Annotated in this window: 51 protein-coding genes (2 of these 51 running past the window's edge); 31 read left to right on the forward strand and 20 right to left on the reverse strand. The window is 51.4% G+C overall.

Translation table 11 applies throughout. The annotated features are described in order from the left end of the window. The 3 genes from U9S71_RS04255 to U9S71_RS04265 form a co-directional block, all read right to left on the reverse strand. Positions 1 to 1,961, reverse strand: the 5' portion of a protein-coding gene (locus U9S71_RS04255) for an ATP-binding protein (protein WP_326325511.1). Its footprint begins 556 nt before the window's first position; the window shows 1,961 of its 2,517 coding nt (coding positions 1-1,961); its start codon is at positions 1,959 to 1,961; its stop codon lies off the left edge, out of view. Between the two features lie 51 nt (positions 1,962 to 2,012). Beyond that, positions 2,013 to 4,604 carry an ATP-dependent chaperone ClpB gene (gene clpB, locus U9S71_RS04260; RefSeq protein WP_326325772.1) on the reverse strand — a complete coding sequence of 864 codons (2,592 nt, stop codon included), beginning with the start codon at positions 4,602 to 4,604 and terminating at the stop codon, positions 2,013 to 2,015. Positions 4,605 to 4,782: 178 nt separating this feature from the next. Further along, positions 4,783 to 5,493 (reverse strand): LOG family protein, encoded by a 711-nt coding sequence (locus U9S71_RS04265; protein WP_326325512.1) that lies wholly within the window; start codon positions 5,491 to 5,493, stop codon positions 4,783 to 4,785. Between the two features lie 132 nt (positions 5,494 to 5,625). Between U9S71_RS04265 and recR the strand changes: the two genes are divergently transcribed. After that, complete coding sequence (recR, locus tag U9S71_RS04270; RefSeq protein ID WP_326325513.1) at positions 5,626 to 6,240, forward strand: recombination mediator RecR; 615 nt, start codon at positions 5,626 to 5,628, stop codon at positions 6,238 to 6,240. Then, the gene (locus tag U9S71_RS04275) at positions 6,221 to 7,042 is read left to right on the forward strand and encodes an SDR family oxidoreductase (protein WP_326325515.1); all 822 of its coding nucleotides are present in this window, start codon (positions 6,221 to 6,223) and stop codon (positions 7,040 to 7,042) included. The genes recR and U9S71_RS04275 overlap by 20 nt, the downstream gene beginning before the upstream one ends. A 22-nt stretch (positions 7,043 to 7,064) precedes the next feature. Here U9S71_RS04275 and U9S71_RS04280 read toward each other — a convergent pair whose 3' ends face one another. From U9S71_RS04280 to U9S71_RS04295, 4 genes are all read right to left on the reverse strand, one after another. Further along, positions 7,065 to 7,988 carry a bifunctional metallophosphatase/5'-nucleotidase gene (locus U9S71_RS04280; RefSeq protein WP_326325516.1) on the reverse strand — a complete coding sequence of 308 codons (924 nt, stop codon included), beginning with the start codon at positions 7,986 to 7,988 and terminating at the stop codon, positions 7,065 to 7,067. Then, positions 7,963 to 8,730 carry a 5'-nucleotidase C-terminal domain-containing protein gene (locus tag U9S71_RS04285; RefSeq protein ID WP_326325517.1) on the reverse strand — a complete coding sequence of 256 codons (768 nt, stop codon included), beginning with the start codon at positions 8,728 to 8,730 and terminating at the stop codon, positions 7,963 to 7,965. The genes U9S71_RS04280 and U9S71_RS04285 overlap by 26 nt, the downstream gene beginning before the upstream one ends. Positions 8,731 to 8,791: 61 nt before the next feature. Then, positions 8,792 to 9,868: an EamA family transporter gene (locus U9S71_RS04290; protein ID WP_326325518.1), complete on the reverse strand. Its 1,077-nt coding sequence runs from the start codon at positions 9,866 to 9,868 to the stop codon at positions 8,792 to 8,794. Positions 9,869 to 9,934: 66 nt separating this feature from the next. After that, positions 9,935 to 10,423, reverse strand: coding sequence for an Lrp/AsnC family transcriptional regulator (locus tag U9S71_RS04295; RefSeq protein WP_326325520.1), 489 nt, complete (start codon positions 10,421 to 10,423; stop codon positions 9,935 to 9,937). Between the two features lie 317 nt (positions 10,424 to 10,740). Between U9S71_RS04295 and U9S71_RS04300 the strand changes: the two genes are divergently transcribed. The 4 genes from U9S71_RS04300 to U9S71_RS04315 are packed head-to-tail and all read left to right on the forward strand — an operon-like array spanning position 10,741 to position 16,895. Beyond that, positions 10,741 to 11,385, forward strand: coding sequence for a TetR/AcrR family transcriptional regulator (locus U9S71_RS04300; protein WP_326325522.1), 645 nt, complete (start codon positions 10,741 to 10,743; stop codon positions 11,383 to 11,385). A gap of 32 nt (positions 11,386 to 11,417) precedes the next feature. Beyond that, positions 11,418 to 12,782, forward strand: a complete 1,365-nt coding sequence (locus U9S71_RS04305) for a TolC family protein (RefSeq protein ID WP_326325524.1) — start codon at positions 11,418 to 11,420, stop codon at positions 12,780 to 12,782. 6 nt (positions 12,783 to 12,788) lie between these two features. Next, complete coding sequence (locus U9S71_RS04310) at positions 12,789 to 13,838, forward strand: efflux RND transporter periplasmic adaptor subunit (RefSeq protein WP_326325526.1); 1,050 nt, start codon at positions 12,789 to 12,791, stop codon at positions 13,836 to 13,838. A gap of 6 nt (positions 13,839 to 13,844) precedes the next feature. Further along, on the forward strand, positions 13,845 to 16,895 hold the full coding sequence (locus U9S71_RS04315) for an efflux RND transporter permease subunit (RefSeq protein WP_326325528.1): 3,051 nt from the start codon (positions 13,845 to 13,847) through the stop codon (positions 16,893 to 16,895). On the opposite strand, the gene U9S71_RS04320 is transcribed toward U9S71_RS04315, so the two are convergent. From U9S71_RS04320 to U9S71_RS04335, 4 genes are all read right to left on the reverse strand, one after another. Then, positions 16,892 to 17,074 (reverse strand): hypothetical protein, encoded by a 183-nt coding sequence (locus U9S71_RS04320; protein ID WP_326325530.1) that lies wholly within the window; start codon positions 17,072 to 17,074, stop codon positions 16,892 to 16,894. The two genes, U9S71_RS04315 and U9S71_RS04320, sit on opposite strands and share 4 nt — an antisense overlap. Before the next feature lie 232 nt (positions 17,075 to 17,306). Then, positions 17,307 to 17,516, reverse strand: coding sequence for a hypothetical protein (locus tag U9S71_RS04325; RefSeq protein WP_262246250.1), 210 nt, complete (start codon positions 17,514 to 17,516; stop codon positions 17,307 to 17,309). 216 nt (positions 17,517 to 17,732) lie between these two features. After that, on the reverse strand, positions 17,733 to 17,921 hold the full coding sequence (locus U9S71_RS04330) for a DUF1016 N-terminal domain-containing protein (RefSeq protein ID WP_326325531.1): 189 nt from the start codon (positions 17,919 to 17,921) through the stop codon (positions 17,733 to 17,735). A gap of 278 nt (positions 17,922 to 18,199) precedes the next feature. Continuing rightward, positions 18,200 to 19,372, reverse strand: a complete 1,173-nt coding sequence (locus tag U9S71_RS04335; protein WP_326325532.1) for an AI-2E family transporter — start codon at positions 19,370 to 19,372, stop codon at positions 18,200 to 18,202. Between the two features lie 801 nt (positions 19,373 to 20,173). Between U9S71_RS04335 and U9S71_RS04340 the strand changes: the two genes are divergently transcribed. The 10 genes from U9S71_RS04340 (at position 20,174) to U9S71_RS04385 (ending at position 30,177) form a co-directional block, all read left to right on the forward strand. Then, positions 20,174 to 21,562: a DEAD/DEAH box helicase gene (locus tag U9S71_RS04340; protein ID WP_326325534.1), complete on the forward strand. Its 1,389-nt coding sequence runs from the start codon at positions 20,174 to 20,176 to the stop codon at positions 21,560 to 21,562. A 121-nt stretch (positions 21,563 to 21,683) separates the two neighbouring features. After that, positions 21,684 to 23,201 (forward strand): malate:quinone oxidoreductase, encoded by a 1,518-nt coding sequence (locus tag U9S71_RS04345; protein ID WP_326325535.1) that lies wholly within the window; start codon positions 21,684 to 21,686, stop codon positions 23,199 to 23,201. Between the two features lie 2 nt (positions 23,202 to 23,203). Then, complete coding sequence (pnuC, locus tag U9S71_RS04350; protein ID WP_326325536.1) at positions 23,204 to 23,839, forward strand: nicotinamide riboside transporter PnuC; 636 nt, start codon at positions 23,204 to 23,206, stop codon at positions 23,837 to 23,839. Beyond that, complete coding sequence (locus tag U9S71_RS04355) at positions 23,836 to 24,867, forward strand: acyl-CoA dehydrogenase family protein (RefSeq protein WP_326325537.1); 1,032 nt, start codon at positions 23,836 to 23,838, stop codon at positions 24,865 to 24,867. The genes pnuC and U9S71_RS04355 overlap by 4 nt, the downstream gene beginning before the upstream one ends. A 68-nt stretch (positions 24,868 to 24,935) precedes the next feature. Further along, positions 24,936 to 25,739 carry a 4-(cytidine 5'-diphospho)-2-C-methyl-D-erythritol kinase gene (gene ispE, locus U9S71_RS04360; protein ID WP_326325538.1) on the forward strand — a complete coding sequence of 268 codons (804 nt, stop codon included), beginning with the start codon at positions 24,936 to 24,938 and terminating at the stop codon, positions 25,737 to 25,739. A 15-nt stretch (positions 25,740 to 25,754) separates the two neighbouring features. Further along, the gene (locus tag U9S71_RS04365; RefSeq protein ID WP_326325539.1) at positions 25,755 to 26,279 is read left to right on the forward strand and encodes a YdeI/OmpD-associated family protein; all 525 of its coding nucleotides are present in this window, start codon (positions 25,755 to 25,757) and stop codon (positions 26,277 to 26,279) included. A gap of 81 nt (positions 26,280 to 26,360) precedes the next feature. Beyond that, positions 26,361 to 26,711 carry a DUF2946 family protein gene (locus U9S71_RS04370; protein WP_326325540.1) on the forward strand — a complete coding sequence of 117 codons (351 nt, stop codon included), beginning with the start codon at positions 26,361 to 26,363 and terminating at the stop codon, positions 26,709 to 26,711. Positions 26,712 to 26,772: 61 nt separating this feature from the next. Next, positions 26,773 to 29,187 carry a TonB-dependent receptor gene (locus U9S71_RS04375; RefSeq protein WP_326325541.1) on the forward strand — a complete coding sequence of 805 codons (2,415 nt, stop codon included), beginning with the start codon at positions 26,773 to 26,775 and terminating at the stop codon, positions 29,185 to 29,187. A 15-nt stretch (positions 29,188 to 29,202) separates the two neighbouring features. After that, positions 29,203 to 29,682, forward strand: coding sequence for a DUF4625 domain-containing protein (locus U9S71_RS04380; RefSeq protein WP_326325543.1), 480 nt, complete (start codon positions 29,203 to 29,205; stop codon positions 29,680 to 29,682). A 39-nt stretch (positions 29,683 to 29,721) separates the two neighbouring features. Then, on the forward strand, positions 29,722 to 30,177 hold the full coding sequence (locus U9S71_RS04385; RefSeq protein ID WP_326325545.1) for a DUF4625 domain-containing protein: 456 nt from the start codon (positions 29,722 to 29,724) through the stop codon (positions 30,175 to 30,177). 57 nt (positions 30,178 to 30,234) lie between these two features. Here the strand turns inward: U9S71_RS04385 and xerD are convergent, their stop codons facing one another. Then, a complete protein-coding gene (gene xerD, locus U9S71_RS04390; protein ID WP_326325547.1) occupies positions 30,235 to 31,128 on the reverse strand; it encodes a site-specific tyrosine recombinase XerD in 894 nt (297 codons plus the stop codon). Between the two features lie 69 nt (positions 31,129 to 31,197). Between xerD and U9S71_RS04395 the strand changes: the two genes are divergently transcribed. Beyond that, entirely contained in the window at positions 31,198 to 32,025 is an 828-nt protein-coding gene (locus tag U9S71_RS04395; protein WP_326325548.1) for a mechanosensitive ion channel family protein, read from the forward strand. Here the strand turns inward: U9S71_RS04395 and U9S71_RS04400 are convergent. The 3 genes from U9S71_RS04400 to U9S71_RS04410 form a co-directional block, all read right to left on the reverse strand. Next, positions 32,006 to 32,596 (reverse strand): riboflavin synthase, encoded by a 591-nt coding sequence (locus tag U9S71_RS04400; RefSeq protein ID WP_326325549.1) that lies wholly within the window; start codon positions 32,594 to 32,596, stop codon positions 32,006 to 32,008. The genes U9S71_RS04395 and U9S71_RS04400 overlap by 20 nt on opposite strands. Before the next feature lie 78 nt (positions 32,597 to 32,674). Then, positions 32,675 to 34,291, reverse strand: a complete 1,617-nt coding sequence (lnt, locus tag U9S71_RS04405) for an apolipoprotein N-acyltransferase (RefSeq protein WP_326325551.1) — start codon at positions 34,289 to 34,291, stop codon at positions 32,675 to 32,677. 2 nt (positions 34,292 to 34,293) lie between these two features. Continuing rightward, a complete protein-coding gene (locus U9S71_RS04410) occupies positions 34,294 to 34,842 on the reverse strand; it encodes a PH domain-containing protein (RefSeq protein ID WP_326325552.1) in 549 nt (182 codons plus the stop codon). A 163-nt stretch (positions 34,843 to 35,005) separates the two neighbouring features. On the opposite strand from U9S71_RS04410, the gene U9S71_RS04415 reads away from it, so the two are divergent. The 8 genes from U9S71_RS04415 to U9S71_RS04450 all read left to right on the forward strand — a co-directional run bounded on the left by U9S71_RS04415 (position 35,006) and on the right by U9S71_RS04450 (position 44,954). Continuing rightward, complete coding sequence (locus U9S71_RS04415) at positions 35,006 to 36,490, forward strand: peptidase inhibitor family I36 protein (protein WP_326325553.1); 1,485 nt, start codon at positions 35,006 to 35,008, stop codon at positions 36,488 to 36,490. A 271-nt stretch (positions 36,491 to 36,761) separates the two neighbouring features. After that, on the forward strand, positions 36,762 to 38,105 hold the full coding sequence (locus U9S71_RS04420; protein WP_326325555.1) for a Gfo/Idh/MocA family protein: 1,344 nt from the start codon (positions 36,762 to 36,764) through the stop codon (positions 38,103 to 38,105). 14 nt (positions 38,106 to 38,119) lie between these two features. After that, positions 38,120 to 39,202, forward strand: a complete 1,083-nt coding sequence (locus U9S71_RS04425; protein ID WP_326325556.1) for a DUF6807 domain-containing protein — start codon at positions 38,120 to 38,122, stop codon at positions 39,200 to 39,202. A gap of 17 nt (positions 39,203 to 39,219) precedes the next feature. Continuing rightward, positions 39,220 to 40,593: a tagaturonate reductase gene (locus tag U9S71_RS04430; RefSeq protein WP_326325558.1), complete on the forward strand. Its 1,374-nt coding sequence runs from the start codon at positions 39,220 to 39,222 to the stop codon at positions 40,591 to 40,593. 24 nt (positions 40,594 to 40,617) lie between these two features. Beyond that, complete coding sequence (gene uxaC, locus U9S71_RS04435; protein ID WP_326325560.1) at positions 40,618 to 42,024, forward strand: glucuronate isomerase; 1,407 nt, start codon at positions 40,618 to 40,620, stop codon at positions 42,022 to 42,024. Between the two features lie 103 nt (positions 42,025 to 42,127). Beyond that, positions 42,128 to 43,159 (forward strand): TRAP transporter substrate-binding protein, encoded by a 1,032-nt coding sequence (locus tag U9S71_RS04440; RefSeq protein WP_326325562.1) that lies wholly within the window; start codon positions 42,128 to 42,130, stop codon positions 43,157 to 43,159. A 41-nt stretch (positions 43,160 to 43,200) separates the two neighbouring features. Next, positions 43,201 to 43,668: a TRAP transporter small permease gene (locus U9S71_RS04445; RefSeq protein WP_326325563.1), complete on the forward strand. Its 468-nt coding sequence runs from the start codon at positions 43,201 to 43,203 to the stop codon at positions 43,666 to 43,668. After that, on the forward strand, positions 43,665 to 44,954 hold the full coding sequence (locus U9S71_RS04450) for a TRAP transporter large permease (protein WP_326325565.1): 1,290 nt from the start codon (positions 43,665 to 43,667) through the stop codon (positions 44,952 to 44,954). The genes U9S71_RS04445 and U9S71_RS04450 overlap by 4 nt, the downstream gene beginning before the upstream one ends. Positions 44,955 to 45,033: 79 nt before the next feature. Here the strand turns inward: U9S71_RS04450 and U9S71_RS04455 are convergent, their stop codons facing one another. Both U9S71_RS04455 and U9S71_RS04460 read right to left on the reverse strand, forming a co-directional pair. Next, positions 45,034 to 46,818 carry a DEAD/DEAH box helicase gene (locus tag U9S71_RS04455; protein WP_326325567.1) on the reverse strand — a complete coding sequence of 595 codons (1,785 nt, stop codon included), beginning with the start codon at positions 46,816 to 46,818 and terminating at the stop codon, positions 45,034 to 45,036. Between the two features lie 146 nt (positions 46,819 to 46,964). Further along, positions 46,965 to 48,287: a DUF6089 family protein gene (locus tag U9S71_RS04460; protein WP_326325569.1), complete on the reverse strand. Its 1,323-nt coding sequence runs from the start codon at positions 48,285 to 48,287 to the stop codon at positions 46,965 to 46,967. A gap of 150 nt (positions 48,288 to 48,437) precedes the next feature. Between U9S71_RS04460 and alaS the strand changes: the two genes are divergently transcribed. The 3 genes from alaS to U9S71_RS04475 all read left to right on the forward strand — a co-directional run bounded on the left by alaS (position 48,438) and on the right by U9S71_RS04475 (position 52,961). Further along, positions 48,438 to 51,071 (forward strand): alanine--tRNA ligase, encoded by a 2,634-nt coding sequence (gene alaS / locus U9S71_RS04465; RefSeq protein WP_326325571.1) that lies wholly within the window; start codon positions 48,438 to 48,440, stop codon positions 51,069 to 51,071. Between the two features lie 5 nt (positions 51,072 to 51,076). Beyond that, entirely contained in the window at positions 51,077 to 52,174 is a 1,098-nt protein-coding gene (locus U9S71_RS04470) for a TlpA disulfide reductase family protein (RefSeq protein ID WP_326325572.1), read from the forward strand. Between the two features lie 100 nt (positions 52,175 to 52,274). After that, positions 52,275 to 52,961: a response regulator transcription factor gene (locus tag U9S71_RS04475; protein WP_326325574.1), complete on the forward strand. Its 687-nt coding sequence runs from the start codon at positions 52,275 to 52,277 to the stop codon at positions 52,959 to 52,961. 9 nt (positions 52,962 to 52,970) lie between these two features. On the opposite strand, the gene hutH is transcribed toward U9S71_RS04475, so the two are convergent. After that, positions 52,971 to 54,536 (reverse strand): histidine ammonia-lyase, encoded by a 1,566-nt coding sequence (hutH, locus tag U9S71_RS04480; RefSeq protein WP_326325576.1) that lies wholly within the window; start codon positions 54,534 to 54,536, stop codon positions 52,971 to 52,973. A 197-nt stretch (positions 54,537 to 54,733) separates the two neighbouring features. Between hutH and U9S71_RS04485 the strand changes: the two genes are divergently transcribed. From U9S71_RS04485 to fbp, 3 genes are all read left to right on the forward strand, one after another. After that, positions 54,734 to 55,396 (forward strand): tRNA1(Val) (adenine(37)-N6)-methyltransferase, encoded by a 663-nt coding sequence (locus tag U9S71_RS04485; RefSeq protein ID WP_326325577.1) that lies wholly within the window; start codon positions 54,734 to 54,736, stop codon positions 55,394 to 55,396. A gap of 25 nt (positions 55,397 to 55,421) precedes the next feature. Further along, a complete protein-coding gene (locus U9S71_RS04490) occupies positions 55,422 to 55,916 on the forward strand; it encodes a metallophosphoesterase family protein (RefSeq protein WP_326325579.1) in 495 nt (164 codons plus the stop codon). A gap of 106 nt (positions 55,917 to 56,022) precedes the next feature. Continuing rightward, positions 56,023 to 57,051, forward strand: a complete 1,029-nt coding sequence (fbp, locus tag U9S71_RS04495; RefSeq protein ID WP_326325581.1) for a class 1 fructose-bisphosphatase — start codon at positions 56,023 to 56,025, stop codon at positions 57,049 to 57,051. Here fbp and U9S71_RS04500 read toward each other — a convergent pair. Both U9S71_RS04500 and U9S71_RS04505 read right to left on the reverse strand, forming a co-directional pair. Next, the gene (locus U9S71_RS04500; protein ID WP_326325582.1) at positions 57,048 to 57,383 is read right to left on the reverse strand and encodes a MerR family transcriptional regulator; all 336 of its coding nucleotides are present in this window, start codon (positions 57,381 to 57,383) and stop codon (positions 57,048 to 57,050) included. The genes fbp and U9S71_RS04500 overlap by 4 nt on opposite strands. Before the next feature lie 61 nt (positions 57,384 to 57,444). Then, positions 57,445 to 57,671 carry the 3' portion of a M23 family metallopeptidase gene (locus U9S71_RS04505; protein ID WP_326325584.1) on the reverse strand. Its footprint extends 742 nt past the window's final position, so only the last 227 of its 969 coding nucleotides appear in the window; its start codon lies beyond the right edge, outside the window; its stop codon occupies positions 57,445 to 57,447.

The following is a 57,671-nucleotide window of genomic DNA, read 5'->3' on the forward strand; positions in this document are numbered from 1 at the left end:
ATACGGATGTCCATTAAGATGGTTTTTACCGACGGGTCCCATGGCGTATCCAAAACGGATTTGGGCGAGTGGAAACACCGGTAGGTTACCCCATATTTGTCGAGTATGTTTTGGCACAGCGCTAAAATAAGCGTATCATCATCCACAATCCAAACGTTGCCCTCAATAGGTGGTACTACGTTTTTCAACGGATGGTCGTTGGTGTCGGGAAGCGACTTCTCGAACGTCTTGAGCGGTAAGTTGACCCGAAAGACCGAGCCGACCCCCTTTTTGCTATCAACACGAATCTGTCCGCCCATGCTTTCGCAGATGGTTTTAACGATGCTGAGTCCCAGTCCGCTGCCGAAATGAGTGCCCGAATTAGCGCTTTCGGATTGTTCGAAATCGTTGAAAATGCGTTCGAGGTCTACTTTCGGTATGCCTTTGCCGGTATCTTTCACCACCATACTCAGTTCGGTTTTCTCCGGGTAAACCACGGTGCTGACATTCAGGGTGACTTTTCCTCGGTCGGTAAATTTCACCGCATTGCTTAATAAGTTGAAAAGGATTTGTTTAATACGGAAAGCATCGCCAAGCACATACCCCGAACCGAGCACCCGTGTGTTGAGCTTTAGCTCGAGTCCTTTGGCCTGAGCTTGGGTTTTCATAACGGCCACCACGCTGCTGATGAGGCCTTTTACCGCAAATGGCTTTTCATTCAGTGTGATTTTTCCCGACGTGATCCGGCTGTAGTCCAAAATTTCGTTGACAATCTGAAGCAGGTGCTCGGACGACTGGTAAATGGCGTCGACTTTCGTGTCGCCCTTGGGTCGGCTTTGCTGCAACTGCTCCGAATAGCCGATGATGGATTGCAGGGGCGTGCGCAACTCGTGGCTCATGTTGGCCAGGAAGCGCTGCTTGGCCGCTGCATGATATTCCGCCTCCTCCTTGGCAGCTTCCAACGCCATGCGGTCGGCATTGCTCCTACGGATATCGGCTAGGATCAAATAGACCATGATGGCCGTGATGCAGAAAAATGCGAGGATGATACCTCCGATACGCCACACGCTTTCGCTTACTACTGCCTTGGCTTGCAGATTATCCACCTCCATCTGCTGCATGGCCTCATTCTCTACCGAATGAAGGATGCTCAGCATGTTGCTGATCAGTGCATTACTGGCTACCGTTAGCTCCATTTCGCGGTCAACGAACTGTTCGCGTTGTTGCTGTTGGAGCCGTTGGAAACGCTGCACGGCACTGTCGATGCGGGCGAGTATGCTATCGGGTTGGGTGGCCCGGATGGTGTCGATGATGGTTTCCATCTCTTCTTCCACCATGCGCCGCTCCTCCACCACCTGTTGCGGCTGTTCCGTGGGCTTCCTGCCGAAGAGACGGGAGAAAAAGCCGCGGTCGTCTTCGACCAACGGAACGGTGATAGCACTGGTGTCGCCGGCTATCGTTGTGGTGCGTCTTTTGCGCTCGGTGGTAACGACTTTACGTTCCGTATTGGGTTCATAGATAATATCGCTGAGCGATGACAGTTGTTCGGAAAACTCTTTGCTATCCACCACTTTCTCGCGCACCTTTACGTAAGCGGTAAATAGCTTGTCGCGCTGCTTGAGTAGTGTTTTTATGGAGTCGATGCGCGATTGTTGCATATCACTACCTGCGTATAGCCGTTTCAGCGAGTCGAGCGAAACGATAATCACCGCCGATTCTTTTGAAAAGCTGTTGTAGGCAGCGTTGCCGCCGAACGCCTGGGCACGCTGCAGCTGGTCGAGCCGCATGATATCGCGTGAGATGCCGCTTACGATTTCCAGTTTAGGCTCGGGGGTCGTGATGTTTTCTACCGTGTCCATGATCTCGGTGAAAGCAACGCGGCTGATTACCCAAGCCAATACCAGCGAAACCGCACACGATAGGAAAACAAAGATAACTTTGCGCCGTACACTCCGTGTTGATTTTATGTCTCGGGTAGGCATGGATACTCCCTTACTTTTCAGTAAAGTTACCAAAAATTGTGCTAAGTGTGTTTATTCGTTCAAAAACACGAATTTACTGTCAAACATATCCAGCTTCACCCGGGCATCCTTGTCTATTTTTCCTGCGAGGATCTCTTTCGATAGTTCGTTGAGGATATGCTTCTGTATCACCCGTTTCAGTGGTCGTGCACCATATTGGGGGTCGTACCCCAGCTGTGCCAGCCAATCGAGCGCCTCATCACTTGCCGTAAGCTGTATGCCCATTTCGGCCAGCTGCTGTTGCAGGTTGGCGAACTGCAGGTGTACGATTTTGCCGATCTCTTCGCGGTTCAACGGCGTGAACATGATGATCTCGTCGACGCGGTTCAGGAATTCGGGCCGCATGGATTTCTGCAGCAATTCAAACACCTCATTTTGCGTTTTCGCCATCAACTCGGCGTGGTTTTCATCCGTCAGGTTCCCGAAATTCTCCTGGATGAGGTGCGAACCGATGTTAGATGTCATGATGATGATGGTGTTCTTGAAATTCACCATACGCCCTTTATTGTCCGTCAGATGCCCATCGTCCAGCACCTGCAACAAGATGTTAAATACATCGGGGTGTGCTTTCTCGATTTCATCGAGCAGGATGACAGCGTACGGTCTCCGCCTTACGGCCTCGGTAAGCTGGCCGCCCTCATCATAACCCACATAGCCCGGGGGCGCGCCGATGAGGCGCGATACCGCATGGCGCTCCTGGTATTCGCTCATATCGATACGGACCATGGAGTGTTCGTCGTTGAAGAGGAACGTGGCCAGCGCTTTGGCTAGTTCGGTTTTGCCCACGCCCGTGGTGCCGAGGAAGATGAACGACCCGATAGGGCGCCGCTCGTCGCTCAGGCCGGCCCGCGACCGCCTGATGGCGTCGGAAATGGCTTCGATGGCTTCATCTTGTCCAGCCACGCGCTTGTGGAGTTCTTCTTCAAGGTGTAGCAATTTGTCGCGCTCGCTCTGTACCATCTTGGCCACGGGTATGCCGGTCCACCGCGATACCACGCCAGCAATGTCTTCTGCCGTTACTTCCTCCTTGAGCATGCGGTTATCGTCTTGCTTTTCACTAAGCTCATTTTTGAGTGCTTCTACCTTGTCTTGCGACTCTTTAATACGGCCATAGCGTATCTCGGCCACTCGGCCATAGTCGCCTGCGCGCTCTGCCTGGTCGGCTTCGATCTTGTAGTTCTCTATCTGTTCAAGCTCCTGGTTGATGCTGTCTACCAATGACTTCTCGCTCTGCCATGCGGCACGTAGGGAATCGCGCTCCGTGCTCAGGTTAGCAATTTCTTTGCTCAGCTCGTCCACCTTTTTGGTGTCTTTCTCGCGCTTGATAGCCTCCCGTTCGATTTCCAGCTGCATGATTCGGCGTTCGATTTCATCTACCGCCTCCGGAACAGAGTCCATTTCCAACCGCAGTTTCGACGCAGCCTCATCCATGAGGTCGATGGCCTTGTCGGGCAGGAAACGGTCGGCAATATACCGCTGTGACAGTTCCACCGCTGCGATGATCGCCTCGTCGAGGATGCGCACTTTATGGTGCGTTTCGTAACGCTCCTTCAGTCCACGCAGGATGGAGATGGCGTCCTGCGTATCCGGTTCTTCCACCATCACCTTCTGGAACCGGCGTTCCAATGCCTTGTCTTTCTCAAAGTATTTCTGGTATTCGTTGAGGGTAGTGGCACCAATGGCCCGCAATTCGCCGCGCGCCAGTGCAGGCTTGAGGATGTTTGCGGCATCCATGGCGCCTTCACCGCCACCAGCACCGATGAGGGTGTGTATCTCATCGATAAAGAGGATGATTTCACCATCGCTCTGGGTCACTTCCTTTACCACTGCCTTGAGCCGCTCTTCAAATTCACCTTTATACTTTGCGCCGGCAATCAGCGCACCCATATCGAGCGAGAAGACGGTTTTTTGCTTCAGGTTCTCGGGTACGTCGCCTTTAATGATACGGTGTGCGATGCCCTCGGCAATCGCTGTTTTACCCACACCCGGTTCACCAAACAGTATCGGGTTGTTCTTCGTGCGGCGTGAGAGGATTTGGATCACCCTACGGATTTCTTCGTCACGGCCGATGACCGGGTCGAGCTTGCCGGATTCGGCGAAGTCATTCAGGTTACGCGCATATTTATTGAGGGCGTTGTATGTGGCCTCAGCGTTCTGATCGGTTACCCGTGCGTTGCCCCGGAGGTCACTGATGGCCTTTTTTAAGTCTTTTTCCGTGATGCCTTGGTCCTTCAGTAACGATGCGGTTTTATCGCCTGCATGGAGGATACCCAAAAGAATGTGTTCGATGGATACGAACTCATCTTTAAATTCCTTGAGGTATGATTGAGCCTTCTGCAGGGCGGCGTTTGCTGTGGACGACAGGTAGATGTTACTGCCACTCACCTTCGGGAAGGTGCCGATCTGTTTGTCGAGCTCGTCTTCAACGTGCTTTACGTTTACATTCAGCTTTTTGAGTAAATGGCTTACCACGTTTTCATCCACGAGGAGAAGGGCCTTTAATAGATGGGCTGTTTCGATGGATTGCTGTTGATTGCCCGTAGCAACCTCGGAAGCTTTTTGGACCGCTTCCTGTGCTTTGATGGTATAGTTGTTGAAATTCATTGTCGTATTTGTTTCAGCCATATACACAAAACAAATACCATGGGCGATTTGATTGGGTAATCGGAAATTTTGTCGTGTGTGATTTAGAATTAATGACTAATTGTCTGTATGTTAATGGGTTGTGCTGAAATAAAGACAGGTTTTTGCGCGGTTCTTATGCGGCCTTTGCGTGAAAAGACTAAAAATTCGGTTTGAGCAAATACTTCTCATAAAACCTAAAGATATGTTCTACGGCCTCCTCTGCGGTATCCACCATCCGGTAAAGGTTGAGGTCTTCGGGGCTGATATTCCCCGCGTCGAGCATGGCTTTTTTCACCCAATCGATCAATCCACCCCAATAATCTTTTCCCACGAGTACGATGGGGAAGCGGGCAATTTTACCGGTTTGGATGAGGGTGATGGCTTCAAAAAGTTCATCCATGGTGCCGAAGCCGCCGGGAAGCACGATGAATCCCTGTGAATATTTCATGAACATGACCTTGCGCACGAAAAAGTAATTGAATTGGAGGAGCTTGTCGCGGTCGATGTATGGGTTGTGGAATTGCTCGAAAGGAAGATCGATGTTGATGCCTACGGATTTGCCACCTGCTTCATGTGCGCCTTTGTTTGCGGCTTCCATGATGCCGGGCCCGCCGCCCGAAACGACGCCGAAACCACGCTCGGTGAGTAATCGCGCTATTTCTTCCGCGAGCTTATAATAGTTGTGGCCTTGGGCGGTCCGTGCCGACCCGAACATCGATACGCAGGGTCCTATTTTAGCGAGCTTCTCAAACCCGTCTACAAACTCGGCCATGATCTTGAATATCTGCCACGAGTCCTTCACTTTGATTTCCTGCCACGTCTTGTTCTCAAAGGCGCGCATGATTTTATCTTCACGTGTTCTAGCCATACATGGGTGTTTTTGATTTTCGCTAATGTAGTGTTTTTCATGCAAAGCAGTTGGATATGAGACGTTGGTTCAAAACTTGCGACTTGCGGCTGAGGGTTTAAGAGTTTCGGACGAAAGAAGTATCTTTGTGTCATGAATTTTTCTTCCAAATTATTGGAACAGGCTGTGGCAGAGTTTGGTCGGCTGCCGGGTGTAGGGCAGAAAACGGCCCTGCGGCTGGTACTCCATCTGCTGAAACAACCCGAAGCCGAAGTATCGCGGTTTACTGAAGCACTCGATCACCTGAAAAGGGAAATCCGGTATTGCACCACCTGCCACAACGTTTCGGATACGGCAATTTGCGAAATCTGTGCCTCGCATAAAAGGGATGGCGGACTGATATGCGTGGTGGAAGATACGCGGGATGTGATGGCCATCGAGAATACCGACCAATACCAAGGTGTGTATCACGTGCTTGGCGGACTCATTTCTCCTATGGATGGCATCGGTCCGTCGGATCTGCAGATCGATAGCTTGGTGAACCGTGTAGCGGCCGGTGGTGTAAAGGAGGTAATCGTGGCGCTGAGCGCAACCATGGAAGGGGATACGACCATTTTCTACCTCTATAAGAAACTGAAAGATTTAGGCGTGCAGATCAGCACCATTGCGCGGGGGATTGCCTTCGGTGGTGAATTGGAATATGTGGATGAAGTGACGTTAGGTCGCTCCATTGCTACCCGTGTACCTTATGAGCGGAGCATTGCGTAATAAAACAGTTATCATCACGGGGGCATCATCCGGTATTGGTTTGGCATGCGCCAGCGCCTTTGCCCAACAGGGCGCTAATTTAGTGCTGGCCGCACGGCGCTATGTAGATTTGTGCGCACTAGCCCAATCGCTGGAAGAAGCCCATGGCATCCGCGCGGTGGCCGTGCAGTGCGATGTGGCCAAGGAGACCGATTGCCAAATGCTGGTACAACAGGCATTGGCCACGTTCGGTGGTATTGATGTGCTGATCAACAATGCGGGTATCAGCATGCGGGCCCTGTTTGCCGATTTGGATCTGACGGTGTTGCATCGACTGATGGATGTCAACTTCTGGGGTACGGTTTATTGTACCAAATATGCCATGCCCGAGCTGCTGCGCAGCAACGGGTCGGTGGTTGCCGTATCATCCATCGCTGGCTTCCGGGGGCTGCCGGGCCGCACGGGATATTCGGCCTCCAAATTTGCCATCCATGGGTTTATGGAGTCGTTGCGGGTCGAAAATCGGAAGACGGGCTTGCACGTGATGATTGCCTGTCCGGGGTTTACAGCTTCCGGTATCCGGGCGACCGCATTGGATGCCGCGGGTGAGGCGCATGGCGAAACCAGTATGGACGAAGGTAAGATGATGACCGCAGAAGAAGTGGCCAGTCGGATTGTGCATGGCGTTATCAAGCGCAAGCGTACGTTGGTAATGACGCGGCAGGGTAAGCTCGCCGTACTGATGAATAAGTTGTTGCCGGCATGGGTAGATAAGAAAGTATACCAACTGTTTGCCAAAGAAAAGAACCCGTTGGTGAGATAGTGCGCAGATCTGTGGTCGTCTGTTAAATCAGCCCAGCCGTCACCAATTCTCCCTTTCCTGATTTCCGCTCGAATTGATAATCCAAGCGACCGAGGTTAATACCTGCAAACCCAACTTGGTTGATGATGGTTAGATCACCATCAAGGTTGCGTACGGATTCCGGCCCGGGCATGAATGTGTGGGTATGCCCACCGATGATGAGGTCGATGTCGCGGGTTTGGGCGGCGAGCACCTGATCGGATACCTTACCATCACCATACCGGTAGCCGAGGTGCGAGAGACAGATGACCAAGCTGCATTTGTAGTCGTTCTTCAGCCGTGATGCTATTTCATTAGCCACCTTAATAGGGTCGTGGCAAACGACGCCGGGGCAAAGCGTAGGATCCACCAATCCCTCCAACTCGATGCCGAGCCCAAATACCCCTATCCGAAGCCCTTGCTTCTTGAAAATATGGTAGTCACGCGTTTTTCCATGAAGGATGGTGTCGCTGAAGTCGTAATTTGCCGTAAGGAAAGGGAAATTGGCATAGCGGATCATGCCGGCAAGACCTTCCAAGCCGTTATCGAACTCGTGATTACCGAATGTGCCCGCATCGTAACCCATTTTGCTCATCAGTTCCAGCTCGACCTTACCGCCGAAGAGATTAAAATAGGGAGTGCCCTGTACCATGTCGCCGGCATCGAGCAACAGCACATTGCGTTGCTCCTTGCGGATTTGTTCCACCAGCGTTGCTCGGCGTGCTACCCCGCCCAGTCCCTGGAAACGCGATCCATCCATCGGGAACGGTTCGATGCGGCTGTGTACGTCGTTGGTGTGCAGTATCGTTAAGGATACGTGTTCTTCGCTGGCCTGTACCCATGTCGGTACGGTTATCGCAGAAACTGCCGCTAATGCGCCCGCCCGTTTGAGGAAGCGACGTCTATTGATTGCGTGTGATTCTTCCATCGAGTTGTACGTTGATATCGTTGCCTGCGTCGGTTTCATTGCTTACATAGCTGATTAACGCTTCGCGCACTTTTATGCCCAGGTCGGTGCGGCTTGCCGGGTCAGCCAGGCCCAGGGCATGGTCGCCGCCGTTGGCCAGGTAATCATAAGTGACCAGTTTGTAGGTGCGGTTCGTGTCTATGGGCTTACCGCCGATCCGGATGTTGGCCGCTTTGCCATCCATAATTTCCATTCGGATACCCGATACGGGTTGGCCGCCCGATGCGGCGATGAATTGGGCCAAACCCAGTACGTTTTCACCGGTGAGTTCCAAGACAACGATTTCGTTCTCAAAAGGCATAAGCTCGAAGATGTTGCCGATGGTAATGGGCCCTTGGTGCAGCTCGATGCGGAGTCCGCCTTTTGTGCCGAAGGCGAATTCGGCGCCGGGCACCTGTTTCCGTGCTTCTGCCAACAGCACGTCGGCGAAGAAATTCCCCAACAGGGTTTCCGGTTCGTCGCGGGGTTTGGTCAGGCTGATGGCGGCGCGACCGATTACACGGTTCATTTCAGCTTCAAGCTGTTCCTTGTAAGGCGTATAGAATTGTACGTAGTTGGGATCCTCGACGATGGTACTGTCCACCTGCAATTGGGTATAGACAGCTTGCCCGCTAGGTACAAAGTACCTGCTGCAAGATGCACCTCCAAGCCAAATGGCGGCTGCGAACAGCAGGAGGTAATTTCGGACGGTAAAACACTTCATGATGTGACAGTGCCTCGTTAGCGTTGCGTCAACGGGCGAGGTAAAGGTAAGTATTCTGCTCTTAAAATTCACCTTTTGCCGTATCCATCGCTTTTCCACCGGAAGGGGCGGGGATAGAAGTGCGGATGGTTGCCCGTATACGTGCCTTTTCGCGGAGGTTGGTAAACCGCTTTCTGCGCTTGGTAAATAGCGAGGACAGGTTATACGCATCCCAGTTAATCAATAAAACGCTTGCCAGAATAACCGCAAGTGCGATGATTTGCGAATCGGTTACCGCCTCGTGCGCGAACCAAGCGCCGAGCAATACAGCGACAATGGGATTCACGTAGGTGTGCGTACTTACTTCCGTGGCCGGACGTACCTGAAGGAGCCAGATGTAGGAGCTATAGGCCACGATGGATCCCATGAAAATCAAGTAGATGATTGCCCACCAGGCGGATGCCGGTACATTTGCCGGTTGGAAGTTGGTGATCTCACCCCGTGCTGCAGCCGTAACGGTAAATGCGATGCCAGCAATCAGCATCTGCCAGGCGGTGCTTACCGTACTGTTGCGTTTTTCGCCCGATTTGGGTTTCCCGAAGTACTTGGAATACAGCGAGCCGATGGTCCACGCCAACGCGCCGATCAATAACAAGGTCATGCCCATGATGTTGGTCTGCCGTTCGGAGGCATCGAAGGCCTGTGCGATACGGTCGCCAAATAACATCACTACGCCAAAGAAACCCATGAAGAGACCGATAACAATCGGTAGGTTGCGGAAGTTGACTTTCCAGTTGGGCTTGTCGAGTACGATAAACCAAATAGCAGCAGAAGCAGACATAATGGCTACCAGTCCGCTGGGCATAAACTGCTCCACCCAAATAATGATGCCGTTGTCGACAAAAAGCAGCAGCATGCCCATCAACCCGGCGTGTAAGATGGTCGACTTATCGAATATCCGGTATCCCTTGAAAGCAGACCACCCCAATAGGAGCAGCCCGGCGGTGCTGAACCGAACGGCGCCCAGTAGGAACGGCTCGAAGCCGGCCAACGCCTTGTGGATGAAAAAGAATGTCGACCCCCACACGATGTAAATCATGGCAAATGCCACGAAAATCGTTGCCCGGGAATGTGAATCTTTTGCAAAAACTGTTGTCATTATTGTTTGTCTTTATGCGCTTTGCTTTATGCTACTTGCACTTTACTCCTTGCTCCCCGATCTTTGCTATCCCTGTTCCGCCGTCTCGGGGATCATTAGTTGCTGCTCTTCCTTTACCGTTTCCAATACAATGGTGGTGCGGGTGGAGATGATGCTTGATATTTTGGCGAACGAATCGCGCATGAGCGCTACCAGACCCGCTGAATCGGCTGTGCGAACCTTTACAAGGTAACCATCGTCGCCAGCGATATCGTGTACTTCCTGCACTTCCGGGATAGCCGCCAACGCCTGTCCGGTGGTTGCGCACCCGATTCCGTCTGCCGCACGGATGAAAATGAAGGAAAGCAGGGTCTGGTCCAGCGCCACCGGGTTAATCTTCGTCCGGTATTGCAAAATAACATCCTTTTGCTCCAGTTTCTTTATGCGTTCCAGGATCGCGGATGGTGCCATGCCGACTTCCCGGGCAATTTCCGCGTTGCTGATCCGTGCATTCTCCTGCATCAATCGCAGGATAGCATAGTCGGTTTGATCCAGATTATATTCTACGTTGTTCATTGTTCGGCAAAGATACTAAATATTAGAATGATGTTCAAATTAATAGTGTTTGTAGAGAATGATGTTCTTTATTGGTGAATGGATTCCGTTCATTCGTTGTTCAAAAGGACTAAAAAAGGGGCAGGTTTACGCAAAGGTCGCAAAGGCGCTTCACTTTAGCGCAAAGAAACATCCTCAGCGCCCTTTGCGTGAACCAGCTTTGCGCCCTTTGCGTGAAAAAACCTCCGTGAACTTTGCGTGAAAAATTTCTAAAAATAACGAAAATAGTTTTGATTTATTAACAGTGTTAAGTAGTTTTGCATCGTTAATAAAATACTATGGGAATCAAAGAAAGGAAAGAACGGCATCGGGAAGATCTCAAAGCAAGGATCCTTGCAGCGGCAAAGAAGCTGTTTGTGACCGAAGGGTATGAGGCCACCTCCATCCGGAAGATCGCTGCCGAGATTGAATTCAGTCCGACCACGATATACTTATACTATAAAGACAAGACCGATATCGCCTATGCGTTGCACCAAGAGGGTTTCGGTTTGTTGCGGGAACGCTTTTCGGCATTGGCGTATGTAGATGATCCATTCGAACGCTTGAAAGCCATGGGCAGGGGATACATCCAATTCGCTGTGGATCACCCCGATTTCTACGAATTAATGTTTATCATGAAGGAACCGATGCAATACCTGCAGACACACCACCCCGAAGAGGAATGGCCGGAAGGTGAGCGGGTATTCGAGGGATTGATGCAGACGGTAGAGGCGTGCAAGGGTAGCGGGTACTTTACGAGCATGAACACCGAAGAAATGGCGATGCTCTCGTGGAGTGTGGTGCACGGCTTGAGCTCACTGCATATTACCAGCCATTTTAGTCGCATCGCTGAGAAATGCAGTGACGTGGCGATTGTTAAGCAAGATACTTTTCTGGAAGGTGTTTTCCAAGCTTACTTACAGCTTCTGGAACAGTATAAGTAAATTTTTTTGCCATTTAGTAAACACTGTTAATAATGAGAACGATATTAATATTAGTGTTGTCGATAGCGTTTTTAAATGTTAAGGCGCAAGAATCCCTGAAGGCTTATATCGACACTGCCTTGCAGAATAACCTCGTGCTGCAGCAGCGGCATGTGTCGTTCGATAAAGCCGTCACGGCATTGAAGTCGGCAAAAAGCTTGTACCTGCCGTCGGTAAATCTGGAAGCGGGTTACCAGACGGCCGATGGCGGGCGCAACATTCCGTTGCCGATAGGCGACCTGCTCAATCCGGTATATACCACATTGAATCAGCTGACCCAGTCCAACCAATTTCCGACCATCGAAAACGAGACCATCAATTTCCTGCCCCGCAATTATTACGATGCCCACATCCGAACTACAATGCCGCTGATCAATACCGACATCGGCCATAATAAGCGTATCCATGAGTTTCAGGTACGGTTAAGCGAATTGGATGTCGATACGTATAAGCGAGAATTGGTCAAGGAAATCAAGGTGGCGTATTTCGGGTATCTTGGTGCGGTACAGTCGGTCGCTGTCTATCAATCGGCATTAGCCTTGGCCGAAGAAGGTAGGCGGGCAAACGAACGGTTGGTTGAGCATGGCAAAGGGCTTCCGGCTTATGTGTTGCGTTCGGAAAGTGAGGTGGCAGCTGCCGAAGCCGCCGTTACCGGCGCCGAACAACAGGTGAAGAACGCGAAGTACTATTTCAACAGCCTGTTGAATCGCGATGCAGAAGCCGGTATCGATACGGTTTTTGATTCCGACGATGCGCTGTTGGCGGTTGCCGGTCTGCTGCATGGCGACGCACAACCCAATGCCAGCCGCGAGGAGCTCCAAGCGTTGGCCACCGCGGTGAGCATCCGCGAAACGGCCGTGAAAATGGATAAGCAATACGCGGTGCCGACCTTGAACGCCTTCCTTGATCTGGGGTCACAGTCCGAAGGATTCCGTTTCAATGGCCAGACCTCTTATTATATGGCCGGCCTGCAATTGACCTTCCCGATATTTAATGGCAACCGGCACAGGTACAAGGCACAGCAGTCGCAACTCGACCTGCGGAATGCCCAGTTGCAGCTGGCGGAGGCCAACCGGCAGCTGCAGCTTTCCCATTCGGTCGCACTCAACGGGTTACGTTCGGCCTGGCAGCATTACGAGGCTGCGAAGCGCCAACTGGCTGCCGCACAGGCCTACCAGCGGCTCATAGGCAAAGGCTACCAAGCGGGGACCAACAGTTATATCGAAACTGTCGATGCCCGTAATCAATATACATCCGCTCGCCTGGCACTGTCGGTCAGTACCTACCGGGTACTTTCCGCCGCGGCTACGGTTGAGCGTGAGCAAGCCAGCTATCCACTCACCACAACGATTAACTAAACGGTTATGAACACATACAACTATTATTTCCTAGGCGTTGCCCTCATGATGGCCGTGGCGGCCTGTAGCTCCGGCAACCACGATAGCGAGCTACCTGCGGATGACACCGTCATCCCCGTCCGCGTGCAGCCGCTGGCAGCAACCGATACCGCCGGCACGGTGACTGCTACCGGCACGTTCACTACCGACGACGAAACCGCACTTGCATTCCGTGGCGGGGGCATCATCCAGCAGTTGCGGGTCAAAGAAGGCCAAGCGTTCCGACGAGGGCAGCTGCTCGCCGCGGTGGAGTCGACAGAAATGAATACGGCGCTTGAGCAGGCCCAGCTCGGACTGGAAAAAGCGGAACGCGATTACCACCGAGCGCAGCAGCTTTATGCCGATAGCGTAGCTACCCTCGAACAGCTAGAGAACGCGAAGACGGCTTTCGACGCCGCAACGCAAGATGTGGAGCGGGCATCTTACCTGGTTAGCCACACCGTTATCACGGCGCCGTTTGACGGGTATGTGCTGCAGCGCCCAGCCAATGTGGGGCAGGTTGTCGGTCCCGGCACGCCGGTGCTGGTAGTGGCAAGCAGCGCAAAAGGCGGTTGGCTGCTCAAAGTTGGGGTGAGCGACCGGCAATGGTCGGCCATCCATGTCGGCAATGCGGCCACGGTAACCACCGACGCCCTTCCCGGAAAGGAGCTCCGGGCTGAGGTGGTCCGTAAGTCCGAAGGGATAGACCCCCTGTCGGGCGTGTTTAACATATACCTGAAGCTGGCCGATGCGCCGTCATCGTCCCTTGCCTCGGGCCTCTTTGGCAGGGCTGCCATCCATCTTGCCCAGGCATCCGATGTTTGGCTCATCCCTTACGAAGCTCTGATGGATGGCGATGGTGGTAAAGCCTATGTCTTCATCACCGCCGATGGCCAAACGGCACGGCGCGTACCGGTGGAAGTATCGGGCATCCAGCAAGACCATGCCGTGGTAACCGCCGGACTGGAAGATGGCGGTTCGCTTATTGTATCGGGCAGTCCATACTTGCGCAACGGTTCTTCCATCATCATCAAATAAGCAGTCATGGGTTTGATCAATTATCCGATAAAAAACCATCAGTTTACGTTTATCGTTATCCTGATGATCGTCGCCATCGGCGTCAGCAGCATCTTTACGATGCCTAGGGCAGAAGATCCCGAAATGCAGCCGCCCAACTTCCCGGTGGTGGTGGTCTATCCGGGTACCAACCCCAAGGACATGGAGCAGCTGGTGGTAAAGCCCATCGAGAGCAGGCTCTACGACCTCGATAACATCAAACGTATCCGCACCACCGTGGTTAACGGCTTGGCCGTGCTGTTTGTGGAGTACGAACACGGTGCCGACTACGACAATAAATACCAGGAGCTCATCCGGGAGGTGAGCGCGTTGCGGCCCCAACTGCCCGATCAGCTGTACAGCATCGACGTGCAGAAAATAGACCCTACCGGCGTAAACGTGGTGCAAGTGGCCTTGATATCCGAAAACGCATCCCGCAAGCAGATGAAGGCCGTTTCGGACGACCTGAAAGAGGAGCTGGAAAAGGTTAAGGCGCTCAAGGATGTGACTGTAAGCGGGCTGTCCGACCAATTGATCCGGGTGGATGTGGAGCCTGCGAAGTTGGCTCAGTTGGGGATTACGCTAAACCAGGTGATGCAAGCCATCCAAAGCGAAGGGACCAATATACCCGGAGGTAGTGTGTTGGCTGGCGGGAAGGTTTTCAGCATCAAAACCAGCGGTAACTACCAAAGTGTCGACCACATTAAGCATACGATTGTTTCCAGCGCAGAAGGCAAGAACATTCTGCTGGGCGATATCGCCGATATATACGCCGATTTCGCTCCCGAAACACACATTACGCGTCTCAATGGCTACCGATCGGTGTTTGTCAATGCGGCCCAAAAGGCCGGCGAAAACATCAGTCGAACGCAGGAAGCATACCTGAAGGTGTTGGACCGGTTTGAACAACGGTTGCCCGAAAACATTGATATGGTGCTGCACTTCGACCAAGGTGAGAATGTCAATAAGCGACTCAGCGGCTTGGGTATCGATTTCCTCATTGCCGTTAGTTTGGTGCTACTTACCCTGCTGCCGCTGGGCACTCGGGCGTCGTTGGTCGTCATGATTGCTGTTCCGCTCTCGTTGGCCATGGGCGTTATCGTATTGAATATGCTCGGCTATTCATTAAACCAGCTGAGTATCGTGGGGTTCGTGGTGGCATTGGGCTTGGTGGTAGACGATAGCATCGTGGTGGTGGAGAATATTGAGCGCTGGATGCGGGAGGGTGTCTCCCGCATCGATGCAGCCATCAAAGGCACCCATCAGATTGCCTTGGCGGTAGTGGGCTGCACCGCCACGCTGGCCATCGCGTTTATGCCACTCATGTTTATGCCCGAAACGGCGGGCGATTTCATCCGCAGCCTTCCCATGGCGGTTATTGGATCCGTTATCGCCTCCATGCTGGTGGCCCTGCTGGTGGTGCCGCTGCTTGCCAGTCGCTTGCTGAAGCCTCATGAAAACCCCGAGGGTAATGCCGTGTTGCGGTGGCTTCAGCGTGCCATCCACGGCACCTATGCAGTGCTGCTCGATAAGGCGCTGAAGCGGCCCTGGCAAACGGTTGCGATTGCGGTAGTGGTTTTTGCGGGGGCGCTGGCGTTGATCCCCGTGGTCGGGTTCAGCTTGTTCCCTGCTTCCGAGAAGCCACAGTTCCTCATCCGCATCAATGCGCCGTTGCAGTCGCACATTTATGCGACGGATAGCATTACGCGGCAGATCGAGGAAGAATTGGCCGAATTGCCTCAAGTACAGTATTTCGCGTCCAATGTCGGCAAGGGCAATCCTCGCATTTATTACAACGTGGAGCAGGCCAATGAGCGAGCGGATTTCGCGGAGATCTTCGTGCAGCTGCAGTCCGATACATCACCTCAGGAAAAGGAAGCGCTCATCGAGACCCTCCGGCAGCGCTGGACACCCTACCTAGGCGCCAAGGTGCAGGTGAAGAATTTCGAACAGGGCGTTCCGGTGATCTCGCCGGTGGAGGTGCGGCTGTTTGGCGACAACCTCGACAGCCTGAAACGGTTGGCCAGCCGCGTGGAGGCCTTATTGGAAGAGACTCCCGGTGCGTTATATGTAAACAATCCGGTGCGCAACGATAAGACGGACATCCAAGTGAACATCCACCGGGATAAGGCGCTGGCGCTCGGTGTGCCCAGTGCGCACATCGACCGGACGGTGCGGATGGTGCTCGCAGGCGTTGACGTGACCACCTACACCGATCCGGAGGCGGATGATGACGATTACCTCGTTCGCCTCAGCGTGCCACGGGACGCCTATCCAAATCTGTCGGTGTTCGACCAGATTTATGTAGACAATGTGCAAGGGAAGGGGATACCTTTCAGTCAATTGGCGACGTTGGAATTGGTACCGTCACCCCCGGCGATTTACCACATCGACCGGCAGCGCACCGTCTCGGTAAACAGCTTCGTATCTGCTGGTTATACGAACGATGCGGTGATACAAGATGTTATCCGTCAGATGGACGAACTCCAGCTGCCTGTCGGGTACCGGTACGAGATGGGTGGCGAGGTGGAGAGCCGCGAGCAGTCGTTCGGCGGGTTTGGCACGGTCATCCTCATCACGGTTTTCATGTTCATCGCGGTGCTGGTGTTGGAGTTCAAAACACTCAAGAGCACGCTCATTGTTTTGTCAGTGATTCCATTGGGCATTGTAGGGGCTGTGCTGGCTTTGTTGGTTACCGGCAATACCTTGTCGTTCGTAGCGACCATCGGCTTGGTGGCCCTGGCTGGAATTGAGGTGAAGAATACGATTCTGTTGGTCGACTTCACCAACCAGTTGCGTAGGGAAGGGGTACCGCTTCACGGCGCCATCGAAAAGGCCGGGGAAATGCGGTTCCTCCCCATCATCCTTACATCGCTCACGGCTATTGGCGGACTGCTGCCCATTGCGTGGTCGAGCAACCCGTTGATTTCGCCCTTGGCCATCGTGATGATCGGGGGACTCATCAGCTCGACGCTGCTCTCGCGCGTGGTTACCCCCGTGGTGTATAAACTGATGCCACCGGCTATTAGTGGGCATTAACTGTCGTTGCTCTGCCCGTTATCTATTTTGGTCTTCCCAGTGCGTACACCTCCGGCATTGGGAAGCCCTTGGTGGCGCTTCATGGTACGCGTGTCTTTGAATGCCTTGTCGGATGTGGGGGTGCCCATTTCGTTATTGCGGTGTTGGTCGGGTGATTCACTGATTGTTTTTTTCTTCATGATGTCTCCTATGTTAACATCCTAACAATGGAGGTGGGTCATTGTTCTGAAGATTGTTGATCAATACACGTCGTCGTGTGTTCCGATGTCTTGAAGTAGTACGACCGAGACGGTGGGCGGGCGAGTGCCTTTGCGATTGCTGATTTCAGTAGATTGTTTTTAGAAGCGAACTTCTTGTATGCTTTTTCAAAGGCTTTGCTAGCCACCAGCTTCCTTTCGGTTGCCATTGAAATTACGATTGTTCTAGGCGTTGGATCAATGTCGAAGCCGATTCGCTTTTCAGGTTGCCTGCGAGATAATCACGTTGACCGGCCTTAGCGTTGCGCGCGATCGCCTTACGCCTAGCCTCTGCTTGCCGTTTCTGTATGATATCAAGCAGCATCTCTCGGGTATTGAAATCCAACTTCATAAATTCGCTTAATGCCGAATCAATTGTTGCCATGGACAATCTTTGTTTTGATTTTATACAAAAAAGCACAAATTATGCCGTATTTCAAATTACTAATGCTAGAATGGCGATATCAGTCGTCTTCGGGCTCTAAATCAACTTTCTTCCTCAAAATAACATATGCAGGAATACATAGTCCTTTGAAATTAGCGTATTCAATACCCCTGAAATGACCTAAGACTAATTGGTTTTCGGCACGGCTATAGCTGTCTATTTTGATGGCGTTGAGTAATAAATCTCTCGACCAGCGTTTTTAGCTATTTCATTGGCATAAAACGCTATAGCATAAAGCGATTGGACTTTGTCTAACAGTAATAAATTATGCCCCCAAGGAAAAACTGCGACGCAGCGTCGCAGTTTTTCATCTGCTTGATAATAACGCTCATAAAAACGCTTCATATCCCATAGTTACGCGGTGATAAGCCCATATCGGAAAACTCGTTTTTGAAGTCAATGGATAATTGTTATACAATACCACTGCTGTAACCTTCTTCTAATTCCTGCATTGTTCTTGTTTTCCCTACAAATAGGGACTTTCTTCGCCCTTTGTTCGCCCGTAATGCAAGCCCCATGCGTGCTGTATGTATGCGGTATGTAAGCGTCGCCCACATACGGCACGGATCAGCCGTACATACGGCACACATAACGGCGGGAAAACGGCAGAAGAACGTAGGGAGTTAGTCTTCTTCGGGCGGCCCTTCTTTTTTTTCTTTCTTCTTATCCTTTACCTCCAAGAGGTCCCGCAGTTTCCACCGCTTGAGCAGGATTTTCGTCGAATACCGTTTGAGGTGGTACTTTTCAGGCTCGCCGATCAGGAACCCGAACGCATTCATCGAGGGTACGGCATCGAATATGACCTTAATGGTGGCTGTAAGCGGTAGGGCCAGGATCAAGCCAGCCAGACCGAACAGCATGCCGCCCAATAGGATGGAGATGATGGCCATCAGCGGGTTGATGCTTACCTTACTGCCCACGATGTTGGGGGTAATCACGTTGCCTTCGAGGAACTGCACCACCTGAAACCAAGCGATAACCCCTACCGCGTACCAGGCGGTATCTTTGGTGGCCAACGCGAAAATAGCCGGGAGGATGGAACCGATGGCAATGCCGATATAAGGCAGCAGCATCAGCAGCGAAGCCAGCGTGCCGAAAAACCACGCATACTGGATGCCCAGTATCCATAGACCTACCGTATTGAGTATCGCCACAATGCCCATCACGGTAACGAGGCCAAGCAGGTAACTTTGCACCACTTGGTAAATCTTATTGAGGGTATTGTGAACCGTTTCTTGGGGGGTGGATTTGAAAACACGGAAGAAAAACTCGCGGAAAAATACGCGGTAGTACAACAGGAAGAAGGAGAACAGCGGGACCAATACAACGCCTGCCAAAACATTGCCTAGGGAACCGAAGGCGGCCGTGATATAAGATGCTGCATTCGATAAAATTTGATTGGCCTGGCTCCGAAGCCGCTCTACAACTTCGGTGGGTTCCACACCGAAGCGATCCTGCAGCCACCGCTGTATGGTATCGAATATCGATAGAAATTTCTGCTGGATTTCGGTTCCATCACGGCCGATAACAATCACCTGGTGGACGATGAACCACACCAATCCGGAAATCACGGCGATGGCTAAGATAACCGCCAGCAGCGCGGAAAGCGCTTTGCCAAGCCGCAACCGCTCGAAGGTGCCGGCCACGGGGTATAGCGAAATCGCGATGAGAATGGAAAACATCAGCGGCAGCAGTACGCTTTGCAGTACATACATCAAGGCGATGATGAGTGCCAATGAAATCAGACTGGCTGCCAATTCCACCGAATAGGGCTTTTTAGTACGGTTTTCTTGCATATAATTTGGATAAATTCCCGCGTTGTGTACTCATTCAAAGGTAATGAAATAATTGTGATCACATTACCTATGGTGATTTGTTGGAGGTGGAACAGTCAGTAGGGGATAATGTTTTACGAAATACAGGAAATCAAAAAAGCAAATAAAAGTGAGCCATATTTTGGGGTACCCCGAAAATCTTTTTGGCATACTTTTTTTTAGGAATGTGGTTTCACTGTATCAAAAACCTCGATTTTCGCGTTTTTTTAAAACGTCTGCACGCGTGCAAAAGTAAATTGCAATAGGGAAAAAGCAATTTGCACGCATGCTAATCGGAATTTCATCCGTGCAAAACCAACTTGCAATTGTGTGAAAATGATTGGCACGCTTGCAGAAGAGAATAGCACGTGTGCTAACCGGAATTGCATTCATGTAAAAGCAAATAGCAATCGTGTAAAAGTGATTTACATGTTTGCAAAAGTGAACAGCCTGGGCGCTAACCGAGATTTCATTCGTGCAAAAGCAAATGACGCACGTGCCAATCGGAATTTCATGTGCACAAATCTGAATAGCCTATGTGTAAATCTGAATAAACCGCTTGTAAATCAAAACTGCAGGTATGCAGAGCTGCATAGCACACGTGTAAATCAAAATTGCACGTGTGTAAAACTGGTTGGACCATGAGTGAATCCAAATTACATATGTGTAAATCTGAATAGGCAGGGCACCTATGTTCCTGCAATGCTGTGAATTGGCTATGGGTAAATACGCAATAAATTGTGTACTTTTGCACCATCATTAGCATAGATTAACAAACATACTTTGACATTTAGCGATTTTAACTTCGATAGCGACCTTTTTGAGGGCTTGAATAGCATGGGCTTCAAAATGCCCACACCGATACAGGCCGAAACCATCCCGATTATCCAAAACAAACAAGATTTGATAGCTTGTGCCCAAACGGGGACGGGAAAAACCGCTTCTTACCTTTTACCGGTAATGGACGCGATTTGCCGGATGGAAGAGCGCCCAACGGTCAGTGCCCTGATACTTGCCCCCACGCGCGAGCTGGCGATGCAAATTGACCAACAGGTGGAAGGCTTGGCATATTTCACGGGCATTACCTCCATTGCTATTTACGGCGGTGGCGATGGCATCGGCTATGAACAGCAGCGTCGCGCACTACGCGAAGGCGTCGATATCGTGGTGGCAACACCGGGTAGATTGATCGCACACATCAGCTCGGGCATCGTCCGCCTGGGGGAAATTAAGTTCCTCGTGCTCGACGAGGCCGACCGCATGCTTGATATGGGTTTCAAAGACGATATCAATCGCATCGTGCGCGAATTGGCGACCGAACGGCAGACCATGCTCTTCTCTGCTACCATGCCCCCCAAAATACGGGCATTTGCCAAGAACCTACTGAAAAACCCCGAGCAAGTCAATATCGCGATGTCCAAACCTGCCGAGGGAATTGTCCAGCAACAATACCGCGTAGGGGATAATCAAAAAACGCCGTTATTGAAACAGATACTGAAGAGTGGTGATTTCAAGAGCATCATAGTCTTTTCGTCGACCAAAGAAAAGGTCAAGAGCCTGGGGCGCGAACTGGGTAAGATGGGATTGACTGTGGAGCCGTTCCATTCGGACCTTTCCCAAGACGAGCGTGAAAAGATCCTCCTCCGGTTCAAGAACAAGCAATTGCCCGTCTTAGTGGGTACCGACGTGCTTTCGCGGGGCATCGACGTGGTGGGTATCGATTTGGTGGTGAACTACGACGTACCGCCCGATCCCGAAGACTACATCCACCGTATCGGTCGGACGGCCCGGGCCGAAACCACCGGTACCGCCATCACCTTTGTAAACAGCCGCGATAGTCGGCGCTTTTCGGCGATTGAGCAGTTGATGGAACGGAACGTGGAAGAGGCGACCCTACCCGAAGGCATCGAGGCGGCAGTGGAGACAGCCGATCGTAACGACCGGCGGCGTGGGGATCGAAACCAGTCGCGGAATAGGGGCAAAGGTGGTAAATCGGGTCATCGCCACCCATCACAGGCAAAGAAGACCGACGGCACCCCGGCGGCAGCTGTATCGGAAGGAACACCAGAAGGTACCCCGAAAAAGAAAAAGAGACCTTTCAAAAGACGGAATAAGAACCGCAAGCCGGGCGCATCGCAAGGTGCGGAAGCACCGTCGACTCCGACTCCGTAGTCTTTATTCGCCCGCGTATAATGGGCCGGATGACCACACCAAGGTTGAATTTTGTAATTAATAACGCGGAAGTGACGAATATCTTAATTTCTGTCCGTAATTTTGCCGTAATTATACTGTAATGGCGAAGAAAAAGAAAAAGGCCGCCGAAGAGGTGGATGTTGTTCTTATCGGCGCAGGTATCATGAGCGCCACCCTGGGTACCCTAATCAACGAGCTGCACCCCAGCGCAAGCATCGAAATTTACGAACGTTTAGACGAAGTGGCCGCCGAAAGCTCCGACGCTTGGAATAATGCCGGTACGGGCCATTCGGCATTGTGTGAATTGAACTATACGCCGCAACGGGCAGATGGATCGGTAGATATCAGCAAAGCCATCAAAATCGCCGAAGCTTTTGAACGCTCTAAGGAATTCTGGTCTTACCTGGTTGCCCATGGCATCATTGACCACCCCGAGCGTTTCATCCGGAGCATACCCCACATGAGCTTTGTGTTTGGCGACGAAAATGTGTCTTTCCTCCGTAAGCGTTATGAGACGATGCGCACGCACCACCTGTTCCACGGCATGAGCTACACCGAAGACCATCAGGTGCTCCGTGAATGGATTCCATTGATCATGGAAGGGCGCAAAACCGAGGAACATCTGGCCGCTACGCGGATTGACATTGGTACGGATGTTAATTTCGGTGCATTGACACGGGCGTTGTTCTTGCATCTGATCCAGCAGAAAGGGGTTAAACTCCGGTTGGCTAATGAGGTGCGCGATATCGAGCGGGCCGATGATGGCCGCTGGAAGGTGACCGTGAAAAACCTGACGACCGACAAGAAGAAAACGGTAGTTGCTAAATTCGTGTTTATCGGCGCGGGGGGTGGTTCGTTGCTGCTGCTCGAAAAATCGGGTATACCCGAGGCCGATGGCTTCGGCGGGTTCCCCGTGAGCGGCCAGTGGCTGAAGTGCACGAATCCCGAGGTTATTGCCAAACACCACGCCAAGGTTTATGGTAAGGCCGCCGTGGGCTCACCGCCCATGTCGGTGCCCCACTTGGATACGCGGGTTATCGATGGGAAAACCGCATTGCTGTTCGGTCCGTATGCCGGCTTTTCGACCAAGTTCCTTAAAAATGGTTCGTGGCTCGATCTCCCGGCCTCGATCAAGTTCAGTAATATCCGCCCGATGCTGGCCGCGGGGATGGACAACATTCCACTCACCAAATACCTGATCAACCAAGTACGGCAAAGTCCCGACGACCGGTTGGCTTCGCTGAAAGCATATGTGCCCACGGCACGCAAGGAAGATTGGGAGCTGGAAATTGCCGGCCAACGGGTGCAGGTCATCAAGAAAGACGAAGCGCACGGCGGTATACTCGAGTTCGGGACGGAAGTGGTTAGCAGCGCCGATGGTACCATATCAGCACTCCTTGGGGCCTCACCGGGTGCTTCCACCTCGGTGTCAATCATGGTCGACCTGTTAGCCAAGTGCTTCCCCGAGCGCGCCAAAACGGCCCAGTACCTGAGCACGCTGCAAAAGATGATTCCTTCATTCAGCCATTCCATTGCTGAAGATGCGCAATTGTGCCGTGATACACGGGAACGTTCGGCTTCGATACTGCAACTGGAGCATACGCTCGAAACTGCTTAGGCGTGGCAGACGTCGCAAACGGATTCCACGAATTGGTGGTGCAACTCAAGCAGACACCATTACTCCACTGGGTCGGCGTGGTTTGTGGCGTTATCCAAGTACTACTTGCCAAATCCAACAAAGTACTGCTATATCCCTTTGGCATCGCCAGCATCTTGGTTACCATTTATGTACTCTATGAGGCCGGGCTCTATGCCGAAATCTTATTGAACGGCTATTACCTGGTGATGAGCATCTACGGCTGGGTACACTGGGTGGCGCGGAGCGACCAACCCCAGGTGGTTGCGGGTTATTCGAAACGTTCCGATTGGTATATTACCCTGTTGATTGTTACCATCGGTTTCCCCCTGTTGTATTTCGGGTTACTCCATTTCACAGACTCCACCGTGCCGGTATGGGATGCATGGGTAAGTGCCACCGCATGGGCAGGGATGTGGCTGTTGGCCCAGCGCAAAATCGAAAACTGGGTGTGGCTGAATGTCAGCAATACATTTGCCATCCCGCTATTGGCTTATAAGGGACTGCACCTCTATGCGTTGCTGACGTTGTTCCTTTTTATCGTTGCTATTTTTGGTTATATCGAATGGAAACGTATCATCCGTAGGCAGCGCGATACGGAAACTTTTGTGGAAACATGAAGCGAGCACAACTGAAATACGATAAGCAGCCGGTACCCGCTGCATTGGCTGAGCAGTTACGCCAATGGTCGGCCGATGCCGAAACCCAGGGTGCGCTTACCGCCGGTCAATTGGCGATTATCTACGACCAGCGCTGGTTTAAATTATTTGTACCAAGAAACCTCGGTGGCTTGCAATTGCCGTTGCCGGAGGGTGTTCGGCTGGAAGAGGAGCTGGCCCGGATTGATGGGAGCTTAGGGTGGACGGTGACTTTGTGCGCCGGCGCTAACCTGTTTGTGGGCTATATGGATCGCTCGGTGGGCGAAACGATATTTTCTGACCGCCGGGTGTGCTTGGGAGGAAGTGGGCAGGCCACGGGGAAAGCTGTGGATACCGACGGTGGATATGTGGTATCGGGCAAATGGCGGTATGCCACCGGCGCACCGCACCTCACACACTTTACAGCAAATTGTGAAACCAAACAAGGTGTCCAATCCTTTTTCTTCGCGCAAGCCGATGTTCGGATCATTGAAGACTGGAACGCATTCGGCCTGAAAGCTACCGCCAGCCATTCATTTGAAGTTGACCACCTAATGGTCGACCGGTTCCAAGCATTTTCGATAGCGCCCGAAGCGGCAACGTGGGATGATCCGATTTATCGGTATCCGTTTCTCCCGTTTGCCGAAGCTACGCTGGCCGCCAATACCTTGGGCATGACCAGGCATTTTTTGGAATGTGCTGCAACGCTGGCGGCACCGGGCATATCCACGTTGGTACAGACTGCCCAAAGAAAAGTTATGGACGCTAGGACGTCTTTCTATGATGCGCTCGATACCTCTTGGGAGCTTTTGCTGCGTGACGGTGAGTTGCCTCCGGAAGTGCTGGGATCCGTCAGTCAAGCGAGCCGTACATTGGTTAAAATATCGCGGGAACTAGTCGTTGCGGTATACCCACACGTTGGAATGGTAGGGGCGGACGCCTCGTCGGAGATGAACCGCGTGTGGCGTGATATCTTCACCGCGAGCCAGCATAGCCTTCTCCGCCAGTGATTTCCGTAGATGATCTTTTGATTTCTTGCATATGCAGCGCAACTTATCTAAGTTTGTAGGTAAGTTATATGATTGCATTTCCCAACGCCAAGATCAACATCGGACTGCAGGTGCTCAACCGCCGGGCAGACGGCTACCATGATCTACAAACCGTTTTTTACCCCATCAAACTACACGATGTGCTGGAGCTAGTGGAAGCCGGCGAAACCCGGTTCATTCCCTCCGGATTGACCATACTGGGCGACGGCGAAGATAATTTGTGCATGCGAGCATATGGGTTGCTTCAACATGCATACGATTTGCCCCCTGCTCATATCTACCTGCATAAGGTAATCCCGATCGGCGCAGGCCTTGGCGGCGGATCGGCCGATGCAGCGTTCTTGCTGAAGTTAGCCAACGAGCACTTCGGACTGGGGCTCGATGAAGTGCAATTGATGGGATATGCCCGCCAACTGGGTGCCGACTGTGCTTTTTTTATCCGCAACATGCCGACACTCGCTTCGGGCATCGGGGATATACTCGAGGATGTTGCCATAGACCTTTCATCATACCATATCGTGTTGGTGAAGCCCAACATCCATATTTCCACGGCAACCGCCTATGGAATGGTAACGCCTCGTCCGGCTGATCGGCCATTGGCCACCGCGATTGAAATGCCCGTAACGACATGGCGCGATAATATTGTGAATGATTTCGAAGCTGGTATTTTCAGCGAATACCCCGAAATTTCCGCTGTAAAAGCATTTTTATACGACAAAGGAGCCGTGTTTGCTGCAATGAGTGGCAGCGGGTCGAGCGTGTACGGCCTGTTCGAAGAACCGGTAACGCTATCCGGTCTGGACCCGACCTGCACGGTCTTTTACATGGATTGATAACCGATGATGAACATGACCACTTTCCGAGCCGAAATCCAGCGGGCCGAAAACCAAGGCGCTGCGATGGCGGGGTGGGCTTATGTGGAAGTGCCCCATGCCATTGCCAACCAGATAAAGCCCAATTACAAACAGGTTTACCGTGTGCGGGGGCAGATCGATGGTCACGCGTTTGCCGGCCTGGCGTTGATGCCTAAAGGGGAGGGCGATTATTACCTGGCCATCAATGGTAGCATGCGCAGGGTGCTGAAGAAAGGGGTGGGTGAGGTGCTGGCGCTCTGTTTGGAGGAAGATAAGGACTTCAAAATCGTCATGCCCGAAGACTTGGAGGTCTGCCTGTTGGATGAGGACGACGATTTAATGGGCAAATTTATGGCCCTGCCCATGTCGCACCGCAACTATTTCATCACGTACATCACGGATGCTAAAACGGAACCGACGCGCACCAAACGTATCGCGATGACCGTGGAAGCCATGATCCTTGGCATCGATTTCGGAGCCATGATCCGCTTGGATAAGGTCCGCAGGCAGAACGGTTAAGCGGGTACCTGTCTAGCCGTTAAAAAAAATACAGCAAATTTTGGTGGAGTTAATTTATTAATGCAACTTTGCTGCAAGTTAATGAGGCGTTATTTTCATATATCCCGATGGTTACTGTGTGCGATTACGCTGAGCGTAGTCGTGACGGTGGTCAGCATTCCGCTGATTTCTGCCCTGCACACCCACGTGGAACACATGGATGGCTGCAATGGGAGCAGTGATACACCGGGGACAGATGACGCCTCGGATTGCGGTTTCTGTGCGCTGTATGCCCAGTTTACACCGTGGGAAGTACTTCCGGTGCCCACGTTTTCTTTCCGTGCGCCGGTAACACCGCTTCTGACGACATTTGGCCAACCGAGGCCTAAAGTACTTTGCAAAGGCCTGGTCAGCGGGCACACCACCAGAGGCCCACCGTCTTTTTCCGCCTAAACCCTTATCCACACATTTCTCTTTTTTCTAATTTTTTCGATCAATGCGATTGGTGCATTCGATGAAGTTCATTGTTATTACATGTATTGGCCTCTTTGCCATGGCATTTGCCCATGGGCAGGATTTCCGACTGGCCGGGCGGGTTACTGATAGAGTGGGTAACGCCGTTGCAGGTGCGCGTGTTGCGTTGCAAGGTGTCGGAAGCCAAGTGGCCACGCCTATAAAAGCGGTCCTTACCGACACGAGGGGGATGTTTTCCTTCGGCCGACTGCCAAGGGGTAATTATCAGCTAACGGTCCATAAGGGCGATTATGTGGCTAGGGACACCGCGGTTTCCCTCACGGGCGATAGGGTTGGTTTTTCCCTGGTGCTGGAAGGTAAGGTGCACCTGCTCGACGAAGTACTGGTGGTAGACAACCACGTCGTCCGCAGAAAGCAGGAGGAATCGCTCAACCTGGAAGTGGTCGGCAAGGATTTCGTTTACCGCAACCTGGGTGGCAGCCTCATGAAAACGCTCGAAAGGCTGCCCGGCGTGCAGACCATCGGCATCGGATCCGGGCAATCGAAGCCCCTCATCAGGGGGCTAGGTTTCAACCGGGTGGTGGTGGTCGACCGGGGCATTAAGCACGAAGGCCAACAGTGGGGGAGCGATCATGGCCTTGAGCTGGATCAGTTTGCCGCTGGGGAAGTGGAGCTCATCAAGGGCGCGGCGTCGTTCGTCTACGGGTCGGATGCCATCGGCGGGGCCATCGACGTGAAGCCCGAAGCGCCGCCCGCTCCGCATACGCGGGCGGTATCGGTAGACTTGGTGGGGCGGACGAACAACCGCAGCTATGGCACGTCGGTGCGTATCGGCGGGCGGGGCGAAAAGTGGTTTGCCGATGCTCGCCTTACTTACCTGCGTTATGGCGACTACCGCGTCCCCGCAGACACGGTATATGTCTATGATTATGCGGTACCGCTCAATGGCCGGCACCTCCGCAATACCGCAGGGCGCGAAACGGATGCTCACTTCACCACCGGCTATTTGGGTGGTCGTTTCAATTCCATCCTGTATGTGAGCAATACCTTTCATAAGGCCGGGTTTTTCGCCAATGCGCACGGCCTGGAGCCGCGCAGGGTGGATATGGATCTGCACGACCGATCGGCAAGGGATATCCAGCTGCCCAGCCAGCAGGTTAACCATTTCAAGGCCATCAGCAGGAATGCCATCCACTGGGGCGAGCACCATATTGAGGCCGAGGTGGGGTTCCAGCGCAATTTCCGGCAGGAACACAGCCCCTATGTGAACCACGGCTATATGCCATCTGTATTGCCCGATACCTTGGGCATGTTGGCCACATTGGAGCGCGAGTTTGATAAGCAGGTGTATTCGCTGAACGTGAAAGACTACGTAGAGTGGGGTAGACACCAGCTGACCGTCGGTCTCAACACGGAACATCAGCGGAATAATATCGGCGGGTGGACCTTCCTCGTGCCGTCGTTTGAGCAATCGACAGTGGGTGTGTTCGCGTACGACCGTTTCCGGTTAACCGACCGGTTGCTGCTGCATGGCGCCATGCGTTTCGACCATGGCAGCCTGCGCATGCATGAATACCGCGACTGGTTCCCGTCTGATGTGCCGGAGGGTGGACAAGCGTATCTTGTCCGCGCGGCCGAGCTGCACCGGCGTTTCAATAGCATCGTATGGTCTGTTGGGATGAATTACGAGCCGTTGGAAAACCTTTCGCTCAAGGCAAATGTCGGTAAAAGCTTCCGTATGCCCATTGCCAAAGAGCTGTCGGCCAATGGGGTGAATTACCACTATTTCAGCTATGAGCGTGGTAATCCGTCGCTTTCGGCGGAGCGGTCGTATCAGGCCGATGTGTCTGCGACGTGGAAAGCCGGTGGTTGGGACATCCAGGTAAGTCCGTTCTACAACTATTTCCCCAACTACATTTACCTGAACCCCACGGCGTCGTTTGACCATTTCTATGGTGCCGGCAACCAGGTGTTCGAGTATGCCGAGAGCCGCGTGATGCGGTACGGTGGGGAGGTGCAGGTATCGCGTCGGTTGGGACGGTCGCTGAAGGTGGAAGTGCTGGGTGAATACCTGTTTTCCCAGCAGCTTTCGGGAGCCAAGAAAGGGTTTTCACTGCCATTTGCCCCACCGCCATCCCTGTTGATGGGCTTTTCATGGTCGCCCGACCGCCCCGGTAGCCCGTTTGTTGGGGTCGACTACCGGCTGGTGGCCGCGCAAGACCGCATTGTGCCGCCGGAGAAGAAAACCCCCGGTTATGGGGTGATGGCACTGCGGGCCGGGGGCACGGCCACGTTGGCGGGCGTGCCTGTACAGCTGAACGTGCAGGTGCAAAACCTGTTGGATACCAAGTATATGGATCATACCAGCTTTTACCGCTTAATTGAACTCCCGGAAATGGGTAGGAACATTGTTCTTTCCCTGCGGATTCCGATCATCAATAAACAAAAAGATTGAAAAAACATGAGTATCATGGAGAAACTACGGATAAGGAAAGTAATCATTGCCTTTGGAATCTTTTCAATGGCGCTGTCATGCAGCAAAGATGCCGAAACAGTAGACACGGAATACCCGGTTATCGATAAGAATTTTGAGGCAGCATTCCCGCAGCAGTGCGGTACCGTTTTGCGGGGAGAGACGTTTGTCTTCCGGGCCAAATTCAGCGACAACGTTGCGCTGGGTTCTTTTAGCCTAAATGTGCACGACAATTTTAACCACCACAGCCACAGTACGGAAGTCGAGGCATGTGACATGGGGCCAGAAAAGACACCGAAGAACGCTTTCGAATACATCAAATCGTTCGATATCACCGGTGCACCGAAGACGTACGAAGCCCGGGTGGAGATTGACGTTCCGATGGATGTCGACCCCGGCGATTATCATTTCCTGATCCGCGTAACCGATCGGGAAGGATGGCAGACGCTGCGTGGCCTGAGTATTAAGATCCAATAAGTTTGGGTCAATAATTTTTAACTATTGAACAATATCATCATGAATAAGCAAAATAAACACTTTATATACATCCTACTTGGTTTAACCCTTTTTACCTGGGCGGCGTGCAGTAAAGACGAGAGCCCCGCCGTCGACAAGCCGCTAATCGAGTCGTTGGAAGTAGGGCACGACAATAACCGTATGGTCCGCCCGGGCGGCGACCTCCACCTCGATGCGGCTATTTTGGCTCCCGGAGGTATTGCCCACATCACCTTGGAAATCCACCCCGAAATCGGCGACGGATGGGTGTTTGAACAGGTGTTTACCGATGGTTACGAGGGGTTGAAAAATACCGATTTCCATCAGCACATCGATGTGCCGGTAGACGCCGCGGAAGGGGAGTATCACCTGCATGTAACGGTAACCGACCAAGCGGGCCAAGTGGCTGAAGCAGAATCTCATCTGGACATCACGGCTGAAGCAGAAGAAGGCCATGACGACCATCATGATCACTAATGAACGACGGAGCTAGCGATAGCCACGACCGTCTCGCCCCGGGGCGAGACGGTTTTTTTATGATCGCGGGTGGTATTGCGTAATCACGGATTGCAGGTATTGACGGTCCACATGGGTATATATTTCAGTGGTGGTGATGCTTTCGTGGCCCAGCATGTCTTGCACAGCGCGCAGGTCGGCACCGCCCTCCACGAGGTGGCTGGCGAACGAGTGGCGGAAGGTATGGGGGCTGATTTTCTTTTTCAGGCCGATTTTGGTAGCAAGGTCCCGGATGATGATGAAGACCATCACCCGCGTAAGTGGTGCACCCCGCCGGTTGAGGAAGACGAAATCTTCTTTTCCCGCTTTGATTTTCTGGTGTACCCGAACTTCATTCAGGTAAATGCGTAGGAATTTGATGGCTTGGCTTCCAATAGGCACGAGCCGTTCTTTGCTTCCCTTGCCCTCCACTTTGATGAATTCCACGTCGAGAGACAGGTTGGATATTTTGAGCCCGACCAGTTCGCTCACGCGCAGGCCACAACCGTAGAGCACCTCCAGCATGGTCTTGTTGCGCATGCCCTCGGGTGTAGATAGGTCGTTGGCATCGATAAGCTGTTCGATTTCCTGGATGTTCAACACATCGGGTATTTTGCGGGCTAGGCGGGGAGTTTCGATCAATGCGGTGGGGTTTTCGAGCAGATCGTGTTCGAGGCTCATGAATAGGTAGAATGTTTTGATGCCCGAGAGGATACGTGCTTGGCTTGTGGCGGACAGGCCGAAGCCATTTATCCATATCAAAAAATCCTGTACGTGGTTCGGGGCAATGTCCTTGGGCAAGATGCCCTGCGGGTCGGCAAACTGTTGGAGTTTGACGATGTCGTTGAGGTAGGCCTCCACGGTGTTTGCCGCCATTGCTCGCTCCAATTGGAGATAGTTTTTGAAGTCACCGATCGCGGATTTCCAATTCATTCGTATGTGCCCGCATAAAAAACAAACGGGGTATCGGCAAATATACAATATTCACTAACTTTACGTCCTATGGAAAAGATAGAGGTTGCCGTAGACCGTATCATCGAGGCGGTATTGTCGCGTGTACCCAGCATTGTGCTGGGCATATTGATATTGATTGCCGGCAGCTGGTTGATCCGATTGATTCTCCGCATTATCCGGAAGCGGTTCGAACGGCGCAGCGTTGACCTGTCACTGCGCGATTTCGTGGCGAGCATCGTCAAGTTTATCCTATATACCATGCTCATCCTCAGTGTGGCGTCGATGGTGGGTCTCCAAACCACATCGTTTGTGGCGGTACTGGGTGCGGCGAGCCTCTCCATCGGGTTGGCGTTGCAGGGCAGCCTGTCCAATTTTGCAGGCGGTGTATTGATTTTAGTGTTCCGGCCTTTCCGCGTGGGCGATTACGTGAGCAGTGCATCCGGCGCAGCGGGTACCATTGAAAAGATCGACATCCTTTATACCACTATGCGAACGTCTGACGGGATTGCCGTCTTTGCGCCGAATGGGCCGCTGGCCAATACCGTGATTACAAACTACTCCAGCATCACCAAGCGCCGGCTTGAGTATAAAATCGGCATTGCCTACGAGTCTAATATCAAAGAAGCGCGCGAGGTGATTCTCAAGGTGCTGAACGATGATTACCGCATTATGGGCACGCCGAAGCCGGAGGTGCGTGTTTCGGAATTGGCCGATAGTGCGGTTAACCTGGTGATCTGGGCGTGGGCACCGAAAGATAAGTTTTGGGAGGCCTATTACGAAAACTTTGAGCGTATTAAGTTGGCACTCGACGCCAATAACATTACCATCCCTTATCCGCAGCAGGAGATGCGTATTGTCAACCGCGAAGCGCCATGATCCGTGACACGTACTTGCCGATGACATCGAATTCGAGGTTTACCGTGTCGCCTACCTTCACTTTGTTGAGGTTCGTATGTTCGAGGGTATAGGGGATAATCGCTACGGAAAACCGATCGGCTTGCGAATCGACCACCGTTAAACTGATGCCATTGACCGTAATAGATCCCTTTTCTACCGTGATGTTGCCTTGCCCTCGGTCATATTGGAAGGTATAAAGCCAGCTGCCTTGCTGATCCGCGATCGATACACACTGCGCGGTCTGGTCTACATGCCCTTGCACGATATGGCCATCCAGTCGGTCGCCCACTTTGGTACATCGCTCCAGGTTGACCGTACTCCCCACCTGCAGGGCGCTTAAGTTACTCTTCTGGAGGGTTTCGGCGATAGCCGTAACGGTATGCTCGCCCGGCGATAGGGCGACCACGGTAAGGCAGACGCCATTGTGCGAGACGCTCTGGTCGATTTTCAGCTCGTCCGATAGGGTGGAGGCCACCGTGATATGGAGGTTACCCGCTTCCTGACGAAGATGGGTGACATTGCCTAGCGTTTCGATGATGCCTGTGAACATGGTGAGCGAGTGAGTGTGTGAGCAAGTGAGTTTGTGAACGTGTGAGCTTGTAACGGTCTCCGTATGCAAAGATAGCGATTACTTTTTTCGCCTTACAAGGGCAAGCAAGATCAGGAAAGCAAACCCGGCACTGCCGGCAATCCCGGCGTAGGCCAGGTAGTCACCTGTAGATACATAGAACGTGATTTCCTCGTTGAGGTTGATGTCTTGTTTAAGCGCGGTGGATGTCCACCATGCCGTCCGTTGCACCACATCGCCCCGTTGGTTGATGAATGCGGAAATACCCGTATTGGCCGATCGTGCCACCCAACGCCGCGTTTCGATGGCGCGCAGTTTGGCATAGGCTAAATGCTGATCTTTCCCCGCGGTATCGCCCCACCAGCCATCGTTGGTGACGATAGCAATGAACTGCGCCCCCTCGCGTATGTATTCGGCCACGTAATTACCCCATATCGATTCGTAACAGATAACGGGTGCGGCACCGATGCCACTTTGCGAGTAGAAAACCGATGGCTTGTCCTGGCTGCCATAGCCGCCCGTGGTGCCTCCAAAGCCGGCGAAAAGTGGCTTCAGGAATCCCAGTGCCCCGGCAAAAGGAAATTGTTCGGCACCGGCCACCAGCTTGGACTTGTGGTAGAATTGGAGTTTGGCCGAATTTTCGATCAGCACGGCCGAATTGAAGGCATCGTAATAGACACCGTCGTATGCGCGTGCCGTGGGTGTCCGTTGGTCGCTATAAACCCGATAACCCTCGATGCCCGAGAGGACATTCCCGTTTTTATACTGCTGTAAAAATTGCTGGATACGGAAGAACGCGGGGTGTTCATAAAAGCGGTCTTCATCGAAGCCGCCTTGCCTGGCGATAGCCGTTTCCGGCCAGATGAAAAACTCGGTGTTCGGCTGGGCGACCGAATCCGACAGCCGGATGAGGTTGTCTATCTGTTGTTCGGGTGTAATAAAAGTGAATTTGCCATAGGGGTCCACGTTCGGCTGCACCACCACTACGTTCGATGGGTTTTGGTGTTCCTCGTAGTTGGAATAGCGGTATAAAGACCATGTTGAAGGTATGCCAATGAGGAGCACGAGTCCGCCCAGCAGCTTATAGCGGTGTGCCGGTCGGAAGCCGTCCTTGGCCGATAAGATAATCAGGAAGAGCAGGATGTTGCTCGCCCATATCCACACGGTACCGCCGTATATGCCGGTATATTCATACCACTGCACCAGCTGGTGTGTGCCGGCAAATCCGTTGCCCAGGGTCATCCACGGGAAAGATAGGTCCCAACTTTGGTGCAGGTATTCGTAGGCGATCCAGAAGGAAGCCAGTCCGGCCAATGACCATCCGATGGCATGGCGTTTACGCAATTGGTAATACAGCCGGAAGGCTAAGGCCATCAATAAGGCGGCTAGTCCAAAAGGGATCAATGAAACAAATGCCGCTGCATATACCGGCATAATGGCGTTCATGGCGTTGAATACCCAATAAATGGAGGCCGTGTTCCACAGGAGGGCAGTGAGCCCGCCAAGCAGGAACACTTTACGGCCTTTGCGGCGGTAATCGCCCCGCATCACCGTTTCGAGCGCCAGCAGCAGCGGCACAAAGGCCACCCATAGCAGGGGCGAAGTATAAGAGAATGGTGGCCATGCCAACCACAGCAAGAATGCACTCAGTAGGGCCAATAAATAGTTTTTTTTCACGGTTACAGTTGGGATAACAGTTCGTTTTTCTTGTTTTCGTATTCGGCTTCGGTAATCAATTCACGCTCAAACAACGTTTTAAGTTTTTTGAGTTTGATGGTGAGCTCATCGGCGGGGTCGGCTGCGTCCTGTAAGATGGGCATCTCTGTGCCATCTGTGTTTGATGGTGACTGCAGCGCTGCCATACCCGCCCGGTACAACTTGCGCACTTGGTCTTTGGGGACGTAAGCCATGGTGAGGGTTTCGCCGTCGTGCTTGGTAAACGTTACCTGGCTGCCCAAGATACCCTCTTTGAAAGATAAGTCTTCGATGTCTTGCCAGTTCACGATGTCAAAGTGGGTCGCTAGGCCCCACTTGGTCGACTTGCAAATGAATACCCGCTTATTGGTGAGGGCGATGCTATTGGGAAATAAGGTAATCGCCGGTTTTTTCTGCACGGCGATGTAGGTAACCTCCTCACTCGCTGAAGCCAGCATATCCTGCAGCTTAAGGAGCAGTTTCTCCACCACTATAGGGTCTTGACCGTCGTTGATGTATTGGTCGATGTGCATGCTAATTTTGGCACTAATATAGGAAAGATTTGTCATCCTCCGCTATGCCTGCCCCCCAAAAAGGGGGGAGACGGGCGAACCTGTATACCTTACCTTTGTTTTGCCCGCTACTGCGGGCAGGAGTTTCTACCTTTTTTATTTACCCATGTAAAACAACACGATTATGTCAACATGCAATGTAACATTTCACAAAGACACCGACGACAAAAAAGGAACCGGTGCAACCAAAAACTACGACGGGCCGCAGTCCGTTGCTGATTTAAGTAAAGTGCTGTGGGAAGATACGACCTTCGATAACGATATGAAAGATGATATCAGTTGGATCGACACCCGCACTCAGACTTGGGTACGTGTGTATTCCAAGGCGAATTTCCAGGGGCGGACGGCATTGATCGGGCCTGACCAGCATGTCAGTATGAAAAAACTCCGGGATGAGAACAACGAAGATGACATGAACGACACCATCGAGAGTTTTCAGCTTTATGATCATAAGCCGGATGTCAATACCAGTAATATCGTTGCTAATTTGCTGGCCCTCTATCCGGCCTCCGAGCGCTCCACCAAAAACAATCGGTACGAGATTGAATGGTATGCGCAAGATTCGCAATACCGTATGTATGATCCCTCTATTAAGCTGGAAGGTGATAAAGTGTCGTTTGTGATGGACCTCGACCATATCCAAGCCGAACAGGACGATCATGCTGTATTGAGTTTTAGCATGGACCTCAATGGTGGATTCGTAGAAAAGATACAAGTGTCGTATGATATCGCCGGTGCCACCCAGATACCGGAGTGGGCTATTAAGTTGATTGATGGGGCCATTGAAGTAGCAAAGTATGGTGCCATCGCTATCGCCGATGGTGCGGTGATTGTCCTTACGGATGGGATAGGTGTGGTGGCTACCGTAGAGATAAATAGGCTAATCAAGTATACAGCACAGGGGCTTACGTTCTGTGTCGATCACCTCAATATTGTACTCGGGGCGGTGTTCAAATTTCAGAGCGATGGCGGCACAACCAATTTTCCGGCCATCGTATCGCACAGCATTGCCAGGCTCGTTCTTGCTTATTATCAGGAGTTGCACGGGCCTGATACCAACAAGCCGATCAGGTTCGAACAGCAGCGCTTCTTCAACGTGCTGGGAGCCCGGAGCTGGGATGAGTCGAAACATAATCCATTTGTGGAATTCATCGAGAAGGGGTACTCCTATCGCTCATATTACCCAGACAACACGTTTTTCTACGCTAGGGGCGGCGCATTGTCTTCCGTAAAAATCGATGCGATCACCGACAATAGAATGGACGACCACTTGGTGATACAGGCCGTTTTTGATCCGTATGGCAAGTTGTTTGCCGTTGCCGGATGTATCGATATTTTTTCGGTGAAGAACATTGAGGGCTATACCGCTCCTGCAAGTGGTGTATTTGTATACAATGCCGAGCGAAAGATAATCCACGTCACCCAAGGAGGCGAAGAGGTAACCGAAGTACAAGGGTATGGCTCGCTGGAAGAAGCCTATGCCGCCGGTCTGAAAGATGCGCTGAGGAAAACGGGGGTTGATTATGGAATTAACATGACCGACCGACAGATGACGCTGGTAGACGCCTCGGTGAAGGCCTTGGCGGCAATAGATGCGGCGATTGAGTAACCCAATCGACAATTAAAATAAGGAACATAAGGCCGGGAGCAAATGAGTAATCATTGGTTCCTGGCTTTTTTTGTTAGCTCGAACCGGATAGGGATTAGCTCAAACGCAAGACACATAGGCACCGCCGCAATCGTTACCGGTATCGATTGCGTAGATTTTATTGCCGTTTATCTGTAATTTTCCGCGGAAAGACCTTAATATTGTGTTTGCGTAGTAGCCCATGGGTTAGTGTCTATGGAACTTAGTTAATCACCATTATAAAATCAAAAAGATGAAATCATCAAACTCACGTCGAGAATTTATCAAAAAAGCTTCAGTAGGAGCTGGCGTTGTCGGACTGTCCGCCATGGGGTTCAGTGCGAAAAGCTACAGCAAGATTATTGGAGCCAATGACCGGGTAAGGGTGGGGATTGTGGGATTCTCCAACCGATTCCGAAGTTCGCTCTTTCCTTGTTTCATGAATCACGCGAAAGCCCAGAATTTCGAATTCGTAGCCGTCTCCGACCTTTGGAACAGGCGCCGTGACGAGGCCTATGCTTATGCGAAAGAGAAGGCGGGAATTGAAATTGCAAAATATCGGAATAATGATGAGCTCTTCCCGCGGAACGACGTGGACGCGGTCATCATCAGTACGGCCGATTTTCAACATGCACTGATAGCGGCGGAAGCGGTACGCCAAGGGAAGGACGTTTATGTGGAGAAGCCCCTGGCCGAAACGATGGAAGACGCCAAAGTAGTGCGGAAGGCAGTTGAGGAAACAGGGAAAATCCTACAGGTAGGGTCACAACGTCGTAGCGCGCCCAATTACATTGCGGCCAACGAGTATATCCGGTCGGGCAAATTTGGCGATATCAAAATGGTCGAAATGACCTGGAACGTAAACCAGCCCGGTCGCTGGCGGCTACCTCAATTGACGAAGGAAATCCGCGAACAGGATACCGACTGGAACCGCTTTCTGATGAACCGCCCGAAAGTGGCGTGGAACCCGCGGTATTACCTCGAGTACCGGTTGTTCTGGCCTTATTCATCCGGGATTTTCGGCCAGTGGATGGCACACCAGATTGATACCGTGCATTGGTTTACCGGCCTGCCACACCCCCGTAGCGTGGTGGCCAGCGGTGGCATATACCTCTGGAACGATGGTCGCACCAATCCAGATACGCTTACTGCAGTGATGGACTACGGACAGGCCAACGACCCCACCAACGGATTTCAGGTGCGGTATTCGTCGCGATTTACTAACTCCGCCGGGGGGGTGAAGGAATTGTATTTTTCAAATGGAGGATCTTTGAACCTCGATACCAACGAAGTGACTTCGGAAGGTGGATTGACGCAGCGTATGGCCGATCAAATGGGAATGAAGGAAAATCTGCTGGATCCATTTACACTCTCGAATGCCGCGAAAATCGAAACATCCGCAAATACCGGTGGCGACCCCATGACCTCGCTGCACATGCTCAACTGGATGGAGTGCGTGCGCAACCGCAAGACACCGAATGCCGACGTGGTGGCCGGATACAACCATTCCGTCGCTAATATCATGGGGCACACGGCCTACGAAACCGGTAAACGGGTGACATTCGATGATGTGAAACAGGAAGTAGTAGTTTCTTAAATAGCGATTGATAGATGAAAGAAGCAAAGATTTTAATAGGAGCCCTTGTATTGTCCGCAGCCGTAATGGGTTGTGGGCAACCGCAATCGGGGCAATCGCAGGCCGGACAGGCCGAGACGGAAGCTACCAATCGGTTTTCATTCGTAGAACATCCGGAGAGCAACAGCATAGCGGTGCTGCTCGATGGCCAGCCCTATACCTCGTACTGCTATGCCGACAGCTTAAAAAAGCCGGTGTTGTACCCGCTCCGTACCAAAGGTGGACATTTCATTACCAGGGGATGGCCTGTGCAGCCCCGTTCAAATGAGCGGACGGATCATCCCCACCACATCGGGTTGTGGTTCAATTACGGCGATGTTAACGGATTGGATTTTTGGAATAACTCAACCGCTATTCCCGCCGAAAAGCGTATGGGCTACGGCAGTATACATCACGCGGCGGTAAACGGGACAGAATCCAGCGGAAATACCGGCGTACTTGATGTAACGAAGTATTGGCAAGGGCCGCAGGGCGATAGCCTCTTGAAAGAAGATACGCGATACGTTTTCCAAGTAGACAGTGTAGGGAATACATCCATCGAACTCGATATCAAATTGACGGCGCTGACGGACGTATCGCTCAACGATAACAAAGAAGGTGTGCTGGGCATACGGTTGGCGCGTGCACTCGAGCATCCCTCCGATGAGCCGGCCAAATTTACCGATGCCAATGGTATTGTCACTGAGGTGGCACAAGCCAATAACGACGGGGTAACGGGGCACTATATCAGCAGCGAGGGTATTGAGGGTGACGATGTGTGGGGAACCCGGGCGAAATGGGTAACGCTGAACGGCACCATTGAGGGAGAGGACGTGTCGCTCGTTATCCTTGACCACGCCGGAAACCCCGGGTATCCCACCTATTGGCATGCCCGCGGGTATGGTTTGTTTGCCGCCAACCCATTGGGGCAAAAGGCACTCAGCGATGGCAAAGACGAATTGAACTTTAAGTTGGATAAAGATGCCTCCGCGCGGTTCAGATACAAGATACTGATCCACGCAGGAAGTAAATTAGATACCGCCACAATCAACGATCAGTTTGCCGAGTTCGGCGATTAAATGGGGTACTTATTCAGATGGAATTATTGAACAGGCAGTTTGTCGAGGCGGAAACCCATCCAGAAAAGGTGCTCCAATTTGGGACAGGCGTGCTGCTCCGTGGATTGCCGGATTATTTTATTGAGAAAGCTAATCAAGCAGGCTTGTTTGGCGGACGCATCGCTGTGGTGAAATCGACCGACCGGTGCAACATCGATCCCTTCGAGCAACAGGATAACCTGTATACCATACATATAAAGGGAGTGGAGCGTGGGCGCGATGTGCAGGAGGTGTTGCTGGTGTCGGCCATCAGCCGGGTAATCCCTGCCGCTAGCGAATGGGAGACCGTGTTGGATAGTGCCCGGAATCCGGCGTTGGCAGTTGTTATATCCAATACCACGGAGGTGGGAATCGTACTCGATGAGCAGGACGATCTGTTTGCGTCGCCACCCACCTCTTTTCCCGGTAAGTTGGCGGCGGTGTTGTTCGAGCGGTTCAAGATGTTCCACGGGGCGGAAGATAAGGGGTTGGTGATTCTCCCTACCGAACTTATTGACAATAACGGCGTGACCTTGCGGGATATCGTTATCACCTTGGCGGAGCGCAATCAACTCGGGTCCGATTTTATCGATTGGTTAAAAAACGACAACCATTTTTGCAATACGCTGGTTGATCGGATTGTGCCGGGTAGTTTGGGAGTGGCTGAACGGGCGCAAGCCGAGCGCCAATTGGGTTACAAAGACCGATTGGCCATTATGGCCGAACCGTTCTGCCTGTGGGCGATTGAATCTTCCCATCCGCGCGTATCGGAAGTGCTTTCCTTTGCGGTGGCAGACAGCAGGGTCGTCATTACGCCCGATATCCGGAAATTTAAAGAGCTGAAAATCCGTCTGCTTAATGGTAGCCATACGTTCGCATGTGGGTTGGCCATACTCGCCGGGTTTGACACCGTGAAGGAAGCGATGGCTAATCGCGGATTTTTGAACTATGTGAAGCGGTTGATGCATCGTGAAATCATCCCCACCTTGGTGGAGATAGGGATTGATAAAGCGGAAGCGGCAATATTTGCGGATCAGGTCATCGACCGGTTCAGTAACCCTTACCTCGAACACCAATGGGAAAGCATTAGCACAAATTTTACCTCAAAGATGCGCGCACGGAATATGGCAACGCTAGAAAGACGGGTGAAGGCAGGAGTGGGCAGCGGCGCGGATTACATGGCCTTGGGGTTTGCTGGCTATCTAAAAAAGGGCGGTGCCGACCCCTATCCCTTGTTGGCAGATTGGGAAAATGACCGGATTCCCTGGGGCGATTTCCTGTCATCGGTTAAGAAGTATTTGGCGCAGCTGCAGCAACGGCCGGCAATGGACGTGCTTGACGAGTTGAACAGACAAAATGAAAGCGGAAACTGACCTGAATTTACCATTGATAAAAAGATGAAGGATTTTCTGGACGAACAGTTCTTATTGAACACGAAGACGGCGCAGTCGTTGTACCATGATTATGCGGCTGATATGCCAATCATAGACTACCATTGCCACCTGCCGCCACAACAGATTGCCGAAAATACGCAGTTTGATAACATAACTCAGGTATGGCTCAATGGCGACCACTATAAATGGCGTGCCATGCGTACGAATGGGGTGGATGAAAGCTATATCACCGGCGATAAGCCCGACCGTGAAAAATTCCGGAAGTGGGCAGAAACGGTACCTTATACCTTAAGGAACCCGCTGTACCATTGGACACACCTGGAGCTGCAACGCTATTTCGGCATTTCCGAATTGCTGGGACCGGAGACGGCCGATCGCATATTTGATGAGACCACCGAGAAATTGAAATCGCCCGAATACCGCGTGCGGGGCCTATTGAAACGGATGAATGTCAAGGTAATCTGTACCACCGATGACCCGTTGGATAATCTGGGCTATCACCGTGCATTGGCGGAAGAAGCGTACGACCTTCCGGTTTACCCGGCGTTCAGGCCCGACGCCGCCATGGATCTGGGAGACACGATGAAATTCAATAACTATGTTTCGAGGCTGGCGGAGGCGACCAACAGGTCGATCACCCATTTGGCTGATTATGTGGCCGCCTTGAAGGAACGGCATGACTTTTTCGCCACCATGGGTTGTACGGTGTCTGACCACGGGCTGGAAGAGATTTATGCCGACGACTACACGGCCGACGACATTGAACGTGTTTTCAAGGCCGCGATGAACGGCAATCAGGTATCGCCACGAGACCATCGCCGGTTCAAGTCGGCCATGTTGTACTTATTTGCACAATGGGATGCTGAAAAAGGGTGGGTGCAACAGTATCATTTGGGTGCCCTGCGGAACAACAACTCGCGGATGATGCGGCATTTGGGGCCCGATACGGGCTGGGATTCTATTGGCGACTTCAGTCAAGGACGAGCGCTCTCCGCATTCTTGGACCATCTTGATCGCGATGACCAGTTAGCCAAAACCATTTTGTATAACCTCAATCCGGCCGACAATGAACTGATGGCTACCATGATTGGTAACTTCAATGATGGCTCGGTGCCCGGTAAAATCCAATTTGGCTCGGCATGGTGGTTCCTTGACCAAAAGGACGGTATGATCAAGCAAATCAATGCGCTGTCTAACATGGGCCTGCTAAGCCGGTTTGTGGGGATGCTCACCGATTCGCGGAGCTTCTTGTCGTTTCCACGGCACGAGTATTTCCGGCGGTTGCTATGCGACTTGTTTGGGACGGAAGTTGAAAACGGCGAATTGCCGAATGACAAACAGTGGATAGGACAGGTGATACAAGACATCTGCTACAACAACGCCAATCGCTACTTTGGTTGGGAAGCATAGGTCCGCCCCAATCGCACGAAAACGATTTCGTGAAAATTACGCGTATTCCGTAGAAGGGTAATTGATTTATCTTCCTATATTTGGACAACGTAAACGTTTACGCTTGCATAAATCTAAGACATTTGAGACGAAAATTATGGTGTCGTTGCGTACATATACACACGGGAAGACTTTAGCCTGTATCATTGGTGTTTTGATGTTGGGCTCACTGGTATCCTGCCGAGAGACAAATAACGTAAAAGTCATTAAGCTGGGGCACGGACTGGATGTTTCCCATCCTGTTCATGCAGCCATGGTCTACATGGGGCAGCGGCTAGCCGAAAAATCGGATGGGCGTATGCAGTTGAAGATATATCCCAGCCAGCAGCTTGGAACAGAACGGGAATGCTTGGAGTTGCTTCAAATCGGAAGCCTGGGAATGACCAAGGTGTCCGTCGGTGTCCTGGAAAATTTTGTGCCGGATTTCAAGTTGTTCGGTTTACCTTTTCTCTTTCGGGATAAAGAGCACGCGCATAAGGTGCTCGATGGCGAAATAGGGAAAGAGTTATTGGATGCAAGTGTTGGGGTCAGGCTAAAGGGGATGGCTTTCTATGATGCCGGTAGCCGGAGCTTTTATACTAAGAAACCCATAAATACACCGGAAGACCTGGAAGGATTGAAACTGCGCGTTATGGAAAGCCAGACCGCTATGGACATGGTACGAAACCTAGGCGGATCGCCAACACCCATTTCTTGGGGAGAATTGTATACGTCTCTACAACAGGGTATTGTGGACGGAGCAGAAAACAACCTGCCGAGTTTTTATCTTTCTCGCCACTACGAGGTCTGTAAGTACTATGTTATGGACGAACATACGATGCTTCCCGATGTGCTTCTAATCAGCACGTCCATATGGGACGGCCTGAATGACCAGCAGAAACAGTGGCTGGAAGAAGCAGCGCAAGAGTCCATTCCCTACGAACGGAAAGGGTGGCAAGAAGCTGAAAGCCACGCGCTGGAAGAGATCAAGAAAGCAGGGGTGGAGGTCATTTATCCGGATAAAGAACCGTTCCGGGAAAAAGTGTCCAGAATGTATGATGATTTCAAACGAGACGTACAATTAAAAAGGCTCATTGATGCGGTGCAGGCAAACTAATTCGAATATATTATCGCAGATGAATTCAATTGTAAAAGATAATGAAGAAAAAATTAGATAGGTTTCTCGAGGTATCGCTCGTGTTCCTGCTTAGTATTCTGGTGGTCGCGGTGGTGTGGCAGGTGTTCTCGAGGTACGTACTTAATGCGCCAAGTTCGGTAACGGAAGAAATAGCCCGGTTTTTACTGGTCTGGGTGGGGATTTTGGGAGCTGCGTACGGTTCAGGACAAAAAGACCACTTGGCCATCGATATTTTACCGGCCAAACTGGATGAGAAGAAACAGCGAAAACTCAAGGTAATTGTAAATGCATTGATTATCCTATTTAGTATATTGGTGTTTATTATCGGTGGCGGCCGGTTGGTCTATCTCAATCATATCCTGGGGCAGACTTCGGCTGCGCTGCATTTGCCGTTGTCTTGGGTATACATGGTTGTCCCGCTTAGCGGTATTGTGGTTCTTCTTTACAAATGGATGGAAATTAAAAACCCCGAGAAATCTTTGATATGATTACTGAGATACTTATACTGCTTATATCATTCGTGTTGTTGTTAGCTATCGGCACACCGGTAGCGTGGAGCATTGGCATATCGAGCGTAGCTACGATGCTGGTGACTATCGATACGCTTCCGGCGTTTACAACCGTTGCGCAGCGGATGGCCACTGGGTTGGACAGTTTTGCATTGCTTGCTATCCCTTTCTTCGTGCTGGCAGGGCAGATCATGAACCAAGGAGGGATAGCACAACGGCTCATTGCCTTTGCTAAGGCGATTGTCGGCTCGTTGCCGGGCGGACTTTCGTACGTGAATGTCATCACAGCGATGTTGTTTGGCGCGATTTCAGGTTCGGCCCTAGCGGCCACCTCGGCAATAGGCGGTATATTGGGTCCCCATATGAAAAAGGAAGGATATTCCACTGAATTTGGTGCGGCATTGAATGTGACGTCTTCCACAACCGGGCTTATTATTCCGCCCTCCAATATTCTTATCGTATATTCTTTGGCAAGTGGAGGAGTGTCGATCGCTGCCTTGTTTATAGCCGGGTATCTTCCGGGCATCTTAATGGGCGTGGGCCTCATGCTGGTTGCTGCGGTATGGGTCAGGAAAAAAAAGTACGCTTCTGGGGAAAAATCATCGCTAAAGAAGGTGTCACGGACGTTCATAGACGCATTTCCCAGCCTTTTCCTGTTGGTGGTGGTTATCGGTGGTATCGTAACCGGGGTATTTACGGCAACGGAAGCCTCTGGTATTGCTGTAGTGTATAGTTTGACGCTCGCTTTCGTGTATCGGGAGATGAATGTGAAAAAACTCTATACCGTTTTCCTCAGCTCGGTGCGGACGAATTCTGTTGTGATGCTGCTTATTGCCACTTCGATGGCGATGTCTTGGGTGATGTCTTACGAAGATATCCCACAATCTATGAGCAGTGTTCTACTGGGGTTGAGTGATAATAAATATACAGTCCTCCTCATCATCAACCTGATTCTCCTGTTTGTGGGGATGTTTATGGATATGACACCCGCTGTGTTGATTTTTACACCAATTTTTCTTCCGGTGGTAGTGGACCTTGGCGTCGATCCGGTCCACTTTGGCATTATCATGGTCATGAACCTTTGCGTAGGCTTATGTACGCCTCCAGTGGGCTCGGTGCTGTTCGTTGGGGTTGGTATCGCAGGGACTACCATACAGAAAGTACTGAAGCCATTGATTCCGCTTTTTGTCGTCATGATTATCGTGCTACTTTTGGTGACGTATATTCCGGGGATCAGCTTATGGCTGCCGGGGCTGGTGGAATAAATAAGTTGGAATAAAACAACAAGGCCTCCAGATGTTTCATCTGGAGGCCTTGTTGTTTTAATATGCAGACGACCGCTCTTTACCAACGGCTTTTTTCCCGACGTTTGCCAGAGAAATTACCACCACGGAACCCGCCGCCGCCTTGCTCGCGCCTGCGGCGATTTCCGCCTTCTCCACCTCCACCGTTTCGGAATGAACGACCGCGTTTTTCTCCGCGACCCTCACTGTGTCCTTCACCGGCATTTTCCACCCGTACCGAACGTCCGTTGAAATCAACGTTTTGGAATCCGCTGAAGACCTTGTCGACCGAGGTGTTTTCCACTTCAAAGAAGGTATATACGCCCTTTAGATCGATTTTTCCGACCGCTTTCCCGCTGATTTGCGTATTGTTGCAGATGTAGCCCAAGATGTCGCCACGGCTGAATTCATCTACCGAACCGAGGTTGATGAACAGCCGGGTATAGTCTGACCTGTACCCGCCACGGCCGGAGCGTTCTGCTCTGCCGCCACGATCAAATCCCCCGCGTGCTTCGCTAGCGTCCACATTGAGGTCGGGTGCGTTTTGGTAGTATTCCAAAAAGCGGTTGAATTCGAGTGACGCAAACCGTTTGATAATGTCTTCTTTGCTCAGCTCACCCAAACTTTCCATAATTTTGGGTAAATATGGATCGATGTGGTTATTGTTAACATCCACGTCGTTTACCTTGCTGATAAGTGCAAACAATTGCTTTTCGACAACGGCATCAGCTTTCGGTACTTCCATCTTGGTGAAGGATTTGCCGATTACCTTTTCGATCCGACGAATCTTACCTACCTCTTTCAGGTTGATCAACGAAATAGAGATACCTGTTTTTCCGGCGCGGGCTGTACGTCCACTGCGGTGGGTATAGTTTTCGAGCTCGTCGGGCAGGGAATAGTTGATTACGTGGGTCACGTCGTTCACGTCGATGCCGCGTGCGGCAACGTCTGTGGCAATGAGCAATTGCAAGCTGCGGTCGCGATAGCGTTTCATCACCTTATCGCGTTGTTGCTGCGAAAGGTCACCATGCAACGAATCCGCATTATAACCGTCTTTGATCAACGATTCGGCAATTTCCTGGGTCTCGATTTTAGTACGGCAAAATACGATGCCGAAAATCTCGGGGTTGGAATCCACGATACGTTTGAATGCAGCGTACTTGTCGCGTGCGCGGATAACGTAATAATGGTGCTCGATGTTGGCATTTCCCGTGTTTTTGGTGCCCATGGTTAGCTCGAAAGGATCGGTCATGTATTTTTTCGCGATCCGGCGAACCTCTGCGGGCATGGTGGCTGAGAACAACCACGTTTTTTTGTCTTCGGGAGTCGTAGACAGAATATTGTTGATGTCTTCCTGAAAGCCCATGTTGAGCATTTCGTCGGCTTCGTCCAATACTACGTAACGTACATTAGAAAAATCAATGGCTTTGCGGCCAATGATATCGAGCATACGACCAGGTGTGGCAACTACAATTTGCACACCGCGACGGATCTGACGCAATTGGTCGCTAATGCTCGCGCCGCCGTAAACGGCTACAACATGTACATCAGGGAGGTTTTTTGCGTACTTCTCAATGTCTTTGGAAATCTGCAAACACAACTCACGTGTAGGGCATAGAATCAATGCCTGTGGGTGTTTTTGAGAAAAGTCCAACAATTCTAACAAGGGCAGACCAAATGCTGCGGTTTTGCCGGTACCGGTTTGAGCTAATCCGACAAAATCGTTGCTGCCTGCAAGTAATACGGGAACGGCTTGTTCCTGGATAGGAGTGGGGGTTTCAAACCCTAACTCTGAGATGGCATTAACAATATCATGACGGATCCCCAATTCAATAAATGGGTTCATGAATATTTTATATACAATAGGCACTATTGCCTAAGGCGGTGCAAAGGTACATCTAATCTATTGAAATTCAAAGCTAAAAATAAAAAAGATAAAAGGCAGCCCATGTACGCTTGGGCCGCCTTTTCCTAGGTGGTGGGTCGCGCCGGTTAGTACAGCGTGAACTCAACGCGACGGTTTTCTTGCCGACCTGCCGCGGTATTGTTGCTCGCAATGGGCTGGTTCGGCCCGTATCCGGTGGCCTCAATGCGTGATGGGTTAGCTCCTTTACTTACCAGGTACGCTTTTACCGATTCGGCACGCTCTTTGGATAGCCGCATGTTGGTCTTCATCGACCCCGTATTGTCGGTATGGCCGGCCAATTTTAAACTGAAGTTCTTCTCGATAAGGAGCGCAGCTACTTTGTTGAGGCTGGCATGTGATGCCGAACGGATGGTGGCTTTCCCAAGATCGAACTCGAGGTTTTGGATGGCTTCATCCACCACACGGCGGTCATCGTCGGTTACGACAACCTTCTGTACAACCGGCGCTTTTGGTTCGGGTAGCGGGCAGCCAGCACCATCAACTTTTGTTTTTTCGGGTGTATCCGGACATTTATCGTAGCGATTGGCCACGCCATCGCCGTCGTCATCGGCCAAGTCGGCATACAGCCGCTCAACCTGCTCCTGCAATTTGGTGTTTTCTGCTTGCTGTGCTTCCAAAGCTGCTTTTTGTGCGACTATCTCGTCGTATTGAGCTTGGTAGTCCCGCTGCATGGCCGATACCGGATTGCTGTTGCCCAAAAAAGGCTTGATCTTATCGCCCAATGCAAATTCAACCCCTAGATGGGTGTACGAGAAGATGTCTTTGGAACCACCGGTACCTACGCCGTCGAAATTTGTCGATTGAACAAGGTTGAGCCGATAGCCGAGATCGATAGCGATATCGGGGGTCACCGCAAACTTAAGTCCTACACCGCCGGGAACGAACAACTTGGTGGTTTTTTCGTGTGTAATCGTGGTGCCATTGATTATTGCGGTCGGCTCAAAGGCAAAAGCTCCTAATCCCACATTGACGTAGGGTTTGATAATGCCTTGGTGGTGCCGCCAGTTGATGTTGGCCAAGGTTATGTTGCCGGAGATCGCGATAGACCAAGGCATCTTGGTTTCGAAGTGGTTATCATTGTTCTCATATGCGCCGGACACTTTGCCGCCTATATATTCTGCTTGAATGCCGAAGCCCGGTAGGATTTGCCGTTTTACATACAGCCCATAGCCGAGGCTTTGTTCGGTTTTGTCAAACCTGCGGCGCAGGCCGATCAAATTGGATTGGTTGAGCAGGCCTACGTGGGCCCCGATCGACCAGGTACGGTATTCGGATTCCGGTGCGAAGGGTTTGACATCGTTGATAACAGGTGTTTGCGCCATCAACTGGGTCGAAGCCAGGATGCCTATACCGGCTAGTAATCCTGCTATGGTAAACTTTTTTTTCATTGGTTGTACTTGTTTAATGCAATGCTTTGATTTTGCAAGCTGTTGTGCAATTAACGCGCCAGTTTTGCGCGAATCTCTACTACCTGCTCAGATTGCAAGTACAGCCAATTTTGACTAAGTTTGCACCAACATATCAAACGTTATTTTTCGATGACAAGCAGGGAAATCCGCGAAGCTTTTTTGGCTTTCTTCACTGGTAAAGGCCACCAAATTGTACCATCAGCTCCAGTGGTAGTAAAGAACGACCCTACGTTGATGTTTACCAACGCGGGCATGAACCAGTTCAAGGATATCTTTTTGGGGGAAGCGCAAGCGTCCAATTCCCGCGTAACGGACACGCAACGCTGCCTTCGGGTGTCTGGAAAGCATAACGACTTGGAAGAGGTGGGGATTGATACTTACCACCATACGTTGTTTGAGATGCTGGGCAATTGGAGTTTCGGCGATTACTTTAAAAAAGAGGCGATCGCGTGGAGTTGGGAACTGCTCACCGAAGTGTATAAGCTCGATCGCGACCGGTTGTATGTGACCATCTTTGAGGGAGACGCCACAGATGGACTACCCGAAGATGAGGAGGCGTACGGATACTGGCGAGAGTTGGTTCCCCAAGACCGTATCCTCATGGGTAACAAGAAAGATAATTTTTGGGAGATGGGCGATACGGGGCCGTGCGGCCCCTGCTCGGAGATCCACGTGGATTGCCGGCCGGACAGTGAACGTCGTGCCGTAGACGGGAAAACCCTGGTCAACGCAGACCACCCGCAGGTTATTGAGGTATGGAACCTGGTATTCATGCAGTTTAACCGGCAGAAAAATGGTTCGCTCAAACCGCTTCCGGCCAAACACGTGGATACCGGCATGGGCTTCGAACGATTGGTGCGTATTATCCAAGGTAAACGTTCCAATTACGACACGGACGTGTTCCAGCCCATGATTGGTTATATAGCCGATAAGACGGGAATCCCTTATGGGAAAGACGAAAAAACCGATATCGCCATGCGTGTGATGGTCGATCATGTCCGCGCCGTAAGCTTTGCGATTGCCGACGGTCAGTTGCCGTCTAACAATAAGGCGGGGTATGTGATCCGCCGCATCCTCAGGCGTGGCGTACGCTATGCCTATACCTTTCTTCATTTCAAAGAACCCTTTTTGCATGAGCTGGTACCGTTATTGGCCAAGCAATTTGAGGGAGTGTTTGACGAATTGATCGCGCAGCAGGATTTTGTGCAGAAAGTCGTGCTCGAAGAAGAACAGTCCTTCCTCCGCACACTGGTAGCCGGTGTGCACCGCTTTGAGCATTACGTTGCGGAGCACCGTGCAATAAGCGGCGCTTTTGCATTCGAACTCTATGATACGTTCGGCTTTCCGATCGATTTGACGGAATTGCTGGCGCGAGAAAAGGGGGCATCGGTAGATATGGCGGGGTTCCATGAGGCCTTAAATGAACAGAAGAACCGTTCTCGGGCCGCAACGGCCATTGATGCAGATGATTGGGTGGTTTTGCGGGAGGGAGATGCCGTCGATTTTGTGGGGTATGACCGTCTGGAATGTGATACGGAAATCCTTAAATACCGCAAAATCACCGCCAAAGGCAACAATCAATACCAAATTGTACTTGCGGCAACACCTTTTTATGCAGAAGGTGGTGGGCAGGTAGGCGATACGGGACTATTGATAGGTGGCGATGGTAGTCGGCCTATCACGGTGACGGATACGAAGCGGGAAAACGGGCTATGGGTACATTATACCAAGGAGCTGCCCGGTAATCTGCAAGAAACATTTCTTGCCAAAGTAGATGCGGCCAAGCGCCGGGATACGGAAGCCAATCATTCGGCAACCCATTTACTGCATGCTGCACTAAAACAGGTGCTGGGCGATCACGTGAACCAAAAAGGGTCTTTGGTCAATGCCAATTACCTGCGTTTCGACTTTTCGCACTTTGCAAAGGTAGGCGACGAGGAGTTGACACGGATCGAACGGATAGTGAATGCAAAAGTCCGCGAGAACATCGCGTTGAAAGAAGAGCGCGGCGTGCCATTCCAGCGGGCCATCGAGGCAGGGGTAACGGCGCTGTTCGGCGAAAAATATGGTGACGAAGTACGGGTGATTACATTCGATGACGGATTTTCGAAGGAATTATGTGGCGGCACCCACGTGCGTGCGACGGGCCAGATCGGTTTTTTCAAAATTACTTCGGAAAGTGCAGTCGCAGCAGGTGTGCGGCGCGTGGAGGCAATCACCGGCGTTGCCGCTGAGCAATTCGTGCACGAGCAAAGTCGCGTGGTTCACAAAATCAATGAATTACTGAATAACCCCAAAGATTTTGTCTCGGCACTCGACCGGTTGCTGGAAGAAAATAGCTCCCTGAAGAAAGAAGTGGAGCAAGCGCTGGTTGATAAAGCGCTTCAGCTGAAAGGTGAGCTGGTGGGCAAAGCGCAGGATATCAATGGTGTAAAGGCCATTATAGCACGGGTAAACCTGCCTTCTGCAGATGCGGTGAAGACATTGTCATATGCGTTGAAAGGCCAGCTCGATAATCTTTTTCTCGTATTAGGTACCGATATCGGCGGAAAGCCCGGGGTCACCGTCGTCATTTCGGATGCGTTGGTGAAAGAGCGCAACTGGAATGCGGCGACCATTGTGCGCGAGTTAGCTAAGGAAATAAACGGCGGTGGTGGCGGACAGCCTTTTTATGCCACGGCAGGCGGTAAAAATATAAGTGGTTTGGATGGGGCTTTGGCTAAGGCCAAGGCGTATGTGCAGGCTGGGGACCATATAGATTGAAAGTGATGAATAGATTGAAGGTAATCCTCGGATGGGTCGTTTTATTATTGTCTTCCTGCACCGGTGATGAGGTGTTTGTTATCGACGGACAGGTGCTCAACGCCCAGCGCATACAAACCGTGGTGCTTTATGAGGGTGAGCGTAAACTGGACTCGGTTTTTCTCGACGAGCAAGGTAGGTTCAAACTGCAGCGTGCGGCATCGCACCCCCGGTTGCTTACCCTGGAAGCCGGCCAAAGCAGGTATCATCTCATTCTCCAAAACGGCGATCGGATATCGTTCCTGGCCGACCTTGCTAAGCCGGCGGATACGTATGAAGTGACGGGCTCGCCGCTTTCGAGCAAGATCAAGCAATTTGCGGCGACGTTTGCCGAAAAAGAACGGTTGCAGGTTGAATTGGAGGAATCTTTTGCAGAACAGGCCGTCGGATTGGATGACACTGCGCTGATGACGCTGCGACAGCACTTTTTGCAACGGTACCGCGAGCAGGTGGCCGATTACACGGGTGCAGCGGTTCGCTTTGCCGATGAACACGACGACCTCGCCGGGTTCTATGCCATGACGACGCTCGATACGGAACTGGCCGAAGGCGAGCTGATTGCCTATGCCGACCGTATTACCGGCCGGTGGGATGACAACGCCCGGGTACGACGCTTCCTCGAGGAAATGGCCCGGTTGAAGGTGCTGGCGATCGGACAGCCTGCGCCCGATTTTGAATCGCTCACACCAAACAACCAACCGGTAAAGCTTTCTGATTTCAAAGGTAAATACACCTTGGTTGATTTCTGGGCATCGTGGTGTGTGCCCTGCCGGCAAGAGAACCCAAATATTGTGGCGCAGTATCATCGGTTTAAGGACCAAGGTTTTACCGTGCTTGGCGTTTCATTAGACGGTAACCCCGGTGCATGGATGCGGGCTGTCGAGGCCGATGGCTTGGCGTGGACGCAGGTTTCTGATTTGCAGCAATGGGGCAGCGAAGTGGTGGGCTTATATCGTATACAAGCCATACCCACATCATATCTCCTAGACCCCGATGGTATCATTATAGCCAAGAATCTGCGTGGTCCGGACTTGGCAGCTTTTCTGGAAAAGACATTCGAATAGCATACATTTTGCATGACGAACGGTGGGGTTTAATGATTTGTTAATATTGATTTAACCATTTGTTGCCCTTATGTACATATTTTAGCAGAAAAATAACACCATGAGTTCCATAAAGCAAAAGATACTGGTCGTGGACGATGAGCCCGATATCGTGGAGTTGATCGCCTATAACCTCAAACGGGAGGGGTATCAGGTATATACCGCCACTAATGGGCAGGAGGCTGTAACCACTGCCAAGAAAGTGATGCCGGATTTGATCATATTGGATGTCATGATGCCCAAAATGGACGGGATAGAGGCCTGTCGTATCATGCGCGCCATGCCCGAATTCAAGAGTACATTTATGGTGTTCCTCACTGCCCGAAGTGAAGAATATTCTGAAATCGCCGGCTTTAACGTGGGCGCCGACGACTACATTGCGAAACCCATCAAACCGCGCGCGCTTTTAAGCCGTATCAACGCGATCCTTCGCCGGAATATGCAAAACGAAGAACCCGTGGATGAGAAACTGGAAGTCAAGGATCTCGTTATCGATCGGGAGGCGTTTCTCGTGTTTAAAAACGGCGAAAAAATTGTTCTAGCCAAGAAGGAGTTCGAATTACTTTACCTATTGGCCTCCAAACCGGGGAAAGTATATACGCGGGAGGCCATCCTTAAGAACATCTGGGAAGATGCCGTAGTGGTAACAAACCGAACGATCGATGTACATATACGTAAACTACGAGAAAAAATCGGTGAAGATTATGTCGCTACGGTGAAGGGGGTAGGGTACAAGTTCGAACACTAGCTACATCGGTTAAGAAATGCCGAACGCGTTATCAGCTGTTCGATTAAGATGGATGTCGTGTTCGTCCGCTGCCCGATTTGCTTCTGCTACGAATGCTCCGCTGCGAATCAGTTGTTGGAGCGTGTTGATGTCGTCGGCAAAAATGCGGTCGCGTTCGGCCAAGGGCACATGGCGCCTAACCAGTGCATGGCAGGTTTCAAGTACGACCGACGAGCGGAGTGGCCTACGGAAATCAAGCGCCTGTGCCGCATATAAGAGTTCAATGGCCAAGATATATTCGAGATGGTCGATGATTTTATTCAATTTGCGGCCGCTGATGGAACCCATGGAAACATGGTCTTCCTGTCCGAGCGACGTGGGTATGCTGTCGGCACTTGCTGGGAAACAAAGGGTTTTATTTTCGGATACCAACGCCGCGGCGGTATACTGCGGTACCATGAAGCCCGAGTTCAATCCGGCATCCCGAATAAGCAATTTCGGAAGCCCGTAGCGGCCTTCGATGATCAGGTAACAGCGGCGGTCAGCTATATTTCCCAGTTCAGCAGCACCAATAGCTGCATAATCGAGGGCCATGGCCAGCGGTTGGCCATGGAAATTCCCGCCGCTAATCGTGTCATGCGGGCCTAAGATAATCGGGTTGTCGGTCACCGAATTGATTTCTATTTCGGTGAGGTCTTTAAGGTGGAGCCATGCTGCCCGTGATGCGCCGTGCACCTGGGGCATGCACCGTAACGAATAGGGATCCTGTACGCGCCCGCAGCCGGGGTGTGAATTGGCAATTTCAGAATGATGCAATAATTGCCACAAACGATGGGCAACCAGCTGATTTCCGGGGAAAGGCCGTATTTGATGCAAGCGCGCGTCAAAAGGTTGGTAAGAACCCATAAGCCCCTCCAGCGATAAGGCACCGATGATATCGGCGGCTTCCAAGGCATTATACATCCGGTACAAACCGTGTACCGCGTGGGCAGCAATAAACTGCGTGCCGTTGATCAGCGCCAATCCCTCTTTGGCGGCGAGTTTTAGTGGAGGCATGCCCCGTGCCTGCAATACTTCTTTTGCAGGCACCACATTCCCCTTATAATGTACTTGCCCAAGACCGATAAGCGGCAGGAAGAGGTGTGAAAGAGGGGCCAAGTCACCAGAGGCGCCCACTGATCCCTGTTCAGGCACAACAGGGATGATGTCCTGCTCTGCCATCCAGATGATGCGCTCGAGTGTACGCAGTTGTATGCCCGAATACCCCTGGGCCAATGCTTGCGCCTTGATAATCATCATGGTTTTAGCGACCGATTTGGAAATGGAATTGCCCACGCCAACCGCATGGCTTTTGAGTAAGTTATGTTGTAGGTTGGCTGTGTCTTGGGGACTGATGATCGTATCGCAAAGCGGACCGAACCCGGTGTTAATGCCGTATACCACTTCATGGTGGTTTACAATATCTTTCACATACGATTCGGATCGATCGATTTTATGCCTGTCTTTTGCAGAGAGCGTGCCGTGGAGCTTACCATGCGTTAGCGCCATGGTCTTTCCTATGGTGAGCTGGTCGGTGCCGTATCGGAAATTTTTCATCGTGTATTCACTGTGCTTGACTCGGTAATACGTATGGAAACCGCTTTTTACAATGGTAACCAATATTCGTTTTTTTCCAAAATAAAAACCAAATTTTCTCTCGATGATATCGACGGTTACGTCGTATTACTTAATTTTGACGGGATATGTCTGTATTCCGCTTTAAGCAATTTGCAGTTGATCAGTCGGGGTGCGCCATGAAGATAAATACAGATGGCGTTTTGCTAGCTGCTTCGGTGGTGGCCGATTTGCCCGGACGCATCCTCGACGTGGGTACGGGAACGGGCGTCATTTCCTTGATGCTTGCACAGCGTTTCCCTTCGGCAACGATCGATGCGATAGAAATTGATACATGGGCAGCTGATACTGCCCGGCGAAATTTCGCCGCCTCGCCTTTTGCGGCGAGGCTTATCAGTCACGCCGTATCGTTGGCTGATTTCAAGCCGGACGCTCCATATGACCTCATTGTATCCAATCCGCCCTTTTTTCTGCGTTCCCTTCAGAACAACGATCGACGGAAACGGATGGCAAGGCATACGGATATGGATTTTTTCGACGAATTACTAACCCGGTCGAAGCGGTGGTTGGGTGCCGCTGGGCGCTTACAAATCATACTGCCTCCCACACTGGCAGATGTGATCGGGCAGAGGGCTGCTGAGCAGTATGGGCTCAGTGTACAGTCGACGATGACGATCCGCTCTTTTGCTGCTCATCCACCGATAAGGCGCATTTTGTCTCTTGGCAGGCGGGTGAAGGAGGGTGTCGACGCTGCCGAACATGAATTCGTTATTTACGCGCACCGTGGTGTCTATAGTCCCGCGTATCACGAATTACTAAAACCGTTTTTTCTGGCATTTTGAGAATGCCTATCTTCGCCGGTACGGTATGACACGAGTAGGGTTACTTTCTGATACGCACGGATACCTCGACGAATCCGTTTTCATCCATTTCGATCGGTGCGATGAGATATGGCATGCTGGCGATTTTGGTAATATAGCCGTAGCCGATACGCTAGCGGCCTTCAAACCGCTGAAAGGCGTGTATGGTAACATCGATGGGCACGATATCCGTACCATCTATCCTGAACATTTGCGGTTTACCTGCGAAGCGGTTGATGTGTGGATGACGCATATTGGCGGCTACCCCGGTCGCTATAGCCCGCAGGTGAAGTCGGCGATCCAACAGGCGCCGCCGAAGCTTTTTATCTGTGGTCATTCCCATATCCTTAAAGTGATGTTTGACCAAAAGTTACAATGCCTGCATCTCAATCCGGGGGCTGCCGGGAAGCACGGCTGGCATAAGGTCCGGACGCTTTTGCGTTTTAGCATCGACGGTAACCGTATCGAAAACCTGGAGGTTGTCGAATTGGCCGTAAGGTGACTGTTGAATTACACTAAGTTTTTGTTTTTTATTTGTTTAGTGGCTTTTTTGGCTATTTTTGTGTCGTTTAAAAATGGGCTTAAATACACTAACTTTTACTTTTATTATGACGAAAACAACTACATTGGGTCAATTCATCATCGAAAAGCAATCCGATTTCCCGTATGCTAAAGGGGAGTTGTCGAGGCTCTTGCGCGATATCGGTATCGCAGCAAAAATCGTTAACCGCGAGGTTAACAAAGCGGGGCTTGTTGATATCCTCGGTGACAACGGCACAACCAATGTGCAAGGGGAAGGGCAGAAGAAACTGGATATATATGCCGACCAACAATTTATATCGGCGTTGCGGAGCGGAGGCGAGTGCTGCGTGGTCGCTTCCGAAGAGCACGACGAATGCATCTTCATCAACTCCAGGATATCGCAACATGCGAAATACATTGTCTGCATCGACCCGTTGGACGGTTCGTCAAACATCGATGTGAATGTGTCTGTAGGTACCATTTTTTCTATTTACCGACGCATCTCGAGCGATGGACCGGTGAAGCCAGAAGAGATTCTTCAAAAAGGTATCCATCAGGTTGCAGCTGGGTATGTGGTATACGGGTCATCAACGATGCTGGTTTATACGACTGGTAAAGGGGTGAATGGATTTACGCTAGACCCTTCCATCGGTGAGTTCTGCCTTTCACATCCCAATATGCAAATTCCACGTGATGGTACGATCTACTCGATCAATGAAGGTAATTACATCAAGTTTCCGCAGGGGGTAAAAGATTACATTAAATATTGCCAGATAGAAGATAGTGCAGGGAATAGACCGTATACATCGCGATATATCGGTTCGATGGTTGCCGATGTGCACCGCAACTTGATCAAGGGTGGGGTTTTCCTTTATCCTACAACGTCATCCCATCCACAAGGTAAGTTGCGGCTAATGTATGAATGTAATCCGTTGGCTTTTATTATTGAGCAGGCAGGGGGGAAGGCAACGGATGGTTACCGTAGGATATTGGATATCCAGCCTGAGGCCCTGCACCAGCGTACGCCGGTATTCATCGGCAGCATCGAGATGGTCGAAAAGGTGGAGGAATTTGTGCAGTTACCAGCAGGGGAAGCGTTGGCGGTAGGGTATTAGAGGCTGTCTCGCACCTCTAGCAAAAACGCTTTGAGACGTTGAAGTGAGTCGATAACCCGTTGATTTTCCTGCGCTTCATTTTTATTGTTCCGCAAGTATTCGCGTGCGCCCTGTAGGGTGTACCCTTTATCTTTGACAAGGTTGAAGATGATTTTAAGGTTCGCGATATCGTTTGGTGTGAAGAGGCGGTTTCCCTTTTTATTTTTCTTCGGTTGGATAATGTCAAACTCACGCTCGTAAAACCGTATCTGGGAGGCATTGACACCAAACATGGTGGTCACTTCTCCCATGGTATAATAGAGTTTGTTTATTTCGCGCTCTTTGTAGGGCATGTTATCAAGCTATCTTTTGATTGTCCGCTATCACAAAGATACAATATATTTGGATTATTAATTAATCAAACGACTGGTTCTCTTGTGAGGCGGCTTCCAAAACCGCCGCATATTCCATTGGTGTAAGATCGTTATAAATGAAGTTAATTGGGTTTACGGGTTTTCCGTTTTTGTGTACTTCATAGTGTAGGTGTGGCCCGGTTGATGTGCCGGTATTACCTACATATCCAATCAGGTCTCCTCGTTTTACCTGCTGACCTGCCTTTACGGCGATACGGCTCATGTGAC

The organism is Parapedobacter flavus, assembly GCF_035818675.1.
Lineage (GTDB): Bacteria > Bacteroidota > Bacteroidia > Sphingobacteriales > Sphingobacteriaceae > Parapedobacter > Parapedobacter flavus.

What these genes read in the sequence shown, in the direction of transcription:
- clpB (WP_326325772.1), bottom strand. Translation starts at nt 4,604, where the DNA reads ATGAATTTCAACAACTATACCATCAAAGCACAGGAAGCGGTCCAAAAA.
- U9S71_RS04265 (WP_326325512.1), bottom strand. Translation starts at nt 5,493, where the DNA reads ATGGCTAGAACACGTGAAGATAAAATCATGCGCGCCTTTGAGAACAAG.
- recR (WP_326325513.1), top strand. Translation starts at nt 5,626, where the DNA reads ATGAATTTTTCTTCCAAATTATTGGAACAGGCTGTGGCAGAGTTTGGT.
- U9S71_RS04275 (WP_326325515.1), top strand. Translation starts at nt 6,221, where the DNA reads ATGAGCGGAGCATTGCGTAATAAAACAGTTATCATCACGGGGGCATCA.
- U9S71_RS04280 (WP_326325516.1), bottom strand. Translation starts at nt 7,988, where the DNA reads ATGGAAGAATCACACGCAATCAATAGACGTCGCTTCCTCAAACGGGCG.
- U9S71_RS04285 (WP_326325517.1), bottom strand. Translation starts at nt 8,730, where the DNA reads ATGAAGTGTTTTACCGTCCGAAATTACCTCCTGCTGTTCGCAGCCGCC.
- U9S71_RS04290 (WP_326325518.1), bottom strand. Translation starts at nt 9,868, where the DNA reads ATGACAACAGTTTTTGCAAAAGATTCACATTCCCGGGCAACGATTTTC.
- U9S71_RS04295 (WP_326325520.1), bottom strand. Translation starts at nt 10,423, where the DNA reads ATGAACAACGTAGAATATAATCTGGATCAAACCGACTATGCTATCCTG.
- U9S71_RS04300 (WP_326325522.1), top strand. Translation starts at nt 10,741, where the DNA reads ATGGGAATCAAAGAAAGGAAAGAACGGCATCGGGAAGATCTCAAAGCA.
- U9S71_RS04305 (WP_326325524.1), top strand. Translation starts at nt 11,418, where the DNA reads ATGAGAACGATATTAATATTAGTGTTGTCGATAGCGTTTTTAAATGTT.
- U9S71_RS04310 (WP_326325526.1), top strand. Translation starts at nt 12,789, where the DNA reads ATGAACACATACAACTATTATTTCCTAGGCGTTGCCCTCATGATGGCC.
- U9S71_RS04315 (WP_326325528.1), top strand. Translation starts at nt 13,845, where the DNA reads ATGGGTTTGATCAATTATCCGATAAAAAACCATCAGTTTACGTTTATC.
- U9S71_RS04320 (WP_326325530.1), bottom strand. Translation starts at nt 17,074, where the DNA reads ATGAAGAAAAAAACAATCAGTGAATCACCCGACCAACACCGCAATAAC.
- U9S71_RS04325 (WP_262246250.1), bottom strand. Translation starts at nt 17,516, where the DNA reads ATGGCAACAATTGATTCGGCATTAAGCGAATTTATGAAGTTGGATTTC.
- U9S71_RS04330 (WP_326325531.1), bottom strand. Translation starts at nt 17,921, where the DNA reads ATGAAGCGTTTTTATGAGCGTTATTATCAAGCAGATGAAAAACTGCGA.
- U9S71_RS04335 (WP_326325532.1), bottom strand. Translation starts at nt 19,372, where the DNA reads ATGCAAGAAAACCGTACTAAAAAGCCCTATTCGGTGGAATTGGCAGCC.
- U9S71_RS04345 (WP_326325535.1), top strand. Translation starts at nt 21,684, where the DNA reads ATGGCGAAGAAAAAGAAAAAGGCCGCCGAAGAGGTGGATGTTGTTCTT.
- U9S71_RS04355 (WP_326325537.1), top strand. Translation starts at nt 23,836, where the DNA reads ATGAAGCGAGCACAACTGAAATACGATAAGCAGCCGGTACCCGCTGCA.
- ispE (WP_326325538.1), top strand. Translation starts at nt 24,936, where the DNA reads ATGATTGCATTTCCCAACGCCAAGATCAACATCGGACTGCAGGTGCTC.
- U9S71_RS04365 (WP_326325539.1), top strand. Translation starts at nt 25,755, where the DNA reads ATGACCACTTTCCGAGCCGAAATCCAGCGGGCCGAAAACCAAGGCGCT.
- U9S71_RS04370 (WP_326325540.1), top strand. Translation starts at nt 26,361, where the DNA reads ATGAGGCGTTATTTTCATATATCCCGATGGTTACTGTGTGCGATTACG.
- U9S71_RS04375 (WP_326325541.1), top strand. Translation starts at nt 26,773, where the DNA reads ATGAAGTTCATTGTTATTACATGTATTGGCCTCTTTGCCATGGCATTT.
- U9S71_RS04380 (WP_326325543.1), top strand. Translation starts at nt 29,203, where the DNA reads ATGGAGAAACTACGGATAAGGAAAGTAATCATTGCCTTTGGAATCTTT.
- U9S71_RS04385 (WP_326325545.1), top strand. Translation starts at nt 29,722, where the DNA reads ATGAATAAGCAAAATAAACACTTTATATACATCCTACTTGGTTTAACC.
- xerD (WP_326325547.1), bottom strand. Translation starts at nt 31,128, where the DNA reads ATGAATTGGAAATCCGCGATCGGTGACTTCAAAAACTATCTCCAATTG.
- U9S71_RS04395 (WP_326325548.1), top strand. Translation starts at nt 31,198, where the DNA reads ATGGAAAAGATAGAGGTTGCCGTAGACCGTATCATCGAGGCGGTATTG.
- U9S71_RS04400 (WP_326325549.1), bottom strand. Translation starts at nt 32,596, where the DNA reads ATGTTCACAGGCATCATCGAAACGCTAGGCAATGTCACCCATCTTCGT.
- U9S71_RS04410 (WP_326325552.1), bottom strand. Translation starts at nt 34,842, where the DNA reads ATGCACATCGACCAATACATCAACGACGGTCAAGACCCTATAGTGGTG.
- U9S71_RS04415 (WP_326325553.1), top strand. Translation starts at nt 35,006, where the DNA reads ATGTCAACATGCAATGTAACATTTCACAAAGACACCGACGACAAAAAA.
- U9S71_RS04420 (WP_326325555.1), top strand. Translation starts at nt 36,762, where the DNA reads ATGAAATCATCAAACTCACGTCGAGAATTTATCAAAAAAGCTTCAGTA.
- U9S71_RS04425 (WP_326325556.1), top strand. Translation starts at nt 38,120, where the DNA reads ATGAAAGAAGCAAAGATTTTAATAGGAGCCCTTGTATTGTCCGCAGCC.
- U9S71_RS04430 (WP_326325558.1), top strand. Translation starts at nt 39,220, where the DNA reads ATGGAATTATTGAACAGGCAGTTTGTCGAGGCGGAAACCCATCCAGAA.
- uxaC (WP_326325560.1), top strand. Translation starts at nt 40,618, where the DNA reads ATGAAGGATTTTCTGGACGAACAGTTCTTATTGAACACGAAGACGGCG.
- U9S71_RS04445 (WP_326325563.1), top strand. Translation starts at nt 43,201, where the DNA reads ATGAAGAAAAAATTAGATAGGTTTCTCGAGGTATCGCTCGTGTTCCTG.
- U9S71_RS04450 (WP_326325565.1), top strand. Translation starts at nt 43,665, where the DNA reads ATGATTACTGAGATACTTATACTGCTTATATCATTCGTGTTGTTGTTA.
- U9S71_RS04455 (WP_326325567.1), bottom strand. Translation starts at nt 46,818, where the DNA reads ATGAACCCATTTATTGAATTGGGGATCCGTCATGATATTGTTAATGCC.
- U9S71_RS04460 (WP_326325569.1), bottom strand. Translation starts at nt 48,287, where the DNA reads ATGAAAAAAAAGTTTACCATAGCAGGATTACTAGCCGGTATAGGCATC.
- alaS (WP_326325571.1), top strand. Translation starts at nt 48,438, where the DNA reads ATGACAAGCAGGGAAATCCGCGAAGCTTTTTTGGCTTTCTTCACTGGT.
- U9S71_RS04470 (WP_326325572.1), top strand. Translation starts at nt 51,077, where the DNA reads ATGAATAGATTGAAGGTAATCCTCGGATGGGTCGTTTTATTATTGTCT.
- U9S71_RS04475 (WP_326325574.1), top strand. Translation starts at nt 52,275, where the DNA reads ATGAGTTCCATAAAGCAAAAGATACTGGTCGTGGACGATGAGCCCGAT.
- hutH (WP_326325576.1), bottom strand. Translation starts at nt 54,536, where the DNA reads ATGAAAAATTTCCGATACGGCACCGACCAGCTCACCATAGGAAAGACC.
- U9S71_RS04485 (WP_326325577.1), top strand. Translation starts at nt 54,734, where the DNA reads ATGAAGATAAATACAGATGGCGTTTTGCTAGCTGCTTCGGTGGTGGCC.
- U9S71_RS04490 (WP_326325579.1), top strand. Translation starts at nt 55,422, where the DNA reads ATGACACGAGTAGGGTTACTTTCTGATACGCACGGATACCTCGACGAA.
- fbp (WP_326325581.1), top strand. Translation starts at nt 56,023, where the DNA reads ATGACGAAAACAACTACATTGGGTCAATTCATCATCGAAAAGCAATCC.
- U9S71_RS04500 (WP_326325582.1), bottom strand. Translation starts at nt 57,383, where the DNA reads ATGCCCTACAAAGAGCGCGAAATAAACAAACTCTATTATACCATGGGA.